Source organism: Pseudomonas akapageensis, assembly GCF_011355085.1.
GTDB lineage: Bacteria > Pseudomonadota > Gammaproteobacteria > Pseudomonadales > Pseudomonadaceae > Aquipseudomonas > Aquipseudomonas akapageensis.
Window position 1 is genome coordinate 1 of sequence record NZ_VXCP01000003.1, and the last position, 51,205, is coordinate 51,205.

Here is a 51,205-nt window from a genome sequence, read left to right on the forward strand (position 1 = left end):
TGGCTATGAGCAATATTGCGCGCAATCCCCAACCCCAACCCATACCCCTGCTGCTGCCCGGCCAAGCGAAAATGCGGTTCGAATACCTGCTCCAGGCGCTGCTCCGGTACACCCGGCCCTTCATCATCCACATGCAGAACGAACCCACGGCCATCATCTTCGATGAACAGATGCGCCTTCTGCCCATACTTCAAGGCATTGTCGATCAGGTTGCCGATACAGCGCTTGAGCGCCAGTGGCTTGCCGGGATAAGGCCACAGGGCCTTGCCCTGGACAGTGACCCGATCCGAAGCCAGGTAAGGCTCGACCAGGCAATGCAGCACATGATCCAGATCGACCTTCTCGATGTTCTCGTGGATATCGGTATCTTTCACACATTGCAGGGCCCCCTTGACCAGCAATTCCAGTTCATCGAGGTCGCGACCGAACCTGGTCTGGAGTGCGTCATCCTCAAGCAGCTCCACACGCAGGCGCAGACGGGTAATGGGCGTGCGCAGGTCATGGGAAATGGCGCTGAACAGCTGGCTGCGCTCGGTCAGGTAGCGGCTGATGCGCTCACGCATGGCGTTGAAGGCACGCCCGACTTCCTCTACTTCGATGCCGCCGCCTTCGGCCACCGGCTCCACTTCCGCCCCTAGCGACATCTCCCTCGCCGCCAGGGCCAGGCGCTTGAGCGGGCGGCTTTGCCAGTGCACCAACAGCCCGATGAACAACAACAGGAACGAACTGGTGAGAACGATGAACCAGACCTGCTGCGCCGGCAGCCCTTCCTCCTCAAGGCTGGTGTAGGGCTCTGGCAGCAGAGAAGCGATATACAGCCACTCACCCTCTGCCAGGCGGATCTGCGTGACCAGCACCGGCGGGTTGACCGGCTCCAGGGTCAAGGCGTAGTGGGCCCAGGAACGCGGCAACTCGTCGAGTTTCAGGCCACTGTTGAAGATGCGCAGGTCCTGCGGGCTGACGAATTGCACCGAGATATCGATCTGTTCGCCCAGTCGCTGGCGCAACACTTCATCGACTGCCTCGAGCACGGCCGTCTTGCGTGGCGTGGGCGGCAACACGCGCATGTCCAGCGGCCTGTCGTTGAGCGAGACCACAAAGCGCGTACCACCCATGCTGCGCAGTTGGTCGAGCACCAGTGGCCGGTAGGCCACGGGCAGGGAGCGGAAGTAGCTGACGCTGGCCGTCATCGAGTGCGCCAGGCTGCGGGCACTGGTCACCAGGCCTTCGAGCTGAGTGGCACGCAATTGCGACAGCCAGATTACGCTGGACAATGCCTGTGCCAGCAACACCACCAGCAGGGTCAGAAACAGCATGCGCCCAAGCAACGAGCGCGGGACTGGCAGGCGCCAGCGCCACTCAGTACGCACTGACAACGTTGGCCGCCAACAGGTAACCGCTGCCGCGTACCGTACGAATCAAACGCGGCGGCTTGTCGGTATCGCGCAGGCGTTGGCGCAGGCGGCTGACCGCCATGTCGACGATCCGGTCCAGCGGCATCGGCTCGCGGCCACGGGTGGCGTTGCCGATGGTGTCGCGGTCGAGGATCTGCTGTGGGTGGTCGAGGAAGAGTTTGAGCAAGGCAAAATCGGCGCCGGAGAGAATCACCTCTTCTCCATCGATGTGGAACAGCCGGTGGCTGACCATGTCCAGGCGCCACTCATCGAAGGCCAGCACTTCACCACCGGCACGTTCCTGGCCGAACTGGGCACGACGCAACAACGCCTTGATCCGTGCCTGCAACTCCCGGGGGCTGAAGGGCTTGCCCAGATAATCATCGGCGCCCAGCTCCAGACCGATGACCCGATCGGCTTCGTCGGAACTGGCGGTGAGCATGATGATCGGCACCTGGGCCTGGCGCGGATGCTGGCGAATCCAGCGGCACAGGCTGAAGCCATCTTCGTCGGGCAGCATCACGTCGAGGATCACCAGATCGCTGGAGGCCTCGTTCAAGGCCTGGCGAAAGCCCTGCCCGTCGGCCACCGTGCGCACCTGAAAACCGGCTCGGCTCAGGTAAACCTGCAGCAGTTCGCGAATTTCCTGGTCGTCATCGACCAGCAGGATGGACTTACCGGCAACACTCAATTTGCACCGTCCTTGTTGTTTTTATTGGGCGTCGAAACGCCCGCTCCGCCCATTAGACCCTCAGGCCAAGGCTTGCTGCAAGGCTACCCCCGCACCGATCAAGCCACTGTACTCGGCTGTCACCACCCACACCGGCACGCCCGCGAAGTAACCGCTCATGCAGCCCTTGTCGGCAAAGCTCTCGGCAAAACCGCTGGCAAGGAACAATTCAACGAAGCGCGGAATCACGCCACCAACAATAAACACGCCACCGCGCCCACCCAGTGTCAGCACGTTGTTACCGGCGACCCGGCCGAGGAAACGGCAGAACTGTTCGATCACCGCCAACGCCACGGCATCGCCGGCCAGCGCTGCCGCCGTGACCTCGGCGGGAGATTTCAGGGTGACCGCGTGACCATCGATCGCACAAATGGCCTGGTACAGACGCAGCAGGCCGCCACCGCTGAGCACCGTCTCGGCACTGACGTGGCCGATCTTGCTCTCGATCTGCTGGCGAATCTGCGCCTCACGGGCATTGCCCACCGGCAAGTCCACGTGCCCGCCTTCGCCGGGTAGTGCCATCCAATGACCCTGGCCATGCACCTGATCAAGAGGCAACAAAGTGCCAACACCCAGACCGGTGCCCGGGCCGATGACTACCGCTGGGCGCAGCGGATCGGCCGTGCCCTCGCATACCGTGCGGTATTCGCCTTCCTGCAACCGGGTCATGCCCAGGGCCATGGCGGAGAAGTCGTTGATCAACAACAACTCATCCACCTGCAAGGTCTTGCAGAAGGCCTTGCGACTCAGGCGCCAGTGATTGTTGGTGAAACGAAACTCGTCACCATCCACCGGCCCGGCCACCGACAGGCATACAGCGCCAATGGCGCCCGGGACGAGACCGAGACCTTCGAGGTAAACCCCGATCGCCTGCTCCGGGCTGGTGTAGTCGGCAACCGCGAGCACCCGGACCGAGTGCATGCGATCGTTTTCCCACAACGCAAATCGCGCATTGGTTCCGCCAATGTCACCGACCAGGGCCAGCTTCATTTAAGGCTCTCCAACCCCGAGGTAAAGGCACTGGCACCCTGTTCGGCGGAACTGAAGGCCATGCGCATGAAGCCGAACAACTCGCGACCACAACCCACGCCATTGTCGATCAGGCCAACGGCCAGCTCACGCGCGGCCAATTCGGTCGGATCGACCATAACCTGCAAAGTACCCTTGACCCCATCAACGCGGATGATGTCGCCATCGCGCACACGCGCCAGCGGTCCGCCGTCGAAAGCTTCCGGACAGACGTGAATGGCTGCCGGGATTTTCCCCGAAGCGCCGGACATCCGCCCGTCGGTGACCAGGGCCACCTTGAAGCCACGGTCCTGCAGCACGCCGAGGAACGGCGTCATCTTGTGCAATTCCGGCATGCCGTTCGAACGTGGCCCCTGGAAGCGCATCACCGCGACAAAATCGCGCTCAAGCTCACCGGCCTTGAAGGCATCGGCCAGTTCCTGCTGATCCTGGAAGACCCGCGCCGGGGCTTCGACCACTTGATGCTCAGGATCCACGGCCGACACTTTCATCACGCCACGGCCAAGGTTGCCTTCCATCACTCGCAACCCGCCTTCAGGCGAGAACGCCCGCGCCACCGGACGCAGGATGGCTTCGTCGAGGCTCTCGCGCGGGCCATCGCGCCAGACCAGCTTGCCATTGTCGAGGAACGGCTCCTGGGTGTAGCGGCTCAAACCATGGCCGGCCACGGTGTTGACGTTTTCGTGCAACAGGCCGGCATCAAGCAGTTCGCGGATCAGGAAGGCCATGCCGCCCGCCGCCTGGAAATGGTTGATATCGGCCTTGCCGTTCGGGTAGACGTGGGACAGCGTCGGCACCACCTCGGAGAGGTCAGCCATATCCTGCCAGGTCAACTGGAAACCCGCTGCCATGGCAATGGCCGGCATGTGCAGGGTGTGGTTGGTCGAGCCCCCGGTGGCATGCAGGGCGACGATGGAGTTGACCAGCGAACGCTCGTCGACAATTTCGCCCAGTGGCGTGAAGTTGCCGCTGGCCTTGGTCAGACGCGTCACCTGCTGTGCAGCTTCCCGGGTCAGGGCATCGCGCAGCGGCGTGTAGGGGTTGACGAACGAGGCGCCCGGCAGGTGCAGGCCCATGACTTCCATCAGCAACTGGTTGGTATTGGCGGTGCCATAAAAGGTGCAGGTGCCAGGGCTGTGGTAGGACTTCATCTCCGACTCCAGCAGCTCCTCACGGCTGGCCTTGCCCTCGGCGTAACGCTGGCGAACGTCGGCCTTCTCCTTGTTGGAAATACCCGACACCATCGGCCCACCCGGTACGAAGATGGTCGGCAAATGGCCGAACCGCAGTGCGCCCATCAGCAGGCCCGGCACGATCTTGTCGCAGATGCCCAGGCACAGGGTGGCGTCGAACATGTTATGAGACAGGGCCACGGCCGTGGACATGGCAATCACTTCGCGGCTGGCGATACCCAGCTCCATGCCCGGCTCACCCTGGGTGACGCCGTCGCACATGGCCGGCACGCCACCGGCGAACTGACCGACGGAGCCGACTTCGCGCAAGGCGCGCTTGATCTGTTCGGGGTAATGCTCGTAGGGCTGATGCGCCGAGAGCATGTCGTTATACGACGACACGATGGCCACGTTGGCGGCGTTCATCATGCGCAGGCTTTGTTTGTCCTCCGCTCCACAGCCGGCCACGCCATGGGCGAAGTTGGCACATTGCAGCCGGGCGCGTTGCGGGCCATCGCTGGCGGCACCACGAATCAGCTGCAAGTAACGCTCGCGCGTTTGACGACTACGGGCGATCAGCCGTTCGGTGACTTCAAGAACGCGGGGATGCATGTGTTGAACTCCAGGCTATGGACGTGACCTTTGCAGCCGTTTCCCTTTATGCGATTCGCCGCCTAGGCTCAAGGCAAGGGGGTTCGATTTTGATCGACAGAACGGACTGGTCGGTCACTCGTTGTAGATAGTACAAAATACTGCCACTAAAAAGGCTTGTTTTCTATTTTTTTACGAATAATCTTGTAATTCCAACAACAAAATCAGATTTCGTGAACGCTTTTCCCTCTCCACAGGGCTTCGCACAATCTGCCAGAGGTACTGCTATGACGCTCCGCATCGCAATCAATGGCTTTGGCCGCATTGGCCGCAACATCCTTCGTGCACTGTATACCCAAGGCTACCGTCAGGACCTGCAGGTCGTCGCGATCAACGATCTGGGCAACAGCGCCATGAATGCTCACCTGCTCAAGTACGACAGTGTTCATGGGATTTTCGAAGGCAGCGTCGAGTTCGACGAGGAAAGCCTGACCGTCAATGGCGACCGCATTGCCGTCAGCGCAATCCGCCACCCAGCCGACCTGCCGTGGAAGGCCGAAGCCGTCGATGTCGTGTTCGAATGCACCGGTCATTTCACCGACCGGGCCAAGGCAGCGGCCCATATTACTGCCGGCGCCCGTAAAGTCATTATCTCGGCACCGGCCAAGGGGGCCGATGCGACCGTGGTCTATGGGGTCAACCACGACATTCTGCGTCAGTCGCACCAGATCATTTCCAATGCCTCCTGCACCACCAACTGCCTGGCACCGATTGCCCAGGTGCTGCACCGCGAACTGGGTATCGAGCAAGGCTTGATGACCACCATCCACGCCTATACCAACGACCAGAGCCTCATCGACGTCTACCACAGCGACCCGTTCCGCGCGCGCTCGGCCACCCAGTCGATGATCCCGAGCAAGACCGGCGCCGCCGAAGCCGTTGGCCTGGTGCTGCCGGAACTGGCCGGCAAATTGACCGGCATGGCCGTGCGGGTACCGGTGATCAACGTCTCGCTGGTGGACCTGACCGTCAACCTCAAGCGCGAAGCCAGCAGCGAAGAGATCAACGCACTGTTCAGGGAAGCCAGCCAGCACTCGCGGATCCTCGGCTACAACAGCCTGCCGCTGGTGTCATGCGACTTCAATCACAACCCACTGTCTTCTATATTTGACGCCAGCCACACCAAAGCCAACGGCAAACTGCTCAAGGTATTGGCCTGGTACGACAATGAATGGGGCTTCTCCAACCGTATGCTGGATAACTGCCTGGCCCTGTGCAACGCCCAATAAAGGATACGCGAACGACCGTCCGTCAAATAAAACTAACGGAATTGTCCTACAAGCCGATAACCCGTTAGCGCTAAATGGATCTGGCGCACCGGGCACTTGTGCCCGGTTATTCACCCGGCCCGTCCATTCGCGAGAATCCTTATGTTCGACACGCTTTCGATTCGCCTGAAAATCGTCCTGTTGTCCGGCCTCTGCCTGCTCGGTGTTGTGGCTCTCGTGGTCGGGATGAATATTTATCAAACCCGGCAGAACGCCCAGATGGTCGGCGCTGCCAGCACACAAATGCTGACCATAAACGTTCAAAACCTTCTACAGGCCAAGGCTGCCGAAAAAGCAGTGGCCATGCAAAAGACCTTCAGTGAAAGCCTGTTGCTGATTACCGCACTCAGTGATCAGGTGCGTGACATGCGCGCCATGGGCCAGACTCGTTCGATGGATGCCGGTGCGCTTCGCGAAGAGCTCAACCAGGCCTTGAAGACCACCTTCGAGCGCAACAGCGGTGTGTTGGGGATCTGGCTGTCCTTTGAGCCCAACGCGCTCGATGGCAAGGACAGCGATTTCGTCAACGACGCCAAGCGTGGCGGTAATGACCTGGGTCGTTTCTCCAGTTACTGGAGCCGCGTCGGTGGTACGGGCGTGAACAGCCTTATCGTCGAAGAAGACTTGAACAAGACCGACCTGAACCTGAGCGGTACGCCCTACAACGTCTGGTACACCTGCGCGAAGAACAGCGCCCACACCTGCCTGCTCGAACCCTACCTCGATACCGTTGGCGGCAAGCAGGTGCTGATGACGACCATTGCCGTGCCCCTGCTCGTCGACGGCAAAGTACTCGCGGTGCTGGGCGTCGACCTGGCGCTGGACTCGTTGCAAGCCTCGGCCGTTGCCTCCCAGCGCGAACTGTTCAACGGTGCCGGGCATATGCTGATCGCCTCCAGTACCGGCCTGCTCGCCGCCAGCAGCAATGACGCCGGCAAGATCGGCAAGAACCTCGATCAAGTGCTGGCCAATGACGCCAGGGATATACAGCAAGCCCTCGGCGCCGGCAGCCCACAAGTGTTCAAGCAGGGTGATGTGATTCGCGCCGTGTTCCCGGCTACCCCTATCCCCAGCGCCAAGCCCTGGGGCGTGATCATCGACCTGCCCGAGCAGGTGCTGCTGGCCGATGCGGTAAAACTGCGGAGCATTCTCGATGACGCGCAAACCAGCGCCACCATCAAGGCGCTGTTGATCGCCGCCTTCTCCGGGCTGGCAGGCCTGCTGTTGATGTGGCTGACCGCCTCGGGCGTGACCCGGCCGATCGCCCAGGTAGCCGCCATGCTCAAGGCCATTGCCAGCGGCGACGGCGACCTGACCCAACGCCTGCAGTACCAGAAGAAGGACGAGCTGGGCGAACTGGTGAGCTGGTTCAACCGCTTCCTGGACAAGCTGCAGCCGATCATCGCCCAGATCAAGCAGAGCATCGCCGAAGCCCAGGCGACCGCCGACCAGTCTTCGGAAATCGCCCGTCAGACCAGCGACGGCATGCAGATCCAGTTCCGTGAAATCGACCAGGTAGCCACAGCCTCCAACGAAATGAGCGCCACGGCCCACGATGTCGCCAACAGTGCATCGAACGCCGCCAGCGCCGCCCGTGGCGCCGACCAGTCGGCCAAAGAGGGAATGGCCATCATCGAACGCAGCACCCGCGACATTACCTTGCTGGCCGCTGAAGTCAGCAAGGCCGTGGGCGAAGTCGAAGCGCTGGCGGTCAACAGCGAGCAGATCGGTTCGGTTCTGGAAGTGATTCGCAGCATTGCCGAGCAGACCAACCTGCTGGCCCTCAACGCCGCCATCGAAGCCGCCCGCGCCGGTGAAAGCGGACGCGGCTTCGCGGTGGTCGCCGATGAAGTCCGCAACCTGGCCAGACGCACCCAGGACTCGGTCGAGGAAATTCGCCTGGTGATCGAGCGCATCCAGAACAACACACGCGGCGTGGTCGCCACCATGCATTCGAGCCATGACAAGGCCCAGGAAAACGCCGGGCAGATTCATCAGGCCGTGCAGGCACTGGACAAGATCAGCGAAGCCGTCACGGTGATCAGCGACATGAACCTGCAAATCGCCAGCGCCGCCGAACAGCAGAGTTCGGTGGCCGAAGAGGTCAATCGCAACGTCTCGGCCATTCGTTGCGTCACCGAGACCTTGACCAGCCAGGCGGCAGAGTCGGCCCAGGTGAGCAGCCAGCTCAATGCCCTGTCGTCCCAGCAGATGAAGCTGATGGATCAGTTCCGGGTTTGACCCCACGCCCCTCGTTCCCACGCTCCGCGTGGGAATGCAGTGCATGACGCTCCAGCGTCGACGCGGAGCGTCAGGGGATGCATTCCCACGCGGAGCGTGGGAACGAGGTCAGTGTGCTACAGCGACAACACCCCGCTGTACAATCCATACCCCGCCAGCACCGCGCCCGCCACCACCACCAGAAAGATCAACTTCTCCCACCCGGTAAACAACGGCTTGCCCTGCTCATGCTTGGCCCTGGCAAACAGAATCACCCCCGGCGCATACAGCAGCGCCGACAACAGCAAATACTTGACCCCCCCGGCGTACAGCAACCAGATCGCATAGAGCAACGCCACCAGACCGATCCCGAGATCCTTCCAGCGTTCCCCCGCCTGTTCCGCATAGGTTTCCCCACGCACCCCGAGCAGCACGGCATAGGCCGCCGACCACAGGTAAGGCACCAGAATCATCGACGACGCCAGATAGATCAGACTGGTATAGGTACCAGCCGAGAACAGGGTAATCAGCAAGAACAGCTGGATCATGCAGTTGGTCAACCACAGGGCGTTGACCGGCACATGATTGGCATTCTCGTTGGCCAGGAATCGCGGCATGGTCTCGTCCCGCGCCGTGGCGTAGAGGATCTCGGCACATAGCAGCGCCCAGGACAGCAATGCTCCCAACAGTGACACCGCCAGCCCCAGGCTGATCAGCAACGCGCCCCATGGCCCGACGATATGCTCGAGCACCGTGGCCAGGGAAGGGTTCTGCAGCTTCTCCAGCTCCGGCTGGCTCATGACCCCCAGTGACAGCACGTTGACCAGCACCAGCAACGCCAACACCCCGAAAAAGCCTATCACCGTGGCCTTGCCCACATCCGAGCGCTGCTCCGCCCTTCCGGAGTACACACTGGCGCCTTCGATGCCGATGAACACGAACACCGTGACCAGCATCATGTTGCGCACCTGGTCCATCACGCTGCCAAACTGCGGATTGCTCTGCCCCCAGAAATCACGGGTGAAGATATCGGCCTTGAAGGCCACGGCGGCGATCACGATGAACATCAGCAACGGCACGATCTTGGCCACGGTAGTGACCTGGTTGATGAACGCCGCTTCCTTGATCCCGCGCATCACCAGGAAATGCACCGCCCAAAGCAGCAACGAGGCGCAGGCAATGGCGATGGGTGTATTGCCTTCGCCAAACACTGGAACGTAAAAGCCAAGGGTACTGAACAGCAGGACGAAGTAACCGACGTTACCCAGCCAGGCGCTGATCCAGTAGCCCCAGGCCGAAGAGAAGCCCATGTAGTCGCCGAACCCGGCCTTGGCATAGGCGTAGACCCCCGAGTCCAGTTCCGGTTTGCGGTTGGCCAGTATCTGAAAGACGAATGCCAGGGCCAGCATGCCGATCGCCGTGATGCCCCAACCGATCAGTACAGCCCCGGCGTCGGCGCGCGCAGCCATGTTCTGTGGCAGCGAAAAAATCCCGCCACCCACCATCGATCCCACCACCAGAGCGATCAACGCACCGAGTTTGAGCTTTTGTCCTGGTTCGGACATACCCTTCTCCCTTAAGTCCTGTATTTACAATGGGATATCACAACCACGAACAAGTAATGCCAATCGCATGGCGCTTATTATAAATACTCCCTGATGGTGAATGCTTCATAACTAGTCAGTCTATCGCCAGGCGAACTAAACAGTGAGTTTTGAAGAGGACCGCGACAAACGCAACTTAATATGAATTTTTCTCGGAAAATTTGCGATTTTTAGAAAAGTGACTAGCTTGAAGGATCGCAGCAATCGCAAAAAAAGCTCTAGCATCGCATGGAGGGACCCGCGCACATGGATTGTTGCGTCATCCGCTTCATCATTCCGTCAACAACGTACAGTTATACGTCATGATGAAATATTGCACCGAACTGATCTAAGTCAGCTACTTCGATATTCACTAGACTTATTCTAGTGCCTCACTTCTCCTGGATTGGAGTATTGCAATGTCGGAAGCTCCCGGAAAACTAAAGCTTGGCGCGCTTGTTGCCTTGGTAGTGGGATCGATGATTGGTGGCGGGATATTTTCGCTACCGCAAAACATGGCTGCCAGTGCTGATGTCGGTGCCGTTCTTATTGGTTGGGCTATTACTGCAGTCGGTATGCTGACCCTGGCTTTCGTGTTCCAGACCCTGGCCAATCGTAAACCCAACCTCGATGGTGGGGTATACGCCTACGCCAAGGCCGGCTTTGGCGATTACATGGGCTTCTCGTCGGCCTGGGGGTACTGGATCAGTGCCTGGCTAGGCAACGTCGGTTACTTCGTGCTGCTGTTCAGCACACTGGGGTACTTTTTCCCGATTTTCGGTGAGGGCAACACGGTAGCGGCCATCATCGGCGCCTCGATCATACTCTGGGGGGTGCACTTCCTGGTGCTGCGCGGGATCAAGGAAGCGGCCTTCATCAACGTGATCACCACCGTAGCCAAGATCGTGCCGCTAGGGCTTTTCGTGCTGATCGCCCTGTTTGCGTTCAAGCTGGATATCTTCACCGCCGACATCTGGGGCGTCAAAAACCCCGACCTGGGCAGCGTGATGAACCAGGTGCGCAACATGATGCTGGTGACCGTCTGGGTGTTCATCGGCATCGAAGGCGCAAGTATCTTCTCGGCACGCGCGGAAAAACGTTCGGACGTCGGCAAGGCCACCGTAATCGGCTTCATTACCGTGCTGCTGTTCCTGGTGCTGGTCAACGTGCTCTCACTGGGCATCATGACCCAACCGGAACTGTCCAAGCTGCAGAACCCATCGATGGCGGCCGTGCTCGAGCATGTGGTTGGTCACTGGGGGGCCGTGCTGATCAGCGTTGGCCTGATCATCTCGCTGGTGGGTGCCCTGCTGTCCTGGGTGCTGCTGTGTGCGGAGATCATGTTCGCCGCCGCCAAAGACCACACGATGCCGGAATTCCTGCGCAAGGAGAACGCCAATCATGTACCGGTCAATGCCCTGTGGCTGACCAACGTCATGGTGCAACTGTTCCTGATCATCACCCTGTTCTCGGCCAGTACCTACCTGTCGCTGATCTACCTGGCCACCTCGATGATCCTGGTGCCCTACCTGTGGTCGGCCGCCTACGCATTCTTGCTCGCCCTGCGCAGCGAGACCTATGAACAAGCCATGGCCGAACGCAGCAAAGATCTGTTCATCGGCGCCATCGCCGTGATCTATGCGATCTGGCTGATCTATGCCGGCGGGGTCAAATACCTGCTGTTGTCCGCCCTGCTCTATGCCCCTGGCGCGATCCTGTTCGCCAAGGCCAAGCGTGAGCTGGGTCAACCGATTTTTACCAACGTGGAGAAGTTGATCTTTGCCGCCGTGGTCATTGGCGCGCTGGTCGCGGCCTATGGTCTGTATGACGGCTTTTTAACGCTGTAACACCCGTCTTTGAATCTTTGGAGGAAATCAGAAATGTCCACGGAAAAAGTTAAATACGGCGTGCATTCCGAAGCCGGCAAGCTTCGTAAAGTGATGGTTTGCTCTCCTGGCCTGGCGCATCAGCGCCTGACCCCGAACAACTGCGATGAATTGCTGTTCGACGATGTACTCTGGGTCGCCCAGGCCAAGCGCGATCACTTCGACTTCGTCACAAAGATGCGCGAGCGCGGCATCGATGTGGTGGAAATGCACAACCTGTTGACGGACATCGTTGCCCAGAAGGACGCTCTGGACTGGATCCTGGAACGCAAGGTCACCCCGAACCTGGTAGGTATCGGCCTGGTCAACGAAGTCAGCGCCTGGTTGCGCAGCCTGGAGCCACGCAAGATCGCCGAGTTCCTGATCGGCGGTGTATCGGCCGATGACCTGCCCGACTCTTTTGGTGGCGAGGCCATCAAGATGTTCCGCGGCTTCCTGGGCCACTCCAGCTTCATTCTGCCGCCACTGCCCAACACCCAGTTCACCCGTGACACCACCTGCTGGATCTATGGTGGCGTGACCCTGAACCCCATGTACTGGCCAGCCCGTCGCCAGGAAACCCTGCTGACCAGCGCCATCTACAAGTTCCACCCGCAATTCACCAATGCCGAGTTCCAGGTCTGGTACGGCGATCCGGACAAGGAACACGGCGCCGCCACCCTGGAAGGCGGTGACGTCATGCCGATCGGCAACGGCGTCGTCCTGATCGGCATGGGCGAGCGCACCTCGCACCAGGCCATTGGCCAACTGGCGCAAAGCCTGTTCAAGAACAAGGCGGTCGAGCGCGTCATCGTGGCTGGCCTGCCAAAATCCCGCGCCGCGATGCACCTGGACACCGTGTTCAGCTTCTGCGACCGCGACCTGGTCACGGTCTTCCCGGAAGTGGTGAGCCAGATCGTCGCCTTCACCCTGCGCCCGGATGAAAGCAAACCGAATGGCATCGATATCCGCCGCGAAAAAACCAACTTCATCGACACCGTGGCCGCGGCATTGAACCTGAAGAAACTGCGCGTCGTGGAAACCGGCGGCAATGCCTTCGCCGCCGAACGCGAGCAGTGGGACGACGGCAACAACGTGGTGGCCGTGGAGCCAGGCGTGGTGATCGGCTATGACCGCAACACGTCCACCAACACCCTGCTGCGCAAGGCCGGCATCGAAGTCATCACCATCAGCGCCGGCGAACTGGGCCGGGGTCGCGGCGGCGGTCACTGCATGACCTGCCCAATCATCCGCGACCCGATCGACTATTGATTAACTTTTTCACTTACTAGAACCCGACGCTGTGAAAGCGTAGCGAGCGCAGGAAAGACAAGGCAAAAACAGGCGAGGAACGGCTGGGGTCGCACCCGACTTTACTGGTTGTAAATGAGCATTCCGAGCCTGTTTTTAACGCAGTATTTCCAAGCGCAGTAGCTTTCACAGTGTCGGGCAAGGAGATCCATCATGGCGTTCAACATTCACAACCGTAGCTTGCTGAGCCTGGAACACCACACCCCTCGCGAGTTGAAGTACCTGCTCGACCTGTCCCGCGACCTCAAGCGCGCCAAGTACACCGGCACAGAGCAGCAACACCTCAAGGGCAACAACATTGCGCTGATCTTCGAGAAAACCTCCACCCGCACCCGCTGCGCCTTCGAGGTGGCCGCCTATGACCAGGGCGCCAACGTCACCTACATTGACCCGAACTCTTCGCAGATCGGCCACAAGGAAAGCATGAAGGATACCGCCCGGGTACTCGGGCGCATGTACGATGCCATCGAATACCGTGGCTTCAAGCAGGAAATCGTCGAGGAACTGGCAAAATATGCGGGTGTTCCCGTGTTCAACGGCCTGACCGACGAATACCACCCGACCCAGATGATCGCCGACGTGCTGACCATGCGTGAACACAGCGACAAGCCGCTGCACGATATCAGCTACGCCTACCTGGGCGACGCTCGCAACAACATGGGTAACTCGCTGCTGCTGGTCGGCGCCAAGCTGGGCATGGACGTGCGCATCTGCGCGCCCAAGGCCCTATGGCCACATGACGACCTGGTCGAACGCTGCAAAGGCTACGCGGCCGATAGTGGTGCACGTATCACCCTGACCGAAGACCCGAAAGCGGCCGTCAAGGGCGTCGACTTCATCCACACCGACGTCTGGGTTTCGATGGGCGAACCGGTCGAAGCCTGGGCCGAACGCATCAAGCAACTGCTGCCATACCAGGTCAACGCTGACTTGATGAAAGCCACCGGCAACCCACGTACCAAGTTCATGCACTGCCTGCCGGCCTTCCACAACTCCGACACCAAGGTCGGCAAACAGATCGCTGAGCAGTACCCCAACCTGAAAAACGGCATTGAAGTGACCGACGACGTGTTCGAGTCGCCCGCCTGTATCGCCTTCGAGCAAGCGGAAAACCGCATGCACACCATCAAGGCGATCCTGGTGTCGACCCTGGCTGACCTGTAACGGCCTCTGATGGACTAAATGCTCCTGCTTACCCTGTGGGAGCTGGCTTGCCAGCGAGGCGGTGTACCTGACACACCGCGTCGTCTGGATCGCGGCGGTCCGGCGATCCGGCAAGCCCGCTCCCACAGGGGAACATCACCGGCCCTCGGTAAGCAGGAAGTCCCCCTTTTTTAGAAGGAATGCACCATGCGTATCGTTGTTGCATTGGGCGGTAACGCCCTGCTGCGTCGTGGCGAGCCCATGACCGCTGACAATCAGCGCGCCAATATCCGCATCGCCACCGAACAGATCGCCAAGATTCACCCGGGCAATGAACTGGTCATCGCCCACGGCAATGGCCCGCAGGTTGGCCTGTTGTCGTTGCAGGCAGCGGCCTATACCTCTGTCACCCCTTACCCGCTGGACGTACTCGGCGCCGAAACCGAGGGCATGATCGGCTACATCATCGAACAGGAGCTGGGCAACCTGCTGCCGTTCGAAGTCCCGTTCGCCACCTTGCTGACCCAGGTCGAAGTCGATGGCAAGGACCCGGCCTTCCAGAAACCGACCAAACCGATCGGCCCGGTCTACAGCAAAGAAGACGCCGAGAAACTGGCCAAGGAAAAAGGCTGGGCCATTGCCCCGGACGGCGACAAGTTCCGCCGCGTGGTGGCCAGCCCCCGGCCGAAACGGATTTTCGAGATTCGCCCGATCACCTGGCTGCTGGAAAAGGGCACCGTCGTTATCTGTGCCGGCGGCGGTGGCATCCCGACCATGTACGATGAAAGCGGCAAGCTGCTCAGCGGCGTGGAAGCGGTGATCGACAAGGACCTGTGCTCGGCCCTGCTGGCCCAGGAGCTGAAGTCCGATCTGCTGGTCATCGCCACCGACGTCGACGCCGCCTACATCGACTGGGGCAAGCCGACCCAGAAAGCCGTCGCCGAGGCTCACCCGGACGAACTGGAAAGACTCGGCTTCGCTGCCGGCTCCATGGGCCCGAAAGTCCAGGCCGCGTGCGAGTTTGCGCGCAATACCGGCAAGGTCGCGGTCATAGGTTCGCTGGCGGATATTCAAGACATCGTCAAAGGGACCAAAGGTACCCGAGTCAGTACGGCCAAGGCCGGTATCAGCTACCGTTAAATCAGGGGGGCAGGCTTGTCAGCCTGCCCTTCGCCCCACTTGCGAAGGAGTAATCCAATGGCCAAATTCGAGCCCGGACATTTGCATGTAGAACGCCACGCGCTGACCCCTCAAGATCACAGCTACGACCTGAAAGTCGACTACACGGTCGATAAGGACCCCTCGAAAGGCAAAGGCGTACGCTTCACCGTGCACGGCCAGATTCAGGGCAAGGAATTGAAAGAAGAGTTCTTCCTGCCCAAGGAGGAGGCCTTCAATTTCACCCGTGATTTTTCGAAGATATTTGAAAAGTACGGTGTACCCAGGGATCAGCAGATCCAGGTCCATGTGAACAACCCAATCTACGACAAGATGTTCGAAGACATCCGCGCAAAGCTCGACCACAAGTCCGGCGACCCGGTCGATATCAAGGATTTCGAATAACAGTCCCGGCCTCATCGCGGGCAAGTCGAGTCGTCGCACCGCCGCTCCCACAGGGTGGCGCGCGGACACTGTGGGAGCGGGCTTGCCCGCGATCGACCGCAACGCGGTCGCATTGACCGCACCGCCAGATTTCACCAAACCCCCTCCACCAAGGCATACTTGCCGCCCCTGCTACCCAGAACCCGTCAGCGCCCCATGCGTATCCACGTCAGCTTCATCGACCGCGTCGGCATCACCCAGGAAGTGCTCGCCCTGCTCGGCGCGCGCAATCTCAACCTGGATGCGGTGGAAATGGTGCCGCCCAACGTTTATATCGATGCGCCGACCCTCAGCCCGCAGGTACTCGAAGAGCTGCGTGACGCGCTGTTCAGCGTGCATGGTGTTCAGGCCGTCACCGTGGTCGACATCCTGCCCGGCCAGCGCCGTCACCTGCAGCTCGATGCCCTGCTGGCCGCCATGACCGACCCGGTGCTGGCCCTGGACAGCGCCGGCCACGTGTTGCTGGCCAATCCGGCACTGGTCGCCCTGTATGGCCGCGAACCCGACGGAGAGTCGGTCAACCAGCTGTTCGCCGACCCCGACTTGCTCGGCACCCTGCTCGAGCACGGTTTTCGCCTGCCCATGCGCGAGATCGTCCTCAACGGCCAGACCTTGCTGCTCGATGCCACGCCCATCACCAATGCCGGTGCGTTGCTGACCTTGTATCAACCCAATCGCATCGGTGAACGCCTGTCGGCACTGCACCACGACCACGCCGAAGGTTTCGACGCGCTGCTTGGCGACTCGCCGCCAATCCGTACCCTCAAGGCGCGGGCCCAGCGGGTCGCAACACTGGATGCGCCATTATTGATCCACGGCGAGACCGGTACCGGCAAGGAACTGGTGGCTCGCGCTTGCCATGCAATCAGCAGCCGTCACAGCGCGCCTTTTCTCGCACTCAACTGCGCGGCGCTGCCGGAGAACCTGGCCGAAAGCGAACTGTTCGGCTACGCCCCCGGCGCTTTTACCGGCGCACAGCGCGGCGGCAAGCCAGGCCTGATGGAACTGGCCAACCAGGGCACGGTATTTCTCGATGAGATCGGCGAAATGTCACCCTACCTGCAGGCCAAGCTGTTGCGCTTTCTCAATGACGGCAGTTTCCGTCGGGTGGGCGGTGATCGCGAGGTCAAGGTCAACGTGCGCATCCTCAGCGCCACCCACCGCGATCTCGAGAAAATGGTCAACGAGGGGACCTTTCGCGAAGACCTCTTCTATCGCCTGAACGTCCTCAATCTGGAAGTACCGCCGTTGCGCGAACGCGGCCAGGACATCCTGCTGCTGGCACGCTATTTCATGCAGCAGGCCTGCGCCCAGATCCAGCGCCCCGTCTGCCGGCTCGCGCCGGGCACCTATCCGGCCCTGCTGGGCAACCGTTGGCCGGGTAACGTCCGGCAACTGCAGAACGTGATCTTCCGCGCCGCCGCCATCAGCGAGAGCAGCCTGGTCGACATCGGCGACCTGGATATCGCCGGGACGTCCGTGGCACGTCAGCACGATACCGAAGTCGATAGCCTGGAACAGGCCATGGAAGATTACGAGAGAGCGTTGCTGGAAAAGCTGTACATCAACTACCCCTCGACCCGGCAATTGGCCAGCCGCCTGCAGACCTCGCATACCGCCATCGCCCATCGCCTGCGCAAATACGGCATCCCCAACAAGTCGTAAAAACGACCTCTACCCGTACTGAAAGCGCTACAGCGTAACGATATCGCTACAGTCGGTGTCAGGACCCGCTGCGCAAGGCTTTGATCCATCAAGGCTTTTTTTACCTCGCAGCAGCTGTAGCGATTTCGCTACAGCTGGTGTCTGGCGACATCTTAGAAACCACATCAACTCATTGTTTTATAAAGACTTTTGCAAATGTGGCCGCATTTTTGCTAATGCTTAGCTCATTCACGCTCTGCCCTGCATGAGCATTCAATCGCGTCCACCGGACACCCGCTGTCCCTCTGAGGAATTTCCATGAGCGAGTTGCGTTTTACTGAAGACCACGAATGGCTGCGCGCCGAAGCTGACGGCAGTGTGACTGTCGGCATCACCGCTTTTGCGCAAAACGCACTGGGCGATGTGGTCTTTGTGCAGCTCCCGGAGCTTCAAAACTATGACAAGGGCGCTGAAGCAGCGACCGTTGAATCAGTTAAAGCTGCCAGCGGTGTCTACATGCCACTGGACGGGGAAGTGATCGAAGTGAACCCCGCTCTCGATAGCAGCCCTGAACTGGTCAACGAAGACCCGCTGGGCGAAGGCTGGTTCTTCCGCTTCATCCCGGCAGATGCCGCCGCTGTAGCCCAACTGCTCGATCAGGACGCCTACGACCGTCTGATCAAAGCCAACGCCGACGCCTGAGGAACCACCATGACCCACTCGATCAACCTCAGCACCGACAACGAATTCATCGCCCGCCACATCGGCCCACGCCAGGCAGATGAGCAAAGCATGCTCGCCTCCCTGGGCTTCGACTCCCTTGAAGCACTCAGCGCCAGCGTGATCCCGGACAGCATCAAGGGCACCAGCGTGCTCGACATGCCGGCCGGCCAGAGCGAAGCCGATGCCCTGGCGGCCATCAAGGCCATCGCCAGCCAGAACCAGCTGTTCAAGACCTACATCGGCCAGGGCTACTACAACACCCACACGCCGGCGCCGATTCTGCGCAACCTGCTCGAAAACCCGGCCTGGTACACCGCCTACACCCCGTACCAGCCAGAAATTTCCCAGGGCCGCCTGGAAGCCCTGCTGAACTTCCAGACCCTGATCAGCGACCTGACCGGCCTGCCAATCGCCAACGCCTCCCTGCTCGACGAAGCTACCGCCGCTGCCGAAGCCATGACCTTCTGCAAACGCCTGAGCAAGAACAAGGGCAGCCACGCCTTCTTCGCCTCCAGCCATTGCCACCCGCAAACCCTGGACGTGCTGCGCACCCGTGCCGAGCCACTGGGCATTGAGGTCGTGGTAGGCGATGAGCGCGAACTGACCGATGTCAGCGCTTTCTTCGGCGCCCTGTTGCAATACCCGGCCAGCAATGGCGATCTGTTCGACTACCGCGAGCTGGTCGAGCGTTTCCACGCGGCCAACGCTCTGGTGGCCGTCGCCGCCGACCTGCTGGCCCTGACCCTGCTGACCCCGCCAGGCGAGTTCGGTGCCGACGTCGCTATCGGCAGCGCCCAGCGTTTTGGCGTGCCGCTGGGCTTCGGTGGCCCGCATGCCGCCTACTTCTCCACCCGCGAAGCGTTCAAGCGCGACATGCCGGGCCGCCTGGTCGGCATGTCCATCGACCGCTTCGGCAAGCCGGCCCTGCGCCTGGCCATGCAAACCCGCGAACAACACATCCGTCGCGAGAAGGCCACCAGCAACATCTGCACCGCGCAGGTGCTGCTGGCCAACATCGCCAGCATGTACGCGGTCTACCACGGTCCGCAGGGCCTGCAGCAGATCGCCCGGCGCACCCACCAGCTGACCGCGATCCTGGCCAAGGGCCTGGTCACCCTGGGCGTGACCGTCGAGCAGGAACACTTCTTCGACACCCTGACCCTGAGCACCGGCAGCGCCACCGCCGAACTGCATGCCAAGGCCCGTGGCCAGCAGCTCAACCTGCGTGAAATCGACGCCCAGCGCCTGGGTCTGTCCCTGGACGAAACCAGCCGCCAGGCCGATGTGGAAACCCTGTGGCAGTTGTTTGCAGCGCAAGGCCAGGCCCTGCCTGACTTCGCCGCCCTGGCCGCCAGCGTTGAATCGCGTATTCCGCAAACATTGGTACGCGGCTCGGCCATCCTCAGCCACCCGGTGTTCAACCGTTATCACTCCGAAACCGAGCTGATGCGCTACCTGCGCCGTCTGGCCGACAAGGACCTGGCGCTGGACCGCACCATGATCCCGCTGGGCTCGTGCACCATGAAGCTCAACGCCGCCAGCGAAATGATCCCGGTGACCTGGGCCGAGTTCGGCAACCTGCACCCGTTCGCACCCGCCGAGCAGAGCAAAGGCTATCAACTGTTGACCGACGAGCTGGAAGCGATGCTCTGCGCCGCCACCGGCTACGACGCCGTGTCGCTGCAACCCAACGCCGGCTCCCAGGGTGAATACGCAGGCCTGCTGGCCATCCGTGCCTATCACCAGAGCCGTGGCGATGATCGTCGCGACATCTGCCTGATCCCGTCCTCGGCTCACGGCACCAACCCTGCGACCGCGCACATGGCCGGCATGCGTGTGGTCGTGACCGCCTGCGACGCCCGTGGCAACGTCGACATCGAAGACCTGCGCGCCAAGGCCATAGAGCACCGCGAACACCTCGCCGCACTGATGATCACCTACCCGTCGACCCACGGCGTGTTCGAGGAAGGCATCCGCGAAATCTGCGCGATCATCCATGACAACGGTGGCCAGGTGTACATCGACGGCGCCAACATGAACGCCATGGTCGGCCTCTGTGCGCCGGGCAAGTTCGGTGGCGACGTGTCGCACCTGAACCTGCACAAGACCTTCTGCATCCCCCACGGCGGTGGCGGCCCGGGCGTCGGCCCGATCGGCGTCAAGGCACACCTGGCGCAGTTCCTGCCTGGCCACGGCCACATGGAGCGCAAGGAAGGCGCGGTCTGCGCGGCACCGTTCGGCAGCGCCAGCATCCTGCCGATCACCTGGATGTACATCCGCATGATGGGCGGCGAAGGCCTCAAGCGTGCCTCGCAGCTGGCAATCCTCAATGCCAACTACATCGCACGCCGCCTGGAAGAACACTTCCCGGTCCTGTACTCGGGCAGCAATGGCCTGGTTGCACACGAGTGCATCCTCGACCTGCGCCCGCTCAAGGAAACCAGCGGCATCAGCGTCGACGACGTGGCCAAGCGCCTCATCGACTTCGGCTTCCACGCCCCGACCATGTCCTTCCCGGTGGCCGGCACGCTGATGATCGAACCGACCGAAAGCGAGTCCAAGCAGGAACTGGATCGTTTCTGCGACGCGATGATCTGCATCCGCGAAGAAATTCGCGCCGTGGAAAATGGCACCCTGAACAAGGACGACAACCCGCTGAAGAACGCTCCGCACACTGCAGCGGAACTGACCGGCGAGTGGGCTCACCCCTACAGCCGCGAACAGGCGGTGTTCCCGCTGGCGTCCTTGATCGAAGGCAAGTACTGGCCGCCGGTCGGTCGCGTCGACAACGTGTTCGGCGACCGCAACCTGGTGTGTGCTTGCCCGTCGATCGAGAACTATCAGGACGTCTGAGTCGCTCGGGCTACTAAACTGTATTGACTGGTAGGCCGTCATCGCTGGCAAGCCAGCTCCCACAGTGGACTGTGTTGCACATGGATCCCCTGTGGGAGCTGGCTTGCCAGCGATCTGCCGCAAAGCGGCAGCAAACAAAAAAGAAACCGGAGAACAACCATGTCTTTAAGTGTGTTCGACCTGTTCAAAATCGGCATCGGCCCCTCCAGCTCCCATACCGTCGGTCCGATGCGCGCCGCTGCGCGTTTCGTCGAAGGCTTGCGCCGAGAAGGGCTGCTGGCCGCTACCACCTGCGTCAAAGTCGAGCTCTACGGCTCGCTCGGCGCCACCGGCAAGGGCCACGGCAGTGACAAGGCCGTTCTTCTGGGCCTTGAAGGTGCACACCCCGATACCGTGAATACCGAGACCATTGCCGAACGCCTGCAGGAAATCCGCAGCAGCGGGCGCTTGAATCTGCTCGGTGAACACAGCATTGAATTCAATGAAAAACTCCATCTGGCGATGATCCGCAAACCGCTGGCGTATCACCCCAACGGCATGATCTTTCGCGCCTTCGACGCCGCCGGCCTGCAGATCCGCAGCCGCGAATACTATTCGGTGGGTGGCGGTTTCGTGGTCGATGAAGACGCAGCCGGCGCCGACCGTATCGTCGAAGACAGCACGCCGCTGACCTTCCCCTTCAAAAGCGCCAAGGACCTGCTCGGCCACTGCGCCACCTATGGCCTCTCCATCAGCCAGGTGATGCTGACCAACGAAAGCGCCTGGCGCCCCGAAGCCGAAACCCGCGCGGGCCTGTTGAAAATCTGGCAAGTGATGCAGGACTGCGTCGCCGCCGGTTGCCGCAACGAGGGCATTCTACCTGGCGGTTTGAAGGTCAAGCGCCGTGCTCCGGCCCTGCACCGGCAACTGTGCCAGCACCCCGAAGCCGCGCTGCGCGATGCACTGTCGGTACTCGACTGGGTCAATCTGTACGCCCTGGCCGTGAACGAAGAAAACGCCAGCGGCGGGCGCGTGGTCACGGCACCGACCAACGGCGCAGCCGGGATAGTCCCGGCGGTACTGCACTACTACATGCGCTTTATTTCGGGCGCCAACGAAGACGGCGTGGTGCGTTTCCTGCTCACCGCCGCCGCCATCGGCATCCTCTATAAGGAAAACGCCTCGATCTCCGGCGCCGAAGTCGGCTGCCAGGGTGAAGTCGGCGTGGCCTGCTCGATGGCTGCCGGTGCCTTGTGCGAAGTACTCGGCGGCACGGTTCAACAGGTTGAGAACGCCGCCGAAATCGGCATGGAACACAACCTCGGGCTGACCTGCGACCCGATCGGCGGGCTGGTCCAGGTGCCCTGCATCGAACGCAACGCCATGGGCTCGGTCAAGGCCATCAATGCCGTGCGCATGGCCCTGCGCGGGGACGGCCAGCACTTCGTCTCCCTCGACAAGGTCATCCGCACCATGCGCCAGACCGGCGCCGACATGAAAAGCAAATACAAGGAGACCGCCCGTGGCGGTCTGGCCGTCAACATCATCGAATGCTAGGAGTCATGCATGTCCACCGAACAACTGCTGCAAACCCCGCTCCACGCCCTGCACCTGGAACTGGGCGCGCGCATGGTACCTTTCGCCGGTTACGACATGCCGGTCCAGTACCCCTTGGGCGTGATGAAAGAACACCTGCACACCCGCGAACAGGCCGGCCTGTTCGACGTCTCGCACATGGGTCAGATCCGCCTGGTCGGCGCAAACGCCGCCAAGGCCCTGGAGGCCCTGGTGCCGGTCGATATCATCGATCTGCCGGTGGGCATGCAGCGCTATGCAATGTTCACTAATGATCAAGGCGGCATTCTCGACGATCTGATGGTCGCCAACCTGGGCAACGACGAGTTGTTCCTGGTGGTCAATGCCGCCTGCAAGGACCAGGACCTGGCGCACCTGCGCAAGCACCTGGGCGACCAGTGCACGGTCCAGCCGCTGTTCGAAGAACGCGCCCTGCTCGCCCTGCAAGGCCCAGCCGCAGTGAAAGTGCTGGAACGCCTGGCACCGGAAGTTGCGAAGATGACCTTCATGCAATTTGCCAGCGTGAAGTTGCTCGGCGTCGACTGCTATGTGAGCCGCTCCGGGTACACCGGCGAAGACGGCTTTGAAATTTCCGTACCGGCCGCCAGCACCGAAGCCCTGGCCCGCCGCCTGCTGGCCGAACCGGAAGTGGCCGCGATCGGCCTTGGCGCTCGCGACTCGCTGCGTCTGGAAGCCGGCCTGTGCCTGTATGGCCACGACATGAATACCGAAACCTCACCGATTGAGGCGAGCTTGCTCTGGGCCATCTCCAAGGCTCGCCGGGCCGACGGCGCCCGAGCTGGTGGTTTCCCCGGTGCGGCGACTGTCTTCAACCAGCAACAGCAAGGCGTGGCACGCAAACGCGTCGGCCTGCTGCCACAGGAACGCACGCCGGTACGTGAAGATGCCGATATCGTCGATGAAGCGGGCACCACCATCGGCCGCGTCTGCAGCGGTGGATTCGGCCCGACACTGGGTGGCCCGGTCGCCATGGGTTACCTGGATGCCGCACACACGGCCCTGGATACCCCGGTCTGGGCCATCGTGCGTGGCAAGCGTGTGGCAATGAAGGTGAGCAAAATGCCGTTCGTGCCTCAGCGCTACTACCGCGGTTGATTCCGAAAACCCACCGTGGCGATGGCCACGAGAAGCGCGTTTGCTCTCATGTCATCGCCACGAAAAGGTTTGCGAGTTTCGTTATCGAAATCGCTTTGTAACAAGTCGAACACAGCTGAAAAAACCAGCTGGAATGAGCATGGAAAAAAAGCCTCAAAACGGGCCTAAAAGGTAGAAAACCAGCGGTCTTCAGGGGTTGTTTTTGTTCCCGGAGTTAGCGTAGAGTTTCCTCACTGTGTTTGCATGGGTCGCTATGGTTCGTGACCTGGGCAGTAGCTAAGATTTGCTACAACCCGTTCTGCGTCTCTTACTTTCCTGCAACCCAGCCCAGTACTCTTTCAGTTGAAAGAAGCTGTCACTAATTCTAAGTTCCAAGGAAATAAGCTATGTCGCAACGTCAGAGCGGTACCGTCAAGTGGTTTAACGACGAGAAAGGTTTTGGTTTTATCACTCCAGAAAGCGGTCCGGATCTGTTCGTGCATTTCCGCGCTATTCAGGGCAACGGCTTCAAGAGCCTGAAAGAAGGTCAGAAAGTGACTTTCGTTGCAGTGCAAGGCCAAAAAGGCATGCAAGCTGACGAAGTTCAAGCCGAAGGCTGATTCGTCCCCCACAAAAAAGCCCCTGCTGGCAACAGCAGGGGCTTTTTTGTGCCTGCGATTCCGTAGAATAGGCGTTTTTTAACTGCACGGAGTGCTGCCCCGCCATGCCGAAACACCTGTTGCGTCCCCAGGGCGACTTCCCTCCCGTGGGCCTGGGCCGTCGCCTGGCGGCGATGTTCTACGACTTCCTGCTCTGCACTGCGCTGCTGATGGTCACCACCCTGATCTACAAGCTGATCATGATGGCGTTCATCGGTGAAGCCCGCTTGCGCGAACTCTCCGAGGCTGGCGCGCTGGATGGCGACCCGCTGCTGTCGACGATCCTGTTGTTCGTGCTGTTTGCCTTCTTCGCCAAGTTCTGGACCCACGCCGGGCAGACACTGGGCATGCAGGTGTGGGGCGTACGCGTGCAGAACGTCGACGGCAGCGCCATCAGCCTGTGGCAGGCCCTGCTGCGCTTTATCGTCTCTATTGCGTCCTGGCTGTGCCTGGGGCTGGGGTTTTTCTGGGTGTTGATCGACAAGAAGAAGCGCAGCTGGCATGACATCTATTCAGATAGTCAGCTGGTACGGATTCCGAAGAAAACCAAATAAAAAAAGCCGACCCAAGGGTCGGCTTTTTTTATGGACGAAGGTTCAACCCGCCCGACGCAGTAACCACACCCCAATCAGGGCACAGACCCCGGCCGGCACCGCCACTGCCAGCAGCGGCGAGAAACCGAATACCTGACTCGATGGCCCCAGCAGATCCTGGACGATGCGGAACACGAAGCCCACCAGCACACCGGTGAACACGCGCTGACCCAGAGTCACCGAGCGCAGCGGGCCGAAGATGAAGGAAATTGCCATCAACACCAGCGCTACCGTCACCAACGGCTGCAGGACCTTGGTCCAGAAAGCCAGCCAGTAACGGTCATTGTTCAAGTCCTGATCAGACAGGTAGTTGATGTAGGTCCACAGCCCCGAGATCGACAGGGATTCAGGCGCAACCACGACGGTGCTCAGCAACTCCGGCGTCAGCGCCACGTCCCAGCGTTCTTCCGGCATCTTGATGACTTCAGTGCTATCTCCACGGAAATGGGTGGTGGTCACGTCGGTCATATTCCAGTGATCAGTCTCATACTGGGCCGTGCGCGTAAAGCTGGACGTCAGCATATGGCGCTCGCCGTCAAAGCGATAGCGCGTGACACCGTACAGCAGGCCATTGGGTTGCACAGAGTTGATATGCACGTACTCGTCGCCCTGACGGTGCCAGACGCCGCGCTTGGACGTTTGCGCTTCACCTCCACCCTGCGCCAGCGAGCGTGCTGCCTGGGCCTGGTTCTCGGTTTGCGGCGCCACATACTCGCCAATCAGCACCCCGGCCAGCATCAGCAGCAGCATCGGCTTCATCACCGCCCAGACAATGCGGCCAACCGAAACCCCGGCCGAGCGCATGATGGTCAGTTCACTGTGACTGGCCAGGCTGCCCAGGCCGATCAGGCAACCGATCAGGGCGGCCATCGGCAGCATGTCGTACAAGCGCCGAGGCACGGTCATCAATACGTAGCTGCCGGCATCCCACAACGTGTAGGTATCACTGACGTCGCTCATCTCATCAATGAAGGCAAACAACGACGCCAACCCCAGAATGACCCCCAACACTCCGAGGATCGCCACGAGGACGCTGCTGCCGATGTAACGATCAATCTTACCCACGGGCCACCTCCGCACGGCGGCTGGCACGCTTGAGCTTCATCGGCTCCCAGAGCATCAACCCCAGGCCGATGCACAGGAACAACCCGTGGACCCACCACAGGCCCGGCCCGATCGGCAATTTGCCTTTATCCACCGCGCCACGCACGGAGATCAATATCGTCAGGTAAGCCATATACAGAAGAATCGCCGGTAGCAACTTGAGGAAACGGCCCTGGCGCGGGTTGACCCGCGACAGCGGTACCGCCATCAGGGTCACGATGAAGACCAGCAGCGGCAACGACAGGCGCCACTGCAGTTCGGATTTCTCGCGCAGGGTCGTGCCGCTCAGCAGCGCGGAAGTCGGGATGGCTTCCCGCTCGGTGATGTCTTCGCTGACTTCAGGCTTGGGTAGCAATACGCCATAGGTGTCGTACTTGATAGCACGGTAATCGGCCTGGCCAGGATTGCCATCGTAGCGATAGCCGTTATCCAGGATCAGGTAACGATTGCCGTCGGGGTGGATTTCCTGCCGGCCTTTCTCTGCCACCAACACCGTGATGCCACGATCCTTGCTTTGATCGTCGGGCAATTTCTTCTCGGAAATGAACACCCCGGCCAAGCGCGCGCGGTCTTCGGACAATTGCTCGGTATAAGTGACCCGCGTGCCGTCGCGCAGGGTCTGGAAGCGCCCCGGCACCAGCGTGTCGAACTCGGTCATTGCATCCTGCTGGTTGATGATCTGTGCCACCCGGGCCACGCCTTGCGGGGCCAGGCTCAAGCTCAGCCACGCCACCAGCAGGGCCACGATGACCGCCGGGAACATCGTCATGGCCAGCAGCCGCCGCTGGCTCATGCCGGTGGCCGCAAGCACGGTCATCTCGCTTTCCAGGTACAACCGTCCGTACGCCAGCAGAATCCCGAGAAACAGCCCCAGCGGCAGAATCAGTTGCAGGAATCCGGGCAGACGAAAGCCCATGATGAGGAACAGCACGCTTGGATCGAGTGCGCCTTGCGCCGCTTGGGCCAGGTATTTGATGAAGCGCCCGCTCATGATGATTACCAGCAACACAGCGCTGACAGCGCTCAAGGTAACCATGACCTCGCGGGAAAGATAACGGAAGACGATCAAACCAGACACTCCAGGGTTGTCAGGCTCAGGGGGCCAAACAAGTAAAACATAGCAGCCGCGAAAGTTGCCGGCGCGTGGGCACGAGCCACCGAAAAAGTCGGCGCATTATCCTGTGATTGAACGTGCCTGTCACTTGGCACTCTCATGGCATTGCAACAGGCTGCATCACAGGGTTGTCAGCCTCGGCAACTAAGGCTCAAACTGACAGCTTTACCGCTGGCGCGTCACCACGACGCCAGGCTGTTTCACTCGCATCAATAGACCGTGCGAAAACTGACAGTTCATTCGGGGACCCGGAAATGGAATTGGTTGTAAAAAGCGTAGCCGCAGAAACGTTGAAAACCGCTACCCTGGTGGTCGCAGTCGGCGAAGGCCGAAAGCTCGGCACCACAGCCGGCAAGCTGGATGAAGTCAGCGGCGGTGCGATCAGCGCCGTGCTCAAGCGCGGCGACCTGACCGGCAAGGCCGGCCAGACCCTGCTGCTGCACAGTCTGCCGAACCTCAAGGCCGAGCGTGTGCTGCTGGTCGGCACCGGCAAGGACGCAGAACTGGGCGACCGCGCCTTTCGCAAACTCGCCGCCAGCGCTCTGAACGCGCTCAACGGCCTGGGCGGCAGCGATGCGGTACTGGCCCTGGACGAATTGACCGTCAAAGGCCGCGAAACCTATGGCAAGTCGCGCCTGCTGGCCGAAACCCTGCTGGACGGCGGATATGTATTCGATCGTTTCAAAAGCCAGAAAGCCGACCAACGCGCCCTGAAAAAGATCACCCTGCTGACCACCAAGGCCAACCAGGCCGACGTCGAGCGCGCCATCGCGCACGCCCGGGCGATCACCAAAGGCATGAAGTTCACCCGCGATCTGGGCAACCTGCCGCCGAACATCTGCCACCCGAGCTTCCTCGCCGAGCAGGCCAAGGACCTGGGCAAGGCTAACAAAAACCTCAAGGTCGACGTCCTCGACGAGAAAAAGCTCAAGGAACTGGGCATGGGCGCCTTCCTGGCCGTGGGCCAGGGTAGCGCACAGCCACCACGACTGATCGTGCTCAACTACCAGGGCGGCAAAAAATCCGAGAAGCCGTTCGTGCTGGTTGGCAAGGGCATCACCTTCGACACTGGCGGCATCAGCCTCAAACCGGGTGCCGGCATGGATGAAATGAAGTACGACATGTGCGGCGCCGCCAGCGTGCTCGGCACCCTCACCGCCGTGCTCGAACTGCAGCTGCCGGTCAACCTGGTGTGCCTGCTGGCCTGCGCCGAAAACATGCCAAGCGGCAATGCCACTCGCCCGGGCGACATTGTCAGCACCATGAGCGGCCAGACCGTGGAGATCCTCAACACCGACGCCGAAGGCCGCCTGGTGCTGTGCGACACCCTGACCTACGCCGCCCGCTTCAAGCCCCAGGCCGTGATCGACATCGCCACCCTGACCGGCGCCTGCGTAGTTGCTTTGGGTGGCCACGCCACAGGCCTGATGGGCAACGACGAGGCCCTGGCCGAGCAACTGCTCAGCGCAGGCAAGCGCGCCGACGACCGCGCCTGGCAGCTTCCGCTGTTCGACGAATACCAGGAGCAACTGGACAGCCCGTTTGCCGACATCGCCAACATCGGCGGGCCGAAAGCCGGCGCCATCACCGCAGGTTGCTTCCTGTCGCGCTTCACCAAGGATTACCAGTGGGCGCACCTGGACATCGCCGGCACGGCCTGGCTCAGCGGCGGCAAGGACAAGGGCGCCACCGGCCGTCCGGTGCCCCTGTTGACCCAGTACCTGCTCGATCGCGCCAACGCCTGAAACTGATCGATCCGGCTGCGTCGCCACAAGGCGCAGCCGGGTTGCGGAAGGGATATGACCAAAGTCGATTTCTACATTCTCCCCAGCGCATCGCCCTCGGCGCGCCTGGATTTCGCCTGCAAGCTCACGGAAAAAGCCTGGCGCCTGGGGCACCGCGTCTACTTGCATTGCAGTGATGCCGCCCAGCGCGACGAACTCGATGCCCGCCTGTGGAGTTTCAAGGGCGAGAGTTTCATCCCGCACAGCATCGCCGAAGACGATCCCCAAGCCTCGATCGCCCTGGGTCTTGGCCCGGATGCAGGTTCGCATCAGGATCTGCTGGTGAACCTCGACCTGAGCGTCCCACCCTTCTTCAAGCACTTTGCCCGCGTGGCCGAAGTGGTGGTCGAAGACGCCGCGATCCGTCAGGCTGCACGGGAGAGTTTCCGTTTCTACCGTGAACAGGGCTATCCTCTGCAAGATCACCGCCTCCAGCGACTCTGAGTTCAAGATGGACAATCCCAAAACTTCAACCAAGCCCGTGCAACTGCTGGACGACCTCGAGTCGATCCGCCAACTGCTCGGCGATGACACCCTGCAACCGCCGCTGCTGACCGAAACGGTCGAAGGCAGCGACCAGATTCCCATGCTGTTCGAGCAGATCGACGAACCGGTAGTCACGGCGCCAGCGCCGCCACCACCGCCGAAGGTCGAAGCTCAGCCAGACCCGCAGGCCAAGCGCCAGGAAACCCTGCTGCACCTGGATGTCGAACTGCGCGCTGCGGCACAATTGATCATGCAAGACGTGATCGACGATTTCGCACCGCATATCGAGAACGAGGTCAAGCGGCGGCTGGATGCGCGGCTGGATTGGTTGTTGAGCCACTATCCGGAGTAGTCAGCGGCCCTTTGGGCCGCATCGCTGGCAAGCCAGCTCCCACAGAGTTCACCGCAGACCTCTGTGGGAGCTGGCTTGCCAGCGATGAGGCCAGTAGCTACAACATTTATCCCACCTGCCATCACCTCGCTCTACGCCCCGCGCCTCTTCCCCGTTATACTTGTCGGCTTTCCTGAATAAATGCCATAGGGTCCCGCCGCGCATGGATAAGACCTACCAGCCGCACGCCATTGAAACTTCCTGGTACCAGACCTGGGAGTCCGAGAATTATTTCGCCCCGCAAGGCGCGGGCGACTCGTACACCATCATGATCCCGCCGCCGAACGTTACCGGCAGCCTGCACATGGGCCATGGTTTCAACAACGCGATCATGGACGCCCTGATCCGTTTCCGCCGCATGCAGGGCCGCAACACCCTGTGGCAACCAGGCACCGACCACGCCGGTATCGCCACGCAGATGCTGGTAGAACGCCAGCTCGAAGCGCAGGGCCAGAACCGCCACGACCTGGGCCGGGAAAAATTCCTCGAAAAGGTCTGGGAATGGAAGGAGCAGTCCGGCGGCAACATCAGCCGGCAGATCCGTCGCCTGGGCTCGTCGGTGGACTGGAGCCGCGAGCGCTTCACCATGGACGACGGCCTGTCGGAAGCGGTCAAGGAAGCCTTCGTGCGCCTGCACGAAGACGGCCTGATCTACCGCGGCAAGCGCCTGGTCAACTGGGACACCAAGCTGCACACAGCAATTTCCGACCTTGAAGTGGAGAACCACGACGAGAAAGGCAACCTGTGGAACCTGCGCTACCCGCTGGCCGATGGCGTCAAGACCGCAGAAGGTCATGACTACCTGATCGTCGCCACCACCCGTCCGGAAACCATGCTCGGCGACGCCGCCGTGGCCGTGAACCCGGAAGACGAGCGCTACAAGGCCCTGATCGGCAAGTTCGTCGAGCTGCCGCTGGTCGGCCGCCGCATCCCGATCATTGCCGACGACTACTGCGATCCTGAATTCGGCACCGGCTGCGTGAAAATCACGCCAGCCCACGACTTCAACGACTACGAAGTCGGCAAACGCCACAACCTGCCGCTGATCAACATCTTCGACAAGAATGCCAACGTGTTGGCTGCCGCCCAGGTGTTCAACCTCGACGGCACCCTCAACGAACAGGTCGATGGCACCCTGCCAGCTGATTACGCGGGCCTGGACCGCTTCCAGGCGCGCCGCGAAATCGTCGCAGCCTTCGAAGAGGCCGGCCTGCTGGTCAGCGTCGACGACCACGCCCTGAAAGTGCCGAAAGGCGACCGCTCCGGCACCATCATCGAGCCGTGGCTGACCGACCAGTGGTACGTCTCTACCAAGCCGCTGGCCGAACCTGCCATCGCCGCCGTGGAAGATGGCCGCATCCAGTTCGTGCCCAAGCAATACGAAAACATGTACTTCTCCTGGATGCGTGACATCCAGGACTGGTGCATCAGCCGACAGCTGTGGTGGGGCCACCGGATTCCGGCCTGGTACGACGAATCGGGCAAAGTCTACGTCGGCCGCGACGAGGCCGAAGTGCGCGCCAAGCACAACCTGGGCCCGGACGTTGCGCTGCAACAGGACAACGACGTACTCGACACCTGGTTCAGCTCGGGCCTGTGGACCTTCTCCACCCTGGGCTGGCCGCAGCAGACCGACTTCCTCAAGACGTTCCACTCCACCGACGTACTGGTCACCGGCTTCGACATCATCTTCTTCTGGGTCGCCCGGATGATCATGCTCACCATGCACCTGGTGAAAAACGAAGACGGCACCCCGCAAGTACCGTTCAAGACCGTCTACGTCCATGGCCTGGTGCGTGACGGCCAGGGCCAGAAGATGTCCAAGTCCAAAGGCAACGTCCTGGACCCTCTGGACATCATCGACGGCATCGAGCTTGAAGAGCTGGTGCAAAAACGCACCACCGGCCTGATGCAGCCGCAACTGGCCAAGAAGATCGAAAAGCAGACCCGTCAGGAGTTCGCCGAAGGTATCGCCAGCTACGGCACCGATGCCCTGCGCTTCACCTTCTGCTCGCTGGCATCCACCGGTCGCGACATCAAGTTCGACATGGGCCGCGTCGAAGGCTATCGCAACTTCTGCAACAAGATCTGGAACGCCGCCCGTTACGTGCTGGACAAGGGCGACGACTGCGGCCAGAACGGCGAAGCCTACGAGCTGTCGCTGGCCGACCGCTGGATCATTTCGCAGCTGCAGCGCACCGAAGCCGAAGTGACCCGTCAACTGGATCAGTTCCGTTTCGACCTGGCCTCCCAGGCGCTCTACGAGTTCATCTGGAACCAGTACTGCGACTGGTACCTGGAGCTGTCCAAGCCGGTACTGTGGGACGAGAACGCACCGATCGAGCGTCAGCGCGGCACCCGTCGCACCCTCGTGCGCGTACTGGAAGTGGCCCTGCGCCTGGCGCACCCGTTCATGCCGTTCATCACCGAAGAGATCTGGCAGCGCCTGGCGCCGCTGGTCGGTGCCGAAGGCAAGACCATCATGCTGCAACCATGGCCTGTGGCCGTCGAAGCACGCATTGACGCAGCCGCCGAAGACGACATCGAATGGCTCAAGGGCCTGATGCTGGGCGTGCGCAACATCCGCGGCGAAATGAACATCGGCCCGGGCAAGCCTCTGCAGCTGTTCCTCAAGAACGCCAGCAGCGAAGACCAGCGTCGCCTGAGCGAAAACGAAGTCCTGCTCAAGAAGCTGGCCAAACTCGAGTCGATCACCGTGCTGGCCGAAGGCGCCGAAGCGCCGCTGAGCGCCACTGCGCTGGTCGGTGAGATGGAAGTGCTGGTACCCATGGCCGGCCTGATCGACAAGAACGCCGAACTGGCTCGCCTGGACAAGGAAATCCAGCGCCTGCAAGGCGAAGTGCAACGCGTGGGCGGCAAGCTGTCCAACGCAGCCTTCGTCGACAAGGCACCGGCGGAGGTCATCGACAAGGAACGGGCCAAACTGGCCGAGGCCGAACAGGCCCTGGGCAAACTGGCCGAGCAGCATGCGCGGATTGCCAGTCTGTAATCCTCGTACGCTTCAGTAACGCCATCGCGGGCAAGCCCGCTCCCACAGGGTCAAACATTCCCTCCTGTGGGAGCGGGCTTGCCCGCGATGCTTTTTACCGGACACATCATGCCCACGCCTAGCAAACCCACCCTACACCCCCGCAACCGCCACCAAGGCCGTTACGACTTCCCCCAGCTGATCAAAAGCAGCCCGGAACTGGGCCAGTACGTGATCATCAACCCCTACGGCAAGGAAAGCATCGACTTCGCCAACCCGGCAGCGGTCAAGGTTTTCAACCGCGCCCTGCTCAAGGCTCTGTACGGAATCAACCACTGGGACATTCCGGCCGACTACCTGTGCCCGCCCATTCCGGGCCGCGCCGACTACCTGCACTTTCTCGCCGACCTGCTCGCCGAGTACAACGCAGGCACGATCCCCCGTGGCGCCGCCGTGCGGGCGCTGGACGTCGGCGTGGGTGCCAACTGCATCTACCCCCTGCTCGGCCATAGCGACTACCGCTGGCAGTTCCTGGGCTCGGACATCGACACCACGGCGCTGGCCTCGGCCAAGGCCATCGTCCAGGCCAACGGCTTGAGCAAAGCCATCAGCCTGCGCCAGCAAGCCAACCGCAAGCACATCCTGCTCGGCCTGCTGCAAAGCGACGAACGCTTCGACGTGACGCTGTGCAACCCGCCCTTCCATTCGTCGCTCGATGAAGCCACCCGAGGCAGCCAGCGCAAGTGGCGGGCACTGGGCAAGGCCGACCCCAAACGCAAGCTGCCGGTATTGAACTTTGGTGGCCAGGGCAACGAGCTCTGGTGCGAGGGCGGCGAGATTCGCTTCGTCAACCAACTGATCAGCGAAAGCGTGCAACTGGGCCAGCAAGTGTTCTGGTTCAGTACCCTGGTGTCCAAGGCCTCCAACCTGCCGGGCATTCAGGCGGCCCTGAAAAAGGCCGGGGCACTGGAAACCCGCGTCGTGGAGATGGGCCAGGGGCAAAAGCAAAGCCGCTTCGTGGCCTGGACCTTCCTCGACAAGACGGGGCAGCAAACCTGGCGGCAACAACGCTGGGTGAAACAGGCATAAAAAAACCGCGCCTGACGTGAGCCAGGCGCGGTTCTTGACGCTGTTTACAAATTACTTGTTTACAGAGTCGGTCAGCACTTTAGCTGGCACGAATTTGACGACTTTCTTTGCAGCGATTTCGATGGCAGCGCCAGTCGAAGGGTTGCGGCCGGTGCGGGCAGGGCGCTCAGTGATTTTCAGCTTGCCGATACCTGGCAGAGTGATTTCACCGCCATTTTCCAGCTGATCAGCAACGATCTGGCCCAATTGATCAAGAGCGTTACGCGCGGTGGTTTTCGGCGCGTCGATAGCTTCAGCGATATCGGCGATCAGTTGGTCTTTGGTAATTGCCATGGTGGTGTTCCTTCCCTATCAAATTCATTTGGTTTGCAGAGTGCTGCGTCGGCCATCGAACCAGCCCTCGGCGCTCTGGTTACAGCGACGCCAATCGCGAATGTAGATGCTGAAAAACGCGTTTGGTTCGACCTGACAGCAGCTAACTGCGAGCTATACACCTTTGTAAGGCGCTAGACGGCGCAAAACTACCATACAGACAGATAAATATCCGCCATAACCTGGCCATTTGTTCAGGTTTATCGGGGGTTTGGGCAAAAAATGACCGAAATACGCTCCAGCAGCCCCCTCCTGTAACACCATGACACAGCCTGAAGGCCCAGCTGGGTTACACTTGGCGACTTTGCAGCGCGGCACAACCACTAGCCGCCATCACCCTTTTTCACACCGAGAAGCCCATGCCGATCCGTCATTGCATCGTCCACCTGATCGACAAGAAACCCGATGGCACCCCTGCAGTGCTGCACGCCCGCGATTCGGAGCTCGCCGAGTCCCAGGCCATCGAGAACCTGCTGGCCGATCTCAACGACAGCTACAACGCCAAACAAGGCAAGGCCTGGGGTCTGTTTCACGCCGAATCCGGTGCCCATCCGTTCAGCGGCTGGCTCAAGGAATACCTGGAGGGTGGCCAGAACTTCACCGCCTTCAGCCGCGTGGCGGTCGAGCATCTGCAAAAGCTGATGGAAGAGTCCAACCTGTCGACCGGCGGCCATGTGCTGTTCGCCCACTACCAGCAAGGCATGACCGACTACCTGGCCATCGCCCTGCTGCACCACAGCGAAGGCGTGGCGGTAAACGCCGAACTGGATGTGACCCCGTCCCGCCACCTGGACCTGGGCCAACTGCACCTGGCCGCACGGATCAACATCTCCGAGTGGCAAAACAACAAGCAATCGAAGCAATACATCTCCTTCATCAAGGGCAAGAACGGCAAGAAAGTCTCGGAATACTTCCGCGACTTCATCGGTTGCCAGGAAGGCGTCGACGGCCCGGGCGAAACCCGTACCCTGCTCAAGGCCTTCAGCGACTTCGTAGAAAGCGAAGACCTGCCCGAAGAAGCCGCCCGCGAGAAAACCCAGGCATTGGTCGACTACGCCACCGGCCAGACCAAAATGGGCGAGCCCGTGGCCCTGGAAGAACTCTCCGGCCTGATCGACGAAGACCGTCCACGAGCCTTCTACGACCACATCCGCAACAAGGACTATGGGCTTTCGCCAGAAATCCCGGCCGACAAACGCACCCTGAACCAGTTCCGCCGTTTCACCGGTCGGGCCGAGGGCTTGTCGATCAGCTTCGAAGCACATTTGCTGGGCTCCAAGATCGAGTACGACGAAGAAGCCGGCACCCTGATCATCAAGGGTTTGCCAACCCAATTGACCGATCAGCTCAAGCGCCGCAAGGACTGAGGCGATGCTGCATAACGTCCTGAAGAAGTTCCTGCTGATCCTGCTGGTGGTGGTCGTCTACCAGCACTGGGGCAAGATCGAACACTTCTTCAACCCGCCCCCGGCAACAGCGAGGCACAGCCAGAGCAACGCCCGGGTCGTGCTGTACTCCACCGAGTGGTGTGGCTACTGCAAACTGACCCGGCGCTTTCTCGATCAGCAGGGCATTGCCTTCAGCGAAGTCGATATCGAAAAGGACGTGGAAGGACGCAAGACCTATGTAGCGCTGGGCGGAGGCGGCATTCCGATGCTGGATGTGAACGGCACCTTCATTCGCGGGTACAACCCTGAAGCGATCCTGGAAGCGCTCAAATAACCCTCCCTGCCTCGTTGTTCCCGACAAACGGTAGTAAAAAGGGTGAAAACCTGTCATTTCTGACAGTAGCCCGCCTGCGCTGATACCCCCATCCTTGGCTTAGGGACGACAGGGGGTAACCATGGATGGTTTCAATCGATCATGTGTATTGGCACTCCTGGCAAGCCTGCACGGCACTTGCGTGTCTGCAGCCCCCCACCCTGCTCTTCCAGTCGACAAAACGGCCTTTATCAACCAACTGCTCGAGCAGATGACTCCGGAAGAAAAAGTCGGGCAGTTGCGTCAGCGCTTCACCAGTTCTGAAATGCCCGAACCCGAAGTACTGCAGACCATTGCAGCAGGCAACACTGGAGCGATGTTCGGTGCAGCGGGTCGCGCAGTACTGCGCACCCTGCAAGATGCAGCGGTCAAACACAGTCGCTTGAAAATCCCTCTGTTTTTCAGCTACGACGTTATCCATGGCCACAGGACCATTTTCCCCATCAGCCTCGGGCTGGCCTCCAGCTGGGACATGGACGCTATCGCCTTGAGCGGTCGTATTGCGGCCAAAGAAGCCAGTTCCGATGGGATGGACATGACGTTTGCGCCCATGGTCGATATCAGCCGTGACCCACGGTGGGGGCGGATTTCGGAAGGCTTCGGCGAGGACACCTACCTGGTTTCCCGGATCGCCGGGGTAATGACCAAGGCATTTCAAGGCGAGTCTCCGAGCTCACCCGACAGCATCATGGCCTGCGTCAAGCACTTCGCATTGTACGGGGCCGTCGAAGGCGGTCGCGATTACAACAGCATCGACATGAGCATGGTCCGCATGTACCAGGACTATCTGCCCCCTTACCGCGCAGCCATCGATGCGGGCGCGGGCTCACTGATGACAGCCTTGACCACGCTCAACGGTGTGCCAGCGACCGCCAATACCTGGCTGTTGCAGGACCTGCTGCGCAGGGACTGGGGTTTCAAGGGGCTGACGCTCAGCGATCATGGCGCTGTTGCCGAATTGATTGAACATGGCGTTGCCCGCGATGGCCAGGATGCGGCCAGGTTAGCCATTCGCGCCGGTATCAACATGAGCATGAGCGATACCTACTACGGGCAAGCGCTGCCTGGGCTGCTAAGGTCCGGAGAAGTATCCGAACAAGCCCTCGACAATGCCGTGCGCCATGTATTGAACGCCAAATATGACATGGGCCTGTTCGACGACCCTTACCGACGCATCGGCATGGCCAGTGACGACCCGACCGATGCCCATGCCGAAAGCCGATTACACAGGGCGCAAGCCCGAGAAGTGGCGCGCAAGACGCTGGTATTGCTGAAAAACCGCGACCACACCTTGCCTTTGAAGAAGCAAGGCACCATCGCTCTGATTGGCCCCCTGGCCAAAAACCCAGTGGATATTCTCGGCAGCTGGCATGCCCTCGGTCAGGCCTCTCAGTCAGTGACTGTCTATGACGGGTTGAAAAATGCCTTGGGCAACACGGCCACCCTCCTCTACGCGAAAGGGGCGAATATTACCGAGGACAAATCCAGCTTCGACAGACTGGCCGATGGCAAAATCGATATCGACTCGCGCTCGTTTATGCAAATGCGAGAGGAAGCGCTCAAGATTGCCTGGCGATCCGATGTCATCGTTGCGGTGCTCGGTGAGTCGCGCGGCATGTCCCACGAAGGCGCAAGCCGGACCAACCTCAATCTGCCGGGTCGCCAGAGCGAACTGCTCAGCGCATTGAAAGCCACTGGCAAACCCTTGGTACTGGTAGTGATGAACGGACGCCCACTCACGATTGGGGGAGAACACGACCTTGCAGACGCCGTACTGGAAACCTGGTTCAGCGGCACCGAAGGCGGCAATGCCATTGCCGATGTGCTCGTGGGCGACTACAACCCCTCAGGCAAGTTGCCAATTACCTTCCCTCGCTCGGTGGGGCAGATTCCCACTTACTACAACCACCTGAACACGGGGCGGCCGCTCACAGCGGGTGAGTCAGCCCTTTATAAATCGCAGTACTTCGACCTGCTTGATAGCCCGTTGTATCCATTCGGATACGGGCTTAGCTACACCGATTTCAGCCTGTCGGACATCACGCTATCGACACAACGGCTGATGACGGATGAGTCGCTGGACGCCAGTGTCACTGTTAAAAACACTGGAGCCCGCGACGGTGAAACGGTTGTACAGCTTTATATCCAGGATATCTCGGCGTCAATCAGCAGGCCTGTCAAGGAACTGAAAGGCTTTCAGAAAATCATGCTCAAAGCCGGTGAAGAACGCACCCTTCATTTCACCGTCAATGAGCAGGATTTGAAGTTCTACAACTCATCCCTTGAGTACGCCGCAGAACCCGGTGAGTTCAACCTGCAAATCGGCCTGGACTCACAAAACGTCAAGCAGCAACGCTTCGAATGGCAATGCGACTTGTGTGACACGGCCATATGATCAGCGCGCGTCTATCTTGAAACCAAACCGCGGGAAGTGCACATGCACTACCCCCGCACGCTCATCCTCACGACGCAGAATAAGTTCCTCGACCCCGGCAAACACCAACTCCCCTTCCACCGGGTCCACGCCATAATCGGTCGCGGCAATCGACACCCGATCACCCGTTCTGAAACCATTGGGTTCGTTGAAGGCTTCCTCCGGCAATGGCGCTGGCAGCGTATCGCGTGCAATCGCCAGCGCCTCCTCGCTGCTGAGCTCGCTGTAGGCACCATGACCAAAACCCAGCACTCGCCCGAGCCATGCATGCACCGCCGGATAGGCGTCCACCAGCGGCGCCGTCACCGGCGTGCCCTTGAGGAACCATAACGGGTGGGCCATGGCGAAGTCGGCAATCGACGGCTCGCCGAACAGGTAATCGCCCTCCTCGCGCTGCAGTTGTTGCTCCAGGCGCGCCATGATCGTCGGCCATTGGTGCCTGGCCTGTTCGGCTGACAGGCGTTGTGAGCTGCCGCTACTGAACAGCGCCTTGCGGTCTTCGATAAATGCCTTGACCGCTTCGGGTGGCAGACGGGCAAAGCGCACTGCCACCGATTCGGGTTGGAACACCAGGCTCACTGCATGCTGGAACACCACCGAATCGGCCCAGGCAGCGAAGATGGCGGCGGTCATTTCCTGGCCTTCGGGAAACAGCGCAGGCAAGGCTTTTTCCTGATCCAGGCGGCGCGCGATCAGGGCGGTGTCGCAATAGATGTCGGCGCCCACCTGCAGCACCGGCGTCTTGCGATAGCCGCCGGTCAACGCTGTCAGGTCGGGCTTGGGCATGACCGGCGAGATCAGGACTGAACGCCACGACGCCCCCTTGAAGCCCAGCATCAGGCGGGCTTTTTCGGCAAAGGGTGAGGTGGGGTAATGGTGCAGGATCAGATCGGTCATCTAGGGCTCCGCCACAGGAAGGACAAGCCTTGAGCTTACCCTTGGCCCGTGCAGAAGCCTACCCGCTCACGGCGATAACACAGCATCAAGTCCGGTGATCGGCGCGAACGACGCCACCAGGGCTTCCTTGGCGACTTTACGCAGCTTCTTGATCAGGCGTTCCTGGCGCAGGGCTTCACCCTTGTCGACACAGGCTTCGACATACACCAGGGCCACGGCCGGGCTTGAATGGAAAAACCGCGCGCCCTTGCCCCGTTGATGGGCGGCGAAGCGACGTTGCGGGTCATCGCTGATGCCACAGTAGAGCGAACCGTTTTCAGCGCGTACCAGGTACACGTACCAGGGTTTGCTGACGGGGTCGGGATTGGTGTTGATACTGGATTCGATCACGTTGCTGACAGGTAGAGGATTGCAAGGTTTCAGCTTAACGTTCCTGCCATCGCCCTGAATAGCGCTGTTCATGGCATAGCGCGACACACTTAAATTCTTGTCAAATATAATTGATTAAAAAACCCGTGCCGAGCTAGGCAGACCAAGGCTTTGGCAGCTAAACGCACCGCCTGCAGGGCAACGAGCGCGCAAAAACCCGTGAAAAAAAACACGGGTATTGTTTGACATATTTTACAGCTTTGGCAGACTGGTGCGCAGGTTCCGGCCACTATCAGGCCGGCTCGGGCAGACGACCATCGCGCCAGAGCACTCCCGGATTCCCCCGGATGCTGCCTCTGACCAGGGGTGTTGCCCAAGCCGCTCGTCCTGCGAGCGACTGTACGGAACCTGCTGAAAACAGGCCAAGAGCGCCTGCAAAAAAACACGACAGGTCCAGCCTGTCACCAAGGTGACGTATGTCAAACAGCAATACTGCAAACCCTTCCAAGAAAAACCGCAAACCCGTAGTACTGATGTCCATGGGCGCCCAGGAGCGCAAGGGACATGCCTACCAAGTAATGACCCACAAATACATCACGCCGCTGACCGATATCGCCGGTTGCGTCGCCGTGCTCGCGCCAACCTGCTGCGGCACCGACGACATCGAGCAATACCTGGACATGGTCGACGGCGTGTACCTGACCGGTGCCGGCAGCAACATCGACCCGGCCCTGTACGGCCAGGAAAACCTGACCCCGGAAAAAGCCCAGGACCGCGACCGCGACCTGTTCGACATTCCGCTGGTTCGCGCCGCCATTGCCCGTGGCCTGCCAATCCTCGGCATCTGCCGCGGCATGCAGGAAATCAACGTGGCCCTGGGCGGTGACATGTACCAGAAGGTCTACGCCGAAGATGGCTTCAACGATCACCGTGAAGACACCGACGAGCCGGTCGACGTGCAGTACGCCGAGAGCCACAGCATCGACCTGGTGCCGGGTACCTGGTTCGCAGATCTGATGGGCACCGACTCGATCATGGTCAACTCGCTGCACGGCCAGGGCATCAAGACCCTGGGCGAAGGCCTGGCGCCGCTGGCCCATGCCGAAGACGGCCTGATCGAAGCCATCCATGCCCCCGACCTGCCGCAGTTCACCTGCGCGGTGCAATGGCACCCGGAATGGCAAGCCAAGAGCAACCCGGACTCGGTGAAGCTGTTCACTGCCTTCGGCGAAGCCTGCCGCAAGCGGGTCGCGGAAAACGCTTAACGCCCCGCCTGAAATGCGCGTAGCCCTTTGAGCGCCTGCTGGTGCACCTTGCCCTGCACCAGCGGCGTCCATCCCAGCAGCAGGCCCTTGGCCCCCAAGGCCTGCCGCGACCAGCGCCATAGATCGAAATGATCGTGGTGTTCGCAAATCTTCCCATCGCGAAACAGAAAACGTGCCTGGATATCGTTGACCACCGTACGGCCGGTCTGGCTGAACAGATAGGTCGCGACCCAGTGGGCGCCGCCGCTGCGTTCGTTGCTGTTGACGCTGTCGAACGTCAGGGAGAAATCCTTGGCTCTGGATGCGAGCATGCGCCACATGTCACCGGCATCGCGCCCGCGCAAGGTGCCGAACGCCGGGTCGCTGAACACGATGTCATCGGTGTAACAGGCGACCATCGCCTCGGCGTCCAGGCGCTGGAAGGCTTCGTAGAAACGGGTGATCAGGGCGCTGTTGGCGTCGCTCATGAAGGGTCGTCCGTGCGAGTAAGAATATCCCCAAGATAATCTGCCCTTACCTGCAAAATCCATCAGCATTGATAGGGCGAATACGGCAGCTTTCAGTCACCTCTGCCTTAGTGATTGCTCTCCTCGAGAATCTTGATCTGGATACCCGCATTTGCGCTTCGTGCAGCGCGGCGTATTTTCCGATCGGAAATCGTTCTTTCGCCGACGGACGTCGGGGTCCATGCATTCAAGTCTTCCTGACTGAAGTTTGTTTTCGAGGGTTTGCGTTTAATTGCAAAATTTTCCACACCGTCCGCAAAGCGGCGGGTTATTAACAGGAACCCCGTGTGTGCAATCATTCGATGATCAGGACGCACAGCCAGCCCCTCAAGGTGCCAGCCACGCACCATCGACTCCCAGGCATCGGGTTCGGTGAAGCGTCCGTCTTCTCTGATGGCTTCCACGGTTCGCGATAACTGCGTCACGGTGGCTACGTAATTGATCCATACGCCTCCAGGAGCAAGCACTGTCGCGACAGCATCGAGGCATTCCCAGGGTGCCAACATGTCGAGCACAACTCTATCGATGCTGCCCGGTGCTTCATGCCTGACAACTTCATCCTGAAAATCGCCGATGGAGATATTCCAGGCCGGATGGGCACTGCCGAACATTGCTTCAACGTTTCCCCGAGCGATATCGGCAAACTCTTGCCGGCGCTCGAAAGAATGCAAGTAGCCATGATCGCCTACGGCCCGCAACAAGGATATTGATAACGCACCGGAACCCACACCGGCTTCGACCACCCGCGCCCCCGGAAAAATGTCGGCCATGGTGACAATCTGGCCAGCATCCTTGGGGTAAACAACGGCTGCGCCGCGTGGCATTGAAAGAACAAAATTCGAAAGCAGCGGCCTGAACACCTGATACTCAACGCCTTCGTTATTGCTGACGACAGTGCCTTCGACCTTGCCAATGACACTGTCATGGGCGAGGAAGCCCTTGTGGGTATGAAAAGCCTTGCCCGCTTCCAGGCCTATGGTGCTCATGCGTCCGCGCTCATCGGTTAACTGAACGCGCTCACCTACTCGAAAAGGCCCTCGGCGACGCGAGGCACCGACTGCCTCTTTTTCGGTTTCATGTTGCATCGCTATATACATTCCTTGTTATACAAATAAGTTTTTGTTAAGTCACCATCAAATACTACGCAACTTATACGCAACAGCGCGACAACACATATAAACGAATATGTGCCAACTTATTTTTGAATAGGAATGTAATACTTTTTCCTCGTTTCCACGCTCCGCGTGGGAACGAGGGGCCAGGTTAGCGATCGACTACTGCGGCGATCAATGCCTGTGCCGCATCGAGTTGCTGGATCAGGCCGAGCACCAGGGCTTTATCGTTGAGGTGCAAATGGTCCACTACATCCCAGGCGGTGGCTTCGGCGCATTCGATCAGGGTGGTGGCGTGGGCCAATGCATCATCAGCCGGGATGCCGCCGCGCACGGTGAACATGGGGATGCCGTTGCTGTCGACGGTGCCGAAGGGCTTTTCGGTGGTGGTGGTGAGCGAGGGGGATGATTCGGGCGGATCGGGGACTATTTTTATCATTTTCAGTCTCTTTATGGTGAAGCCGCCTTCCCTTCGCTGCGAAACGAATTAGGGTGGCAGCTATACGCGGGTTCGCAGACCGAGGAGACAGAAACTCGGCGCACCCGAAGATGCCCCACGTACAGCCGCCATAACAAAGGTTCAGCCTAAAAAAGCCGAACTTTGAAAATGAACGCTGTTGTTTCTGCTCATCAGGGCTGCGAAACCCGATCATTGAATTGTCAACGACCGCTCCACACTAACCATCAAAAAACCTAGGCGCAACAGCGTTTAAGGCGGGTTGATTATGATTAGGAAATGTCGTTCACGACATAACGAAATTGCTGACAGATGTATCCTAATCGCGGGCAAGCCCGCTCCCACAGGGGATCCTCGTTCCCACGCGGAGCGTGGGAACGAGGGTGCTCAAACCTTTTCACTTTCAACCTGCACATACAACGACCGCCCCGCCCCCAACCCGGCAACAATGGCACCCAGGCCAATCACCCCAAAGATCCAGCCCAAGGCATCCCAGCCGCCGGTAAGGTCATGCACCACCCCCACCGCAAACGGCCCCATGGACGCCAGCGTATAGCCCACACCCTGGGCCATGCCCGAGAGGTTCGCCGCCACATGGGAATCCCACGAACGCAGCACGATCAGGGTCAAGGCCAGGCTGAAGGTTGCGCCCTGCCCCAGCCCGAGCACCACGGCCCAGCCCCACAGCCCTTCGATCGGCGCATACAGGCAGCCGAACAACCCGGCCAGGGTCAGCAACATCACAATCAGGATCGCCGGGCGCTGGTCACGCCCGCGGGTCGCCAGCCAGGGTGCGGTCAGCGAGCTCGCCAGTTGCACGATCACCGAGCCGGACAACACCAGCCCTGCTTCGGTCGGCGTCAGGCCACGACCGATGAGGATCGACGGCAACCAGCCAAATACGATGTAGGCCAACGAGGATTGCAGCCCCATGTATAGCGTGACCTGCCAGGCCAACGGGTCACGAAACAACCCACGCACCCGGTAAGCCACTTGATGCGCGCCATGCCCTTGCTTGGCCTGCGGTAGCCAGAACAGGGCCGCCGCCAGCGCCGGCACCAGCCAGAAGCCCAACCCCAACGCCCAACTGCCGCCGAAATGTTCGCTCAACGGCACCGTGGAACCTGCGGCCGTGGCCGCGCCCAGGCACAGGGCCATGGTGTAGACGCCGGTCATGGTCCCGGCTTGTTTAGCGAAGTCGCGTTTGACGATGCCTGGCAACAGCACGCCAATCACACCAATGCTGGCACCGGCCAGGATGCTCCCGGCGAACAGGCCGAAGGTGCCCAATGAACTGCGCAAGGCGATGCCCGCCGCCAGCAACACCAGAATCCCCAGCACCACCCGCTCGCTGCCGAAACGCCGCGCCAGGATGGGCGCCAACGGCGCGAACAAGCCCAGGCAGAGCACTGGCAAGGTGGTCAGCAAGCCGGCCTGCGCTGCACTCAGGCCCAAGCTTTGCGAAACCTGGCTGAGCAGTGGCGCCATGCTCGACAGAGCCGGACGCAGGTTCAGCGCTACCAATACCAAGCCGAGCAACAGCAACCAGGGGCGTTTGAGTTGCACCGGCTGTTGTTGCACCTGCGCGTCATCGGCCTCGCAGTCGATCAAGAGCTCGTCGAGTTCGGGGGCTGGCCGGCTACTGGTCGCGGATGTGGCGTTGTTGGGCATGGTCATCTCAATTCAAGGTTCATCGATCAAGGTCCGGCACAGCGCCTTGGCCCGTTCCGGGTCACGCTGTTCGACGGCCTCGAGCATGTCGACGTGCAGGTCGAAGACCGACTGCCGTCGAGGTCCGTGGCTCAGGCTATGGCGCACGGCGGCCCCGACCACGCTGGAGAAATAGCGGTACAACTCGCTCAGGGTCGGATTGTGCGCGGCGTCGACAAGGCGGCGGTGGAACACCATATCGCAGGCGATGTAGCAATCCAGGTCGTGGTGGTAGTGCGCCTCGCTCTCCTTGAGCGCTTCGCGCAGGCCTTGCAGGTCCTGCTCGGTACGCCGCAGGGCCGCCAGGCCGATGGCTTCGGCCTCGATGATGTGGCGGGTTTCCCGGGCGTGCTCCAGCGAGCATTGGGACAAGGCCTTCATGGTGTCGAGCGGGTCGACATTGCCACGCAGGTAACTGCCGTCGCCCTGGCGCACTTCGATCAGGCCGGTGAACGCCAGCACGCGCATGGCTTCGCGCACGGTATTACGGCTGATGCCCAGCTCGGCGGCCAGTTCAGGTTCGGTCGGCAGGCGCTGGCCGATGGTCCAGGCGCCGTCGTTGATGCGTTGGCGCAGTTGTTCCAGGGCCTGGTCGACTAGGGAGCGTTTGATGAGGGGGGTTGGCATGGGTTCTCGCTTAACATCCAATCATCGGATGAATTTACAGAAAAGACTAAGCTGAAATTGAGCGCGAGGCAAATTGCATTGCCCCTTGCGACCGCGAAGCGGTCGTAAAAATTGGCCAGAAAAACAAAAAGCCCGGAACAAGTCCGGGCTTCCTTTCAACTCAACAACCCATCAATGCAAAATCTGACTCAAGAACAACTTCGTCCGCTCATTCTGCGGATTGTCGAAGAAGTCATGAGGCCCGGCCTGCTCGACGATCTCGCCCTTGTCCATAAAGATCACCCGGTTCGCCACCGTCCGGGCAAAGCCCATTTCGTGGGTCACGCAGAGCATGGTCATGCCGTCTTCAGCCAGGCCGATCATGGTGTCCAGCACCTCTTTCACCATTTCCGGATCGAGCGCCGAAGTGGGTTCGTCGAACAGCATGATCTTGGGCTTCATGCACAAGGCACGGGCAATCGCCACGCGCTGCTGCTGGCCGCCGGACAACTGCCCCGGGTATTTGTGGGCCTGCTCGGGAATGCGCACGCGCTCGAGGTAGTGCATGGCAATTTCCTCGGCCTGGCGCCGGGGCATCTTGCGTACCCACATCGGTGCCAGGGTGCAGTTCTGCAGGATGGTCAGGTGCGGGAACAGGTTGAAGTGCTGGAACACCATGCCCACTTCGCGGCGAATGGCCTCGATCTGCTTGAGGTCGTTGGTCAGTTCTACCCCATCGACCACGATGCGGCCCTGCTGGTGCTCTTCCAGGCGGTTGAGGCAGCGGATGGTGGTCGACTTGCCCGAGCCCGACGGCCCGCACAGGACGATACGCTCGCCCTGGCGTACGTTCAGGTTGATGTCCTTGAGCACGTGGAACTGGCCATACCACTTGTTCACGCCCTGCATCTGAATAATGCCTTCAGGGCCCACAGGCTGTTTGATCGCTTCACTCATGAGAAAACTCCTAACGCTTGTGGCCTGTATCCAGCTTACGCTCCAGATGCATGGAGTAGCGGGACATACCGAAACAGAAAATCCAGAACACCAGGGCTGCGAACACATAACCCTCGGTCGCCATGCCCAGCCACGCAGGGTCGGCAGCCGCCTGCTTGACGCTGTTGAGCAGGTCGAACAGGCCGATGATGATGACCAGGCTGGTGTCCTTGAACAGGGCGATGAAGGTGTTGACGATGCCGGGGATCACCAGCTTCAGGGCTTGCGGCAGGATGACCAGGCCCATGCTGCGCCAGTAACCCAGGCCCATGGCGGCAGCCGCTTCGTACTGGCCCTTGGGGATGGCCTGCAGACCGCCGCGCACCACTTCGGCGACGTAGGCGGACTGGAACATGATCACCCCGATCAAGGCCCGCAGCAGTTTGTCGAAGCTCATGCCTTCAGGCAGGAACAACGGCAGCATCACCGAGGACATGAACAGTACGGTAATCAGCGGCACGCCCCGCCAGAACTCGATGAAGGTCACGCAGACCACACGAATCGCCGGCATTTTCGAACGCCGCCCCAGCGCCAGCAAAATACCCAGCGGCAAGGCGCCGGCGATACCGACGGTGGCGATCACCAGGGTCAGCATCAGGCCGCCCCACTGGCTGGTCGGCACCACGTCCAGGCCCAGCATGCCGCCATGCAGCAGGGTGTAGGCCAGGATCGGGTAGATCACCAGGAAGCACAGCCCGTAGATCGCCTTGCGCGGGAAGCGTTTGATGAACAGCGGGGCAACGCCGATGACCGCCAGCCACACGGTCAGGTCCACGCGCCAGCGCAGGACCGGCGGGTAGTAGCCGTACATGAACTGGCCGAAACGCTGCTGGATGAACACCCAGCAGGCGCCTTCCTTGGTGCAGTCGGCGCGAGTAGTGCCGACCCAGTTGGCATCGAGGATCGCCCAGTGCAGCAGCGGCGGCACGACCAGGAAGATCAGGTAAACCGCGAACAGGGTCAGCAGGGTGTTCAGCCAACTGGAGAACAGATGCGCACGCATCCAGCCCAGCGCGCCTACGCTGGTCTTCGGAGCGGGCATGTCGGGTTTGAAGATATGAGTCGTCATGTGTTTTCCCTCACCGCTCGATCAGCGCAATGCGCTTGTTGTACCAGTTCATCAACAGCGAAATGCTGATGCTGATCGCCAGGTACACGCTCATGGTGATGGCAATGACTTCAATCGCCTGCCCGGTCTGGTTCAGCACCGTGCCGGCAAACAGCGAAACCATTTCCGGGTAGCCGATACCGGCCGCCAGCGAAGAGTTCTTCGCCAGGTTCAGGTACTGGCTGGTCAATGGCGGAATGATCACCCGCAGGGCTTGCGGAATGATCACCTTGCGCAGGGTCGGACCATTGCGCAGGCCGAGCGAATGGGCCGCTTCAGTCTGACCATGGCTGACCGACTTGATGCCCGAACGCACGATTTCGGCAATGAAGGCGGCGGTATAGACGGTCAGCGCCAGGGTCAGCGCCAGCAGTTCCGGGATCAACACCCAGCCGCCGATGAAGTTGAAGCCTTGCAGCTTCGGCGCTTCCCAATGCACGGGCACGCCGAACATCAGGCAGCACAAGGCGGGAATCAGGATAAACAGCGCGAGGCTGGCCCAGAATTTGTGAAACGGTACGCCGGTCTCTTCGAAGCGCTTGGTTGCCCAGCGGTTCAGCAGCACGATCGCGACAATGGCCACCACGATACTGGCGAGGAACGGCCAGAAGCCATCGGCCACCAGGGCAGCCGGCATGTTCAAGCCACGGTTGCTGACGAAGAAAGTGTCGCCGAAATTATGACTGTTGCGCGGCCCCGGCATGGTCAGGAATACCGCGAAGTACCAGAACAGAATCTGCAGCAAGGGTGGGATATTGCGGAAGACTTCCACATACACCGTCGCCAGCTTGCTGATGATCCAGTTCGATGACAGCCGGGCGACCCCGACGATGAAACCCAGGATCGTCGCCAGAATGACGCCGATGAAAGTCACCAACAGGGTGTTGAGCAGCCCGATGACGAACACCCGGGCATAACTGTCCGACTCAGTGTAGGAGATCAGGTGCTGGGCGATGCCGAAACCGGCACTGCGCTCCAGAAAGCCGAAACCGGAGGTGATGCCCCGGTGCTGGAGGTTGGTTTGAGTGTTGTTGAACAGGTACCAGCCCAACGAGACCACCGCGACAATCGTGATGATCTGGAATAGCCACGCACGCACACGTGGATCGCCTAGGCTGAGCCTCTGCTTGGGTGCGCCGATTTGATTTTGCATGAAGTGCCCCAGGAATAATGGAACAGAACATCACCCGGCGGTTGACCCGCCGGGTGACAGGACAATCAGCGCACAGGTGGTGCGTATTGAAGGCCGCCGTTGTTCCACAAAGCGTTCTGCCCGCGATCGATCGCCAGCGGAGTGCTCTTGCCCAGGTTCTTTTCGAAGATTTCGCCGTAGTTGCCGACTTGCTTGACGATCTGTACCGCCCAGTCCTTGCGCAGCTTCAGGTCCTTGCCGTATTCACCGTCGGTGCCCAGCAGGCGAGCCACGTCAGGGTTCTTGGTGGACTTGGCCTGCTCTTCGACGTTTTTCGAGGTGACGCCCATCTCTTCGGCATTGAGCATGGCGAACAGGGTCCACTTGACGATGGTGAACCATTCCTCATCGCCCTTGCGCACGACCGGGCCCAGAGGCTCCTTGGAGATGGTTTCCGGCAGTACCACGTAGTCGTTAGGGCTCGCCAGCTTGCTGCGCTGTGCGTACAGCTGCGATTTGTCGGACGTCAGTACGTCGCAACGACCGGATTCGAGCGACTTGGCGCTTTCGTCGGAAGTGTCGAAGGTGATCGGGGTGTACTTCAGGCCGTTGCCACGGAAGTAGTCGGAGACGTTCAGCTCGGTAGTGGTACCGGCCTGGATGCAGATGGTTGCGCCGTCGAGTTCCTTGGCACTTTTCACGCCCAGCTTGTTGTTGACCAGGAAGCCGATGCCGTCGTAGTAGGTCACGCCAGCGAACACCAGACCCATGCCCGAATCGCGGGAGCTGGTCCAGGTGGTGTTACGCGACAGCACATCGACTTCACCCGATTGCAACGCAGTGAAACGCTCCTTGGCGTTCAACTGGCTGAACTTCACCTTGGTGGCGTCGCCGAATACGGCCGCTGCCACGGCACGGCAAACGTCGGCATCGATACCGACGATCTTGCCGGTCGAATCCGGCACCGAGAAGCCCGGCAGGCCGTCGCTGACGCCGCACTGGACAAAACCTTTCTTGGTTACAGCATCGAGGGTCGCGCCCGCCTGCGCAAAACCGCTGACGCCCAGTACTGCTGCAGCAGTAACGACCGCCAGGGTGGTTTTCAACATCTTCATTCAGAACCTCCAGTTCGCTCTTGTTGTGTTCGAGCCCAGACTACGCCGCACCCTTATGAGGCGCATCAGACCCGTGTTGGCTTCTTGTTGGGTCAATCGGCGTATAAATGCTGTACTACGGCATCCTTGGACGGTGGATAGTGTTACCGTCGAAAACGCGTACCATCACATCCAGTGCTTCATAGCAAAGCCCGTACCACTCTGGGCTGCTAAAGCGATTCAGTGCACGTCAAGTGGAAAAGTTGTAGCCTTGCGACATCTTCTTCACTGATCGAACAAGCGCGCCCCAGGCATACGCACCCAATTAGAGCGCGCGCCCATTTCTGGAGCAGTTATGAGTAATCCAATGATTATTGAACCGGCGAATCCCGTCGATGCGTGTGTTATCTGGTTGCACGGACTGGGCGCCGACCGCTACGACTTCCTGCCAGTGGCCGAGGCCCTGCAGGAAAGATTGCTGACCACCCGCTTCGTGTTGCCCCAGGCCCCCAATCGCGCCGTGACCATCAATGGCGGCTATGAGATGCCGAGCTGGTACGACATCCTGGCCATGAGCCCGGCCCGTGCCATCAACCGCGAGCAGCTGGAAGAATCGGCCGATTTCGTCATCACATTGATCGAAGAGCAGCGCGCCAACGGTATCGACCCGTCGCGCATCTTCCTGGCAGGCTTCTCCCAGGGCGGCGCCGTGGTGCTGCACACCGCCTTCCTGAAATGGCAGGGACCGCTGGGCGGCGTAGTGGCGCTGTCGACCTATGCGCCCACCTTCCACGACCACTTGCAGCTGTCGGCAAGTCAGCAGCGCATCCCGGTGTTGTGCCTGCATGGTCAGTACGATGACGTGGTACAGAACTCGATGGGCCGCACCGCCTACGAGTTCCTGAAGGAGTGGGGCGTCACCGTTACCTGGCAGGAATACCCAATGGGGCACGAGGTGTTACCCGAAGAAATCCGCGATATTGGCGTCTGGTTGGGCGAACGTCTGCGCTGAAGTGCAATCTTCCTGCAACATACGGAGCAATCCACTACGCCGCGCCCAGTTCTTGCTTTACACTGGCCGGCGTACATTCCTTAACCAATTGATGAGATGACCGTGCTCAAAGCACTCAAGAAAATGTTCGGAAAAGGCGAGGCTGAGCAGCTCGCGCCCGACACCACCGCCAAGGTGAGCCAAGCTGCCGTCGCTGCCCCCAGCACCCCGCCTGCACCGACCGCCCCAGCCAAGGCCAGCGCCAGCCCCGCGCAGCCCCCGGCGCCAAGCGCCGAGCCCGCCACTGCCCAACGCCCACAACGCGAGCGCAAGCCACGGCCTGCCGCAT

At 60.5% G+C, this 51,205-nt stretch carries 43 protein-coding genes and 1 pseudogene; 25 read left to right on the forward strand and 19 right to left on the reverse strand.

Translation table 11 applies throughout. The features are described 5' to 3' along the window. From F2S13_RS04230 to edd, 4 genes are all read right to left on the reverse strand, one after another. Positions 1-1,316 (reverse strand): ATP-binding protein (locus F2S13_RS04230; RefSeq protein ID WP_166359259.1); only part of this gene is annotated, 1,316 nt, incomplete at its 3' end. A gap of 43 nt (positions 1,317-1,359) precedes the next feature. Next, the gene (locus tag F2S13_RS04235) at positions 1,360-2,085 is read right to left on the reverse strand and encodes a response regulator (RefSeq protein WP_166359219.1); all 726 of its coding nucleotides are present in this window, start codon (positions 2,083-2,085) and stop codon (positions 1,360-1,362) included. A 60-nt stretch (positions 2,086-2,145) separates the two neighbouring features. Continuing rightward, positions 2,146-3,114, reverse strand: a complete 969-nt coding sequence (locus F2S13_RS04240) for a glucokinase (RefSeq protein ID WP_166359220.1) — start codon at positions 3,112-3,114, stop codon at positions 2,146-2,148. Then, positions 3,111-4,937: a phosphogluconate dehydratase gene (gene edd / locus F2S13_RS04245; RefSeq protein WP_166359221.1), complete on the reverse strand. Its 1,827-nt coding sequence runs from the start codon at positions 4,935-4,937 to the stop codon at positions 3,111-3,113. The genes F2S13_RS04240 and edd overlap by 4 nt, the downstream gene beginning before the upstream one ends. A gap of 266 nt (positions 4,938-5,203) precedes the next feature. On the opposite strand from edd, the gene gap reads away from it, so the two are divergent. Together gap and F2S13_RS04255 are read left to right on the forward strand one after the other, a co-directional pair. Continuing rightward, positions 5,204-6,205 (forward strand): type I glyceraldehyde-3-phosphate dehydrogenase, encoded by a 1,002-nt coding sequence (gap, locus tag F2S13_RS04250; RefSeq protein WP_166359222.1) that lies wholly within the window; start codon positions 5,204-5,206, stop codon positions 6,203-6,205. Between the two features lie 141 nt (positions 6,206-6,346). Continuing rightward, positions 6,347-8,485 (forward strand): methyl-accepting chemotaxis protein, encoded by a 2,139-nt coding sequence (locus tag F2S13_RS04255; RefSeq protein WP_166359223.1) that lies wholly within the window; start codon positions 6,347-6,349, stop codon positions 8,483-8,485. A 116-nt stretch (positions 8,486-8,601) separates the two neighbouring features. Here F2S13_RS04255 and arcD (F2S13_RS04260) read toward each other — a convergent pair whose 3' ends face one another. Then, positions 8,602-10,029 (reverse strand): arginine-ornithine antiporter, encoded by a 1,428-nt coding sequence (gene arcD, locus F2S13_RS04260; RefSeq protein ID WP_166359224.1) that lies wholly within the window; start codon positions 10,027-10,029, stop codon positions 8,602-8,604. Between the two features lie 437 nt (positions 10,030-10,466). Between arcD (F2S13_RS04260) and arcD (F2S13_RS04265) the strand changes: the two genes are divergently transcribed. The 12 genes from arcD (F2S13_RS04265) (at position 10,467) to F2S13_RS04320 (ending at position 25,050) form a co-directional block, all read left to right on the forward strand. Continuing rightward, positions 10,467-11,894, forward strand: coding sequence for an arginine-ornithine antiporter (gene arcD, locus F2S13_RS04265; RefSeq protein WP_166359225.1), 1,428 nt, complete (start codon positions 10,467-10,469; stop codon positions 11,892-11,894). A gap of 33 nt (positions 11,895-11,927) precedes the next feature. Next, entirely contained in the window at positions 11,928-13,184 is a 1,257-nt protein-coding gene (gene arcA, locus F2S13_RS04270) for an arginine deiminase (RefSeq protein WP_166359226.1), read from the forward strand. A 192-nt stretch (positions 13,185-13,376) separates the two neighbouring features. Continuing rightward, positions 13,377-14,387 carry an ornithine carbamoyltransferase gene (locus tag F2S13_RS04275; RefSeq protein ID WP_166359227.1) on the forward strand — a complete coding sequence of 337 codons (1,011 nt, stop codon included), beginning with the start codon at positions 13,377-13,379 and terminating at the stop codon, positions 14,385-14,387. A gap of 186 nt (positions 14,388-14,573) precedes the next feature. Further along, entirely contained in the window at positions 14,574-15,506 is a 933-nt protein-coding gene (arcC, locus tag F2S13_RS04280) for a carbamate kinase (RefSeq protein WP_166359228.1), read from the forward strand. A gap of 57 nt (positions 15,507-15,563) precedes the next feature. Then, positions 15,564-15,929 (forward strand): DUF5064 family protein, encoded by a 366-nt coding sequence (locus F2S13_RS04285; protein ID WP_166359229.1) that lies wholly within the window; start codon positions 15,564-15,566, stop codon positions 15,927-15,929. Positions 15,930-16,124: 195 nt separating this feature from the next. Next, on the forward strand, positions 16,125-17,633 hold the full coding sequence (locus tag F2S13_RS04290; protein WP_166359230.1) for a sigma-54-dependent transcriptional regulator: 1,509 nt from the start codon (positions 16,125-16,127) through the stop codon (positions 17,631-17,633). 297 nt (positions 17,634-17,930) lie between these two features. Further along, positions 17,931-18,314 carry a glycine cleavage system protein GcvH gene (gene gcvH, locus F2S13_RS04295; RefSeq protein ID WP_166359231.1) on the forward strand — a complete coding sequence of 128 codons (384 nt, stop codon included), beginning with the start codon at positions 17,931-17,933 and terminating at the stop codon, positions 18,312-18,314. 9 nt (positions 18,315-18,323) lie between these two features. After that, the gene (gcvP, locus tag F2S13_RS04300) at positions 18,324-21,188 is read left to right on the forward strand and encodes an aminomethyl-transferring glycine dehydrogenase (RefSeq protein WP_166359232.1); all 2,865 of its coding nucleotides are present in this window, start codon (positions 18,324-18,326) and stop codon (positions 21,186-21,188) included. A 159-nt stretch (positions 21,189-21,347) separates the two neighbouring features. Beyond that, the gene (locus F2S13_RS04305; RefSeq protein ID WP_166359233.1) at positions 21,348-22,724 is read left to right on the forward strand and encodes an L-serine ammonia-lyase; all 1,377 of its coding nucleotides are present in this window, start codon (positions 21,348-21,350) and stop codon (positions 22,722-22,724) included. Between the two features lie 9 nt (positions 22,725-22,733). Then, positions 22,734-23,858, forward strand: coding sequence for a glycine cleavage system aminomethyltransferase GcvT (gcvT, locus tag F2S13_RS04310; protein ID WP_166359234.1), 1,125 nt, complete (start codon positions 22,734-22,736; stop codon positions 23,856-23,858). Positions 23,859-24,244: 386 nt separating this feature from the next. After that, positions 24,245-24,457: a cold-shock protein gene (locus F2S13_RS04315; protein WP_007934683.1), complete on the forward strand. Its 213-nt coding sequence runs from the start codon at positions 24,245-24,247 to the stop codon at positions 24,455-24,457. A gap of 104 nt (positions 24,458-24,561) precedes the next feature. After that, positions 24,562-25,050 (forward strand): RDD family protein, encoded by a 489-nt coding sequence (locus tag F2S13_RS04320; RefSeq protein WP_166359235.1) that lies wholly within the window; start codon positions 24,562-24,564, stop codon positions 25,048-25,050. Between the two features lie 42 nt (positions 25,051-25,092). Here F2S13_RS04320 and lptG read toward each other — a convergent pair whose 3' ends face one another. Together lptG and lptF are read right to left on the reverse strand one after the other, a co-directional pair. Next, on the reverse strand, positions 25,093-26,154 hold the full coding sequence (lptG, locus tag F2S13_RS04325) for an LPS export ABC transporter permease LptG (protein ID WP_166359236.1): 1,062 nt from the start codon (positions 26,152-26,154) through the stop codon (positions 25,093-25,095). Further along, positions 26,147-27,262, reverse strand: a complete 1,116-nt coding sequence (gene lptF / locus F2S13_RS04330) for an LPS export ABC transporter permease LptF (RefSeq protein ID WP_166359237.1) — start codon at positions 27,260-27,262, stop codon at positions 26,147-26,149. Before lptF ends, lptG begins: the two co-directional genes overlap by 8 nt. Before the next feature lie 299 nt (positions 27,263-27,561). Between lptF and F2S13_RS04335 the strand changes: the two genes are divergently transcribed. From F2S13_RS04335 to rlmF, 5 genes are all read left to right on the forward strand, one after another. Then, positions 27,562-29,052, forward strand: coding sequence for a leucyl aminopeptidase (locus F2S13_RS04335; protein ID WP_166359238.1), 1,491 nt, complete (start codon positions 27,562-27,564; stop codon positions 29,050-29,052). A gap of 54 nt (positions 29,053-29,106) precedes the next feature. Next, positions 29,107-29,535 (forward strand): DNA polymerase III subunit chi, encoded by a 429-nt coding sequence (locus F2S13_RS04340; protein ID WP_166359239.1) that lies wholly within the window; start codon positions 29,107-29,109, stop codon positions 29,533-29,535. Positions 29,536-29,542: 7 nt separating this feature from the next. Next, positions 29,543-29,929 (forward strand): DNA polymerase III subunit chi, encoded by a 387-nt coding sequence (locus tag F2S13_RS04345; protein WP_166359240.1) that lies wholly within the window; start codon positions 29,543-29,545, stop codon positions 29,927-29,929. 202 nt (positions 29,930-30,131) lie between these two features. Then, positions 30,132-32,978, forward strand: coding sequence for a valine--tRNA ligase (locus F2S13_RS04350; protein ID WP_166359241.1), 2,847 nt, complete (start codon positions 30,132-30,134; stop codon positions 32,976-32,978). A 108-nt stretch (positions 32,979-33,086) separates the two neighbouring features. Further along, positions 33,087-34,046 (forward strand): 23S rRNA (adenine(1618)-N(6))-methyltransferase RlmF, encoded by a 960-nt coding sequence (gene rlmF, locus F2S13_RS04355; protein ID WP_178118978.1) that lies wholly within the window; start codon positions 33,087-33,089, stop codon positions 34,044-34,046. A gap of 51 nt (positions 34,047-34,097) precedes the next feature. Here rlmF and F2S13_RS04360 read toward each other — a convergent pair whose 3' ends face one another. After that, a complete protein-coding gene (locus F2S13_RS04360) occupies positions 34,098-34,379 on the reverse strand; it encodes an HU family DNA-binding protein (RefSeq protein ID WP_166359242.1) in 282 nt (93 codons plus the stop codon). A gap of 398 nt (positions 34,380-34,777) precedes the next feature. On the opposite strand from F2S13_RS04360, the gene yejK reads away from it, so the two are divergent. From yejK to bglX, 3 genes are all read left to right on the forward strand, one after another. After that, positions 34,778-35,785: a nucleoid-associated protein YejK gene (gene yejK, locus F2S13_RS04365; protein ID WP_166359243.1), complete on the forward strand. Its 1,008-nt coding sequence runs from the start codon at positions 34,778-34,780 to the stop codon at positions 35,783-35,785. A 4-nt stretch (positions 35,786-35,789) separates the two neighbouring features. Further along, complete coding sequence (locus F2S13_RS04370) at positions 35,790-36,140, forward strand: glutaredoxin family protein (protein WP_166359244.1); 351 nt, start codon at positions 35,790-35,792, stop codon at positions 36,138-36,140. A 121-nt stretch (positions 36,141-36,261) separates the two neighbouring features. Beyond that, a complete protein-coding gene (gene bglX, locus F2S13_RS04375; RefSeq protein ID WP_166359245.1) occupies positions 36,262-38,574 on the forward strand; it encodes a beta-glucosidase BglX in 2,313 nt (770 codons plus the stop codon). Here bglX and F2S13_RS04380 read toward each other — a convergent pair whose 3' ends face one another. Together F2S13_RS04380 and F2S13_RS04385 are read right to left on the reverse strand one after the other, a co-directional pair. Then, complete coding sequence (locus tag F2S13_RS04380) at positions 38,575-39,510, reverse strand: glutathione S-transferase family protein (RefSeq protein ID WP_166359246.1); 936 nt, start codon at positions 39,508-39,510, stop codon at positions 38,575-38,577. Between the two features lie 66 nt (positions 39,511-39,576). Next, positions 39,577-39,900, reverse strand: coding sequence for a GIY-YIG nuclease family protein (locus tag F2S13_RS04385; RefSeq protein ID WP_343047269.1), 324 nt, complete (start codon positions 39,898-39,900; stop codon positions 39,577-39,579). A gap of 455 nt (positions 39,901-40,355) precedes the next feature. On the opposite strand from F2S13_RS04385, the gene F2S13_RS04390 reads away from it, so the two are divergent. Beyond that, entirely contained in the window at positions 40,356-41,144 is a 789-nt protein-coding gene (locus tag F2S13_RS04390) for a gamma-glutamyl-gamma-aminobutyrate hydrolase family protein (RefSeq protein ID WP_166359248.1), read from the forward strand. Here the strand turns inward: F2S13_RS04390 and F2S13_RS04395 are convergent. The 9 genes from F2S13_RS04395 to F2S13_RS04435 form a co-directional block, all read right to left on the reverse strand. After that, on the reverse strand, positions 41,141-41,611 hold the full coding sequence (locus F2S13_RS04395; RefSeq protein WP_166359249.1) for a nuclear transport factor 2 family protein: 471 nt from the start codon (positions 41,609-41,611) through the stop codon (positions 41,141-41,143). The two genes, F2S13_RS04390 and F2S13_RS04395, sit on opposite strands and share 4 nt — an antisense overlap. A 107-nt stretch (positions 41,612-41,718) precedes the next feature. Then, positions 41,719-42,735, reverse strand: a complete 1,017-nt coding sequence (locus tag F2S13_RS04400; RefSeq protein ID WP_218583816.1) for a tRNA (adenine-N1)-methyltransferase — start codon at positions 42,733-42,735, stop codon at positions 41,719-41,721. A 178-nt stretch (positions 42,736-42,913) separates the two neighbouring features. Then, positions 42,914-43,201: a DUF6124 family protein gene (locus F2S13_RS04405; RefSeq protein WP_166359251.1), complete on the reverse strand. Its 288-nt coding sequence runs from the start codon at positions 43,199-43,201 to the stop codon at positions 42,914-42,916. A gap of 405 nt (positions 43,202-43,606) precedes the next feature. Next, the gene (locus F2S13_RS04410) at positions 43,607-44,890 is read right to left on the reverse strand and encodes a CynX/NimT family MFS transporter (protein WP_246237751.1); all 1,284 of its coding nucleotides are present in this window, start codon (positions 44,888-44,890) and stop codon (positions 43,607-43,609) included. Positions 44,891-44,902: 12 nt separating this feature from the next. Continuing rightward, the gene (locus tag F2S13_RS04415) at positions 44,903-45,556 is read right to left on the reverse strand and encodes a FadR/GntR family transcriptional regulator (protein ID WP_166359253.1); all 654 of its coding nucleotides are present in this window, start codon (positions 45,554-45,556) and stop codon (positions 44,903-44,905) included. Positions 45,557-45,727: 171 nt separating this feature from the next. Beyond that, positions 45,728-46,492, reverse strand: coding sequence for an amino acid ABC transporter ATP-binding protein (locus F2S13_RS04420; RefSeq protein WP_166359254.1), 765 nt, complete (start codon positions 46,490-46,492; stop codon positions 45,728-45,730). 10 nt (positions 46,493-46,502) lie between these two features. After that, positions 46,503-47,600: an amino acid ABC transporter permease gene (locus F2S13_RS04425; RefSeq protein ID WP_166359255.1), complete on the reverse strand. Its 1,098-nt coding sequence runs from the start codon at positions 47,598-47,600 to the stop codon at positions 46,503-46,505. 10 nt (positions 47,601-47,610) lie between these two features. Then, positions 47,611-48,792, reverse strand: coding sequence for an amino acid ABC transporter permease (locus F2S13_RS04430; RefSeq protein ID WP_166359256.1), 1,182 nt, complete (start codon positions 48,790-48,792; stop codon positions 47,611-47,613). Positions 48,793-48,857: 65 nt separating this feature from the next. Beyond that, positions 48,858-49,886: an amino acid ABC transporter substrate-binding protein gene (locus F2S13_RS04435; RefSeq protein WP_166359257.1), complete on the reverse strand. Its 1,029-nt coding sequence runs from the start codon at positions 49,884-49,886 to the stop codon at positions 48,858-48,860. Positions 49,887-50,220: 334 nt separating this feature from the next. On the opposite strand from F2S13_RS04435, the gene F2S13_RS04440 reads away from it, so the two are divergent. Further along, entirely contained in the window at positions 50,221-50,877 is a 657-nt protein-coding gene (locus F2S13_RS04440; RefSeq protein ID WP_166359258.1) for an alpha/beta hydrolase, read from the forward strand. Between the two features lie 102 nt (positions 50,878-50,979). Further along, a pseudogene (locus F2S13_RS04445) lies at positions 50,980-51,205 on the forward strand (ATP-dependent RNA helicase RhlB); the annotation flags it as partial.

Excerpts from the sequence above, each read along its gene's own strand:
- F2S13_RS04240 (WP_166359220.1), bottom strand. The coding sequence starts at position 3,114 with ATGAAGCTGGCCCTGGTCGGTGACATTGGCGGAACCAATGCGCGATTT.
- edd (WP_166359221.1), bottom strand. The coding sequence starts at position 4,937 with ATGCATCCCCGCGTTCTTGAAGTCACCGAACGGCTGATCGCCCGTAGT.
- gap (WP_166359222.1), top strand. The coding sequence starts at position 5,204 with ATGACGCTCCGCATCGCAATCAATGGCTTTGGCCGCATTGGCCGCAAC.
- F2S13_RS04255 (WP_166359223.1), top strand. The coding sequence starts at position 6,347 with ATGTTCGACACGCTTTCGATTCGCCTGAAAATCGTCCTGTTGTCCGGC.
- arcD (WP_166359224.1), bottom strand. The coding sequence starts at position 10,029 with ATGTCCGAACCAGGACAAAAGCTCAAACTCGGTGCGTTGATCGCTCTG.
- arcD (WP_166359225.1), top strand. The coding sequence starts at position 10,467 with ATGTCGGAAGCTCCCGGAAAACTAAAGCTTGGCGCGCTTGTTGCCTTG.
- arcA (WP_166359226.1), top strand. The coding sequence starts at position 11,928 with ATGTCCACGGAAAAAGTTAAATACGGCGTGCATTCCGAAGCCGGCAAG.
- F2S13_RS04275 (WP_166359227.1), top strand. The coding sequence starts at position 13,377 with ATGGCGTTCAACATTCACAACCGTAGCTTGCTGAGCCTGGAACACCAC.
- arcC (WP_166359228.1), top strand. The coding sequence starts at position 14,574 with ATGCGTATCGTTGTTGCATTGGGCGGTAACGCCCTGCTGCGTCGTGGC.
- F2S13_RS04285 (WP_166359229.1), top strand. The coding sequence starts at position 15,564 with ATGGCCAAATTCGAGCCCGGACATTTGCATGTAGAACGCCACGCGCTG.
- F2S13_RS04290 (WP_166359230.1), top strand. The coding sequence starts at position 16,125 with ATGCGTATCCACGTCAGCTTCATCGACCGCGTCGGCATCACCCAGGAA.
- gcvH (WP_166359231.1), top strand. The coding sequence starts at position 17,931 with ATGAGCGAGTTGCGTTTTACTGAAGACCACGAATGGCTGCGCGCCGAA.
- gcvP (WP_166359232.1), top strand. The coding sequence starts at position 18,324 with ATGACCCACTCGATCAACCTCAGCACCGACAACGAATTCATCGCCCGC.
- F2S13_RS04305 (WP_166359233.1), top strand. The coding sequence starts at position 21,348 with ATGTCTTTAAGTGTGTTCGACCTGTTCAAAATCGGCATCGGCCCCTCC.
- gcvT (WP_166359234.1), top strand. The coding sequence starts at position 22,734 with ATGTCCACCGAACAACTGCTGCAAACCCCGCTCCACGCCCTGCACCTG.
- F2S13_RS04315 (WP_007934683.1), top strand. The coding sequence starts at position 24,245 with ATGTCGCAACGTCAGAGCGGTACCGTCAAGTGGTTTAACGACGAGAAA.
- F2S13_RS04320 (WP_166359235.1), top strand. The coding sequence starts at position 24,562 with ATGCCGAAACACCTGTTGCGTCCCCAGGGCGACTTCCCTCCCGTGGGC.
- F2S13_RS04335 (WP_166359238.1), top strand. The coding sequence starts at position 27,562 with ATGGAATTGGTTGTAAAAAGCGTAGCCGCAGAAACGTTGAAAACCGCT.
- F2S13_RS04340 (WP_166359239.1), top strand. The coding sequence starts at position 29,107 with ATGACCAAAGTCGATTTCTACATTCTCCCCAGCGCATCGCCCTCGGCG.
- F2S13_RS04345 (WP_166359240.1), top strand. The coding sequence starts at position 29,543 with ATGGACAATCCCAAAACTTCAACCAAGCCCGTGCAACTGCTGGACGAC.
- F2S13_RS04350 (WP_166359241.1), top strand. The coding sequence starts at position 30,132 with ATGGATAAGACCTACCAGCCGCACGCCATTGAAACTTCCTGGTACCAG.
- rlmF (WP_178118978.1), top strand. The coding sequence starts at position 33,087 with ATGCCCACGCCTAGCAAACCCACCCTACACCCCCGCAACCGCCACCAA.
- F2S13_RS04360 (WP_166359242.1), bottom strand. The coding sequence starts at position 34,379 with ATGGCAATTACCAAAGACCAACTGATCGCCGATATCGCTGAAGCTATC.
- yejK (WP_166359243.1), top strand. The coding sequence starts at position 34,778 with ATGCCGATCCGTCATTGCATCGTCCACCTGATCGACAAGAAACCCGAT.
- F2S13_RS04370 (WP_166359244.1), top strand. The coding sequence starts at position 35,790 with ATGCTGCATAACGTCCTGAAGAAGTTCCTGCTGATCCTGCTGGTGGTG.
- bglX (WP_166359245.1), top strand. The coding sequence starts at position 36,262 with ATGGATGGTTTCAATCGATCATGTGTATTGGCACTCCTGGCAAGCCTG.
- F2S13_RS04380 (WP_166359246.1), bottom strand. The coding sequence starts at position 39,510 with ATGACCGATCTGATCCTGCACCATTACCCCACCTCACCCTTTGCCGAA.
- F2S13_RS04390 (WP_166359248.1), top strand. The coding sequence starts at position 40,356 with ATGTCAAACAGCAATACTGCAAACCCTTCCAAGAAAAACCGCAAACCC.
- F2S13_RS04395 (WP_166359249.1), bottom strand. The coding sequence starts at position 41,611 with ATGAGCGACGCCAACAGCGCCCTGATCACCCGTTTCTACGAAGCCTTC.
- F2S13_RS04400 (WP_218583816.1), bottom strand. The coding sequence starts at position 42,735 with ATGCAACATGAAACCGAAAAAGAGGCAGTCGGTGCCTCGCGTCGCCGA.
- F2S13_RS04405 (WP_166359251.1), bottom strand. The coding sequence starts at position 43,201 with ATGATAAAAATAGTCCCCGATCCGCCCGAATCATCCCCCTCGCTCACC.
- F2S13_RS04410 (WP_246237751.1), bottom strand. The coding sequence starts at position 44,890 with ATGCCCAACAACGCCACATCCGCGACCAGTAGCCGGCCAGCCCCCGAA.
- F2S13_RS04415 (WP_166359253.1), bottom strand. The coding sequence starts at position 45,556 with ATGCCAACCCCCCTCATCAAACGCTCCCTAGTCGACCAGGCCCTGGAA.
- F2S13_RS04420 (WP_166359254.1), bottom strand. The coding sequence starts at position 46,492 with ATGAGTGAAGCGATCAAACAGCCTGTGGGCCCTGAAGGCATTATTCAG.
- F2S13_RS04425 (WP_166359255.1), bottom strand. The coding sequence starts at position 47,600 with ATGACGACTCATATCTTCAAACCCGACATGCCCGCTCCGAAGACCAGC.
- F2S13_RS04430 (WP_166359256.1), bottom strand. The coding sequence starts at position 48,792 with ATGCAAAATCAAATCGGCGCACCCAAGCAGAGGCTCAGCCTAGGCGAT.
- F2S13_RS04435 (WP_166359257.1), bottom strand. The coding sequence starts at position 49,886 with ATGAAGATGTTGAAAACCACCCTGGCGGTCGTTACTGCTGCAGCAGTA.
- F2S13_RS04440 (WP_166359258.1), top strand. The coding sequence starts at position 50,221 with ATGAGTAATCCAATGATTATTGAACCGGCGAATCCCGTCGATGCGTGT.